55 protein-coding genes, 3 tRNA genes, 2 pseudogenes and 1 riboswitch are annotated in these 53,517 nt (G+C 33.9%); of the genes and pseudogenes, 11 read left to right on the top strand and 49 right to left on the bottom strand.

Annotated elements, in window-relative coordinates; all coding sequences use genetic code 11:
* The 4 genes and pseudogenes from HMPREF2818_RS03025 to HMPREF2818_RS03010 all read right to left on the bottom strand — a co-directional run.
* Positions 1-837 (bottom strand): annotated as a pseudogene (locus HMPREF2818_RS03025) (BCCT family transporter); the annotation flags it as partial.
* Between the two features lie 142 nt (positions 838-979).
* Positions 980-2,356 carry an NAD-dependent succinate-semialdehyde dehydrogenase gene (locus HMPREF2818_RS03020; RefSeq protein ID WP_000323650.1) on the bottom strand — a complete coding sequence of 459 codons (1,377 nt, stop codon included), beginning with the start codon at positions 2,354-2,356 and terminating at the stop codon, positions 980-982.
* Positions 2,357-2,429: 73 nt separating this feature from the next.
* The gene (locus tag HMPREF2818_RS03015; protein WP_000897651.1) at positions 2,430-3,437 is read right to left on the bottom strand and encodes a YeiH family protein; all 1,008 of its coding nucleotides are present in this window, start codon (positions 3,435-3,437) and stop codon (positions 2,430-2,432) included.
* 107 nt (positions 3,438-3,544) lie between these two features.
* Complete coding sequence (locus HMPREF2818_RS03010; RefSeq protein WP_000714057.1) at positions 3,545-4,231, bottom strand: hypothetical protein; 687 nt, start codon at positions 4,229-4,231, stop codon at positions 3,545-3,547.
* Between the two features lie 478 nt (positions 4,232-4,709).
* Between HMPREF2818_RS03010 and HMPREF2818_RS03005 the strand changes: the two genes are divergently transcribed.
* From HMPREF2818_RS03005 to HMPREF2818_RS02990, 4 genes are all read left to right on the top strand, one after another.
* On the top strand, positions 4,710-5,720 hold the full coding sequence (locus tag HMPREF2818_RS03005) for a staphylokinase domain-containing protein (protein WP_000061234.1): 1,011 nt from the start codon (positions 4,710-4,712) through the stop codon (positions 5,718-5,720).
* A gap of 79 nt (positions 5,721-5,799) precedes the next feature.
* Positions 5,800-5,985 (top strand): hypothetical protein, encoded by a 186-nt coding sequence (locus HMPREF2818_RS10425; protein WP_000983108.1) that lies wholly within the window; start codon positions 5,800-5,802, stop codon positions 5,983-5,985.
* A gap of 162 nt (positions 5,986-6,147) precedes the next feature.
* Complete coding sequence (locus HMPREF2818_RS02995) at positions 6,148-6,387, top strand: helix-turn-helix transcriptional regulator (RefSeq protein ID WP_001878345.1); 240 nt, start codon at positions 6,148-6,150, stop codon at positions 6,385-6,387.
* Between the two features lie 99 nt (positions 6,388-6,486).
* A complete protein-coding gene (locus tag HMPREF2818_RS02990; protein WP_000660092.1) occupies positions 6,487-7,020 on the top strand; it encodes a DUF3278 domain-containing protein in 534 nt (177 codons plus the stop codon).
* Positions 7,021-7,095: 75 nt separating this feature from the next.
* On the opposite strand, the gene tpx is transcribed toward HMPREF2818_RS02990, so the two are convergent.
* From tpx to HMPREF2818_RS02920, 14 genes and pseudogenes are all read right to left on the bottom strand, one after another.
* Complete coding sequence (gene tpx, locus HMPREF2818_RS02985; protein ID WP_000206525.1) at positions 7,096-7,590, bottom strand: thiol peroxidase; 495 nt, start codon at positions 7,588-7,590, stop codon at positions 7,096-7,098.
* A gap of 72 nt (positions 7,591-7,662) precedes the next feature.
* Positions 7,663-8,322 (bottom strand): DNA alkylation repair protein, encoded by a 660-nt coding sequence (locus HMPREF2818_RS02980; protein ID WP_000362923.1) that lies wholly within the window; start codon positions 8,320-8,322, stop codon positions 7,663-7,665.
* Positions 8,322-9,084, bottom strand: a pseudogene (locus tag HMPREF2818_RS02975) (HAD-IIB family hydrolase). Before HMPREF2818_RS02975 ends, HMPREF2818_RS02980 begins: the two are co-directional and overlap by 1 nt.
* 4 nt (positions 9,085-9,088) lie before the next feature.
* Positions 9,089-9,730 carry a GntR family transcriptional regulator gene (locus HMPREF2818_RS02970; RefSeq protein ID WP_000253260.1) on the bottom strand — a complete coding sequence of 214 codons (642 nt, stop codon included), beginning with the start codon at positions 9,728-9,730 and terminating at the stop codon, positions 9,089-9,091.
* Positions 9,731-9,893: 163 nt separating this feature from the next.
* Positions 9,894-10,445 carry an Asp23/Gls24 family envelope stress response protein gene (locus HMPREF2818_RS02965; RefSeq protein WP_000431299.1) on the bottom strand — a complete coding sequence of 184 codons (552 nt, stop codon included), beginning with the start codon at positions 10,443-10,445 and terminating at the stop codon, positions 9,894-9,896.
* Between the two features lie 21 nt (positions 10,446-10,466).
* On the bottom strand, positions 10,467-10,664 hold the full coding sequence (locus HMPREF2818_RS02960) for a CsbD family protein (RefSeq protein WP_001288036.1): 198 nt from the start codon (positions 10,662-10,664) through the stop codon (positions 10,467-10,469).
* A gap of 46 nt (positions 10,665-10,710) precedes the next feature.
* Complete coding sequence (locus HMPREF2818_RS02955; RefSeq protein ID WP_000141119.1) at positions 10,711-11,253, bottom strand: Asp23/Gls24 family envelope stress response protein; 543 nt, start codon at positions 11,251-11,253, stop codon at positions 10,711-10,713.
* A gap of 55 nt (positions 11,254-11,308) precedes the next feature.
* Entirely contained in the window at positions 11,309-11,503 is a 195-nt protein-coding gene (locus tag HMPREF2818_RS02950) for a DUF2273 domain-containing protein (RefSeq protein ID WP_001288927.1), read from the bottom strand.
* A gap of 9 nt (positions 11,504-11,512) precedes the next feature.
* Positions 11,513-12,094, bottom strand: coding sequence for an alkaline shock response membrane anchor protein AmaP (gene amaP / locus HMPREF2818_RS02945; protein WP_000033482.1), 582 nt, complete (start codon positions 12,092-12,094; stop codon positions 11,513-11,515).
* A gap of 14 nt (positions 12,095-12,108) precedes the next feature.
* A complete protein-coding gene (locus HMPREF2818_RS02940) occupies positions 12,109-12,357 on the bottom strand; it encodes a GlsB/YeaQ/YmgE family stress response membrane protein (RefSeq protein ID WP_025197226.1) in 249 nt (82 codons plus the stop codon).
* Positions 12,358-12,404: 47 nt separating this feature from the next.
* Positions 12,405-12,650, bottom strand: coding sequence for a GlsB/YeaQ/YmgE family stress response membrane protein (locus tag HMPREF2818_RS02935; protein WP_000523009.1), 246 nt, complete (start codon positions 12,648-12,650; stop codon positions 12,405-12,407).
* Positions 12,651-13,060: 410 nt separating this feature from the next.
* A complete protein-coding gene (gene pcrA / locus HMPREF2818_RS02930; protein WP_001068638.1) occupies positions 13,061-15,340 on the bottom strand; it encodes a DNA helicase PcrA in 2,280 nt (759 codons plus the stop codon).
* 105 nt (positions 15,341-15,445) lie between these two features.
* Positions 15,446-15,832: a PaaI family thioesterase gene (locus HMPREF2818_RS02925; RefSeq protein WP_000671265.1), complete on the bottom strand. Its 387-nt coding sequence runs from the start codon at positions 15,830-15,832 to the stop codon at positions 15,446-15,448.
* A 132-nt stretch (positions 15,833-15,964) separates the two neighbouring features.
* Positions 15,965-17,290, bottom strand: a complete 1,326-nt coding sequence (locus tag HMPREF2818_RS02920; protein WP_000174084.1) for a uracil-xanthine permease family protein — start codon at positions 17,288-17,290, stop codon at positions 15,965-15,967.
* Between the two features lie 306 nt (positions 17,291-17,596).
* Positions 17,597-17,729: riboswitch (glycine riboswitch) on the top strand.
* A gap of 156 nt (positions 17,730-17,885) precedes the next feature.
* Here HMPREF2818_RS02920 and HMPREF2818_RS02915 point away from each other — a divergent pair.
* From HMPREF2818_RS02915 to HMPREF2818_RS02895, 5 genes are all read left to right on the top strand, one after another.
* Complete coding sequence (locus HMPREF2818_RS02915) at positions 17,886-19,232, top strand: alanine/glycine:cation symporter family protein (protein WP_000956723.1); 1,347 nt, start codon at positions 17,886-17,888, stop codon at positions 19,230-19,232.
* 62 nt (positions 19,233-19,294) lie between these two features.
* Positions 19,295-20,530, top strand: a complete 1,236-nt coding sequence (locus tag HMPREF2818_RS02910; protein ID WP_000235902.1) for a cation diffusion facilitator family transporter — start codon at positions 19,295-19,297, stop codon at positions 20,528-20,530.
* Positions 20,531-20,688: 158 nt separating this feature from the next.
* Complete coding sequence (locus tag HMPREF2818_RS02905; RefSeq protein ID WP_000781331.1) at positions 20,689-21,081, top strand: CidA/LrgA family protein; 393 nt, start codon at positions 20,689-20,691, stop codon at positions 21,079-21,081.
* Positions 21,062-21,757, top strand: coding sequence for an LrgB family protein (locus HMPREF2818_RS02900; RefSeq protein ID WP_000224250.1), 696 nt, complete (start codon positions 21,062-21,064; stop codon positions 21,755-21,757). The genes HMPREF2818_RS02905 and HMPREF2818_RS02900 overlap by 20 nt, the downstream gene beginning before the upstream one ends.
* Before the next feature lie 68 nt (positions 21,758-21,825).
* The gene (locus HMPREF2818_RS02895; RefSeq protein ID WP_000612512.1) at positions 21,826-22,449 is read left to right on the top strand and encodes a DUF3862 domain-containing protein; all 624 of its coding nucleotides are present in this window, start codon (positions 21,826-21,828) and stop codon (positions 22,447-22,449) included.
* Positions 22,450-22,717: 268 nt separating this feature from the next.
* On the opposite strand, the gene HMPREF2818_RS02890 is transcribed toward HMPREF2818_RS02895, so the two are convergent.
* From HMPREF2818_RS02890 to parE, 8 genes are all read right to left on the bottom strand, one after another.
* Positions 22,718-22,789, bottom strand: a tRNA-Arg gene (locus HMPREF2818_RS02890).
* 72 nt (positions 22,790-22,861) lie between these two features.
* The gene (gene rpsA / locus HMPREF2818_RS02885) at positions 22,862-24,064 is read right to left on the bottom strand and encodes a 30S ribosomal protein S1 (RefSeq protein WP_001001614.1); all 1,203 of its coding nucleotides are present in this window, start codon (positions 24,062-24,064) and stop codon (positions 22,862-22,864) included.
* A 125-nt stretch (positions 24,065-24,189) separates the two neighbouring features.
* Positions 24,190-24,261 (bottom strand) — tRNA-Gln (locus tag HMPREF2818_RS02880).
* Positions 24,262-24,266: 5 nt separating this feature from the next.
* Positions 24,267-24,347: transfer RNA gene (locus HMPREF2818_RS02875), tRNA-Tyr, on the bottom strand.
* Between the two features lie 60 nt (positions 24,348-24,407).
* On the bottom strand, positions 24,408-24,638 hold the full coding sequence (locus HMPREF2818_RS02870; RefSeq protein ID WP_000037098.1) for a DUF2969 domain-containing protein: 231 nt from the start codon (positions 24,636-24,638) through the stop codon (positions 24,408-24,410).
* An 82-nt stretch (positions 24,639-24,720) separates the two neighbouring features.
* Complete coding sequence (locus tag HMPREF2818_RS02865) at positions 24,721-25,743, bottom strand: branched-chain amino acid aminotransferase (protein ID WP_000217780.1); 1,023 nt, start codon at positions 25,741-25,743, stop codon at positions 24,721-24,723.
* 112 nt (positions 25,744-25,855) lie between these two features.
* Positions 25,856-28,315, bottom strand: a complete 2,460-nt coding sequence (parC, locus tag HMPREF2818_RS02860) for a DNA topoisomerase IV subunit A (protein ID WP_000065534.1) — start codon at positions 28,313-28,315, stop codon at positions 25,856-25,858.
* 133 nt (positions 28,316-28,448) lie between these two features.
* A complete protein-coding gene (gene parE / locus HMPREF2818_RS02855; protein WP_001118432.1) occupies positions 28,449-30,398 on the bottom strand; it encodes a DNA topoisomerase IV subunit B in 1,950 nt (649 codons plus the stop codon).
* A gap of 113 nt (positions 30,399-30,511) precedes the next feature.
* On the opposite strand from parE, the gene plsY reads away from it, so the two are divergent.
* Positions 30,512-31,150: a glycerol-3-phosphate 1-O-acyltransferase PlsY gene (gene plsY / locus HMPREF2818_RS02850; protein ID WP_001021319.1), complete on the top strand. Its 639-nt coding sequence runs from the start codon at positions 30,512-30,514 to the stop codon at positions 31,148-31,150.
* Positions 31,151-31,215: 65 nt separating this feature from the next.
* Here the strand turns inward: plsY and HMPREF2818_RS02845 are convergent, their stop codons facing one another.
* From HMPREF2818_RS02845 to HMPREF2818_RS02760, 18 genes are all read right to left on the bottom strand, one after another.
* Positions 31,216-31,869 carry a uracil-DNA glycosylase gene (locus tag HMPREF2818_RS02845; protein ID WP_000682955.1) on the bottom strand — a complete coding sequence of 218 codons (654 nt, stop codon included), beginning with the start codon at positions 31,867-31,869 and terminating at the stop codon, positions 31,216-31,218.
* Between the two features lie 98 nt (positions 31,870-31,967).
* Entirely contained in the window at positions 31,968-32,453 is a 486-nt protein-coding gene (locus tag HMPREF2818_RS02840; protein WP_001209318.1) for a hypothetical protein, read from the bottom strand.
* Positions 32,454-32,566: 113 nt separating this feature from the next.
* The gene (gene neuA / locus HMPREF2818_RS02835; RefSeq protein ID WP_000802346.1) at positions 32,567-33,808 is read right to left on the bottom strand and encodes an N-acylneuraminate cytidylyltransferase; all 1,242 of its coding nucleotides are present in this window, start codon (positions 33,806-33,808) and stop codon (positions 32,567-32,569) included.
* A gap of 10 nt (positions 33,809-33,818) precedes the next feature.
* A complete protein-coding gene (locus HMPREF2818_RS02830) occupies positions 33,819-34,448 on the bottom strand; it encodes an acetyltransferase (protein WP_000727597.1) in 630 nt (209 codons plus the stop codon).
* Entirely contained in the window at positions 34,445-35,599 is a 1,155-nt protein-coding gene (gene neuC / locus HMPREF2818_RS02825) for a UDP-N-acetylglucosamine 2-epimerase (protein WP_000717643.1), read from the bottom strand. The genes HMPREF2818_RS02830 and neuC overlap by 4 nt, the downstream gene beginning before the upstream one ends.
* A gap of 76 nt (positions 35,600-35,675) precedes the next feature.
* Entirely contained in the window at positions 35,676-36,701 is a 1,026-nt protein-coding gene (neuB, locus tag HMPREF2818_RS02820) for an N-acetylneuraminate synthase (RefSeq protein ID WP_000262522.1), read from the bottom strand.
* Positions 36,701-38,101, bottom strand: coding sequence for an oligosaccharide flippase family protein (locus tag HMPREF2818_RS02815; RefSeq protein ID WP_001093064.1), 1,401 nt, complete (start codon positions 38,099-38,101; stop codon positions 36,701-36,703). The genes neuB and HMPREF2818_RS02815 overlap by 1 nt, the downstream gene beginning before the upstream one ends.
* Positions 38,098-39,054, bottom strand: coding sequence for a glycosyltransferase family 52 (locus HMPREF2818_RS02810; protein WP_000181212.1), 957 nt, complete (start codon positions 39,052-39,054; stop codon positions 38,098-38,100). The genes HMPREF2818_RS02815 and HMPREF2818_RS02810 overlap by 4 nt, the downstream gene beginning before the upstream one ends.
* Before the next feature lie 83 nt (positions 39,055-39,137).
* Complete coding sequence (locus tag HMPREF2818_RS02805) at positions 39,138-40,085, bottom strand: glycosyltransferase family 2 protein (RefSeq protein WP_000591737.1); 948 nt, start codon at positions 40,083-40,085, stop codon at positions 39,138-39,140.
* A gap of 33 nt (positions 40,086-40,118) precedes the next feature.
* The gene (locus tag HMPREF2818_RS02800; RefSeq protein ID WP_000415346.1) at positions 40,119-41,093 is read right to left on the bottom strand and encodes a glycosyltransferase family 2 protein; all 975 of its coding nucleotides are present in this window, start codon (positions 41,091-41,093) and stop codon (positions 40,119-40,121) included.
* Positions 41,093-42,304 (bottom strand): O-antigen ligase family protein, encoded by a 1,212-nt coding sequence (locus HMPREF2818_RS02795; protein ID WP_000778889.1) that lies wholly within the window; start codon positions 42,302-42,304, stop codon positions 41,093-41,095. The genes HMPREF2818_RS02800 and HMPREF2818_RS02795 overlap by 1 nt, the downstream gene beginning before the upstream one ends.
* Before the next feature lie 23 nt (positions 42,305-42,327).
* Positions 42,328-42,810 carry a glycosyltransferase gene (locus HMPREF2818_RS02790; protein WP_000578442.1) on the bottom strand — a complete coding sequence of 161 codons (483 nt, stop codon included), beginning with the start codon at positions 42,808-42,810 and terminating at the stop codon, positions 42,328-42,330.
* Complete coding sequence (pssD, locus tag HMPREF2818_RS02785) at positions 42,810-43,259, bottom strand: PssD/Cps14F family polysaccharide biosynthesis glycosyltransferase (RefSeq protein WP_000686634.1); 450 nt, start codon at positions 43,257-43,259, stop codon at positions 42,810-42,812. Before pssD ends, HMPREF2818_RS02790 begins: the two co-directional genes overlap by 1 nt.
* Positions 43,260-43,282: 23 nt before the next feature.
* Positions 43,283-44,671, bottom strand: a complete 1,389-nt coding sequence (locus HMPREF2818_RS02780) for a sugar transferase (RefSeq protein ID WP_000659574.1) — start codon at positions 44,669-44,671, stop codon at positions 43,283-43,285.
* Positions 44,672-44,683: 12 nt separating this feature from the next.
* Entirely contained in the window at positions 44,684-45,382 is a 699-nt protein-coding gene (locus HMPREF2818_RS02775; RefSeq protein ID WP_000197419.1) for a tyrosine-protein kinase, read from the bottom strand.
* Positions 45,383-45,392: 10 nt separating this feature from the next.
* Positions 45,393-46,085 (bottom strand): Wzz/FepE/Etk N-terminal domain-containing protein, encoded by a 693-nt coding sequence (locus tag HMPREF2818_RS02770; protein WP_001033072.1) that lies wholly within the window; start codon positions 46,083-46,085, stop codon positions 45,393-45,395.
* Positions 46,086-46,093: 8 nt separating this feature from the next.
* Positions 46,094-46,825 carry a capsular polysaccharide biosynthesis protein Cps4B gene (cps4B, locus tag HMPREF2818_RS02765; RefSeq protein ID WP_000565383.1) on the bottom strand — a complete coding sequence of 244 codons (732 nt, stop codon included), beginning with the start codon at positions 46,823-46,825 and terminating at the stop codon, positions 46,094-46,096.
* 5 nt (positions 46,826-46,830) lie between these two features.
* Entirely contained in the window at positions 46,831-48,288 is a 1,458-nt protein-coding gene (locus tag HMPREF2818_RS02760) for an LCP family glycopolymer transferase CpsA (RefSeq protein ID WP_000064993.1), read from the bottom strand.
* Positions 48,289-48,476: 188 nt separating this feature from the next.
* Here HMPREF2818_RS02760 and HMPREF2818_RS02755 point away from each other — a divergent pair, with 188 nt between their 5' ends.
* Positions 48,477-49,400, top strand: a complete 924-nt coding sequence (locus HMPREF2818_RS02755; protein WP_001222599.1) for a LysR family transcriptional regulator — start codon at positions 48,477-48,479, stop codon at positions 49,398-49,400.
* A 24-nt stretch (positions 49,401-49,424) separates the two neighbouring features.
* Here HMPREF2818_RS02755 and HMPREF2818_RS02750 read toward each other — a convergent pair whose 3' ends face one another.
* From HMPREF2818_RS02750 to arsC, 5 genes are read right to left on the bottom strand one after another with little or no spacing between them, the layout of a single operon-like run.
* Positions 49,425-50,192 (bottom strand): hypothetical protein, encoded by a 768-nt coding sequence (locus tag HMPREF2818_RS02750; RefSeq protein ID WP_000129272.1) that lies wholly within the window; start codon positions 50,190-50,192, stop codon positions 49,425-49,427.
* Between the two features lie 8 nt (positions 50,193-50,200).
* Complete coding sequence (deoD, locus tag HMPREF2818_RS02745; RefSeq protein WP_000022113.1) at positions 50,201-50,911, bottom strand: purine-nucleoside phosphorylase; 711 nt, start codon at positions 50,909-50,911, stop codon at positions 50,201-50,203.
* Entirely contained in the window at positions 50,895-52,151 is a 1,257-nt protein-coding gene (locus HMPREF2818_RS02740; protein WP_000254656.1) for a chloride channel protein, read from the bottom strand. Before HMPREF2818_RS02740 ends, deoD begins: the two co-directional genes overlap by 17 nt.
* Position 52,152: 1 nt before the next feature.
* Positions 52,153-52,962: a purine-nucleoside phosphorylase gene (locus HMPREF2818_RS02735; protein ID WP_000173383.1), complete on the bottom strand. Its 810-nt coding sequence runs from the start codon at positions 52,960-52,962 to the stop codon at positions 52,153-52,155.
* Positions 52,963-53,000: 38 nt separating this feature from the next.
* Positions 53,001-53,408, bottom strand: coding sequence for an arsenate reductase (glutaredoxin) (gene arsC / locus HMPREF2818_RS02730; RefSeq protein WP_000416959.1), 408 nt, complete (start codon positions 53,406-53,408; stop codon positions 53,001-53,003).
* Positions 53,409-53,517: the final 109 nt, after the last annotated feature.

The following is a 53,517-nucleotide window of genomic DNA, read 5'->3' as shown; positions in this document are numbered from 1 at the left end:
TTGTACCATATTTTGTTTCGCAGGAAGTCTAATAACTAAAGCTAAGAGGGCTACCGCTAAAATCAAATTTAAGTTCGATAAAATTTTAACACCTTTTCCTAAACCTGATAAAGCTGACATAACAAATAAAGCTGTTGTAATAAGGATAATAACAATTTGAACAAATGCATTATTGGGAACACCCAATAAAAAACTTAACCCTCCGTTGATTTGAGCAGCTCCAAATCCAAGTGTCGTAGCAACTCCAATAACTGTAGCAACAACTGTGGTGATATCAACAATTTTTCCTAGTCAACCATCTGTCTTATCACCGAAAAGAGGCTTTAAAGTGACAGACAAGAGGTATTTCTCTTGCTTTCGAAATCCAAAATAAGCTAGAGCCAAAGCAACCAATGCATATACTGCCCAAGCATGTATCCCCCAGTGAAAAAATGTAAAACGAAATGCATCAGCTAATGCTGTTTGCGATTCCTTAGGTGCGCCAGGTGTCGAAATAGCAAAATGCGATAAGGGTTCAGCTGCTCCGTAGAAGACCAAACCAATCCCCATACCTGCTGAAAACATCATTGCTATCCATGATACAGTTAAATATTCAGGACGTGAATGAGGTCGCCCTAAACGTATTTGTCCAAGAGGACTCATAATAAAAAAGACACACAAAGCAAGAATTGAAGTAACTAACAACAAATACAACTAACCGAAATTGGTAGATACCTGTTCACGCAAGATTTGTGTCCAAGATTGAAAACCACGAGGAACAATAATTCCTAATAAGACTAAAATAAGCGATACAATTAGTGAACCTGTAAACACAGGCGTAATATGTTTTTTACTCAAAATTTCCTCCTATACTAAAATAGTATAGCATACTTTAATAAATACTCCTCTCATTTTAATCACCTGTATCAAGACCTCTCCTTGTCTCCTCAACAAAAAAGAACCAGATAACATTATCTGGTTCTTGTGTTTGACTTAGTGATTAATCACTATTTGGTGTAAATACCAAATGTTCGTTGACAAAGGCATCAAATCCAAGTTGGCTCAATTCACGACCATATCCTGAATTTTTAATACCTCCAAACGGTAATTCCGGTAATGATGTCCACCCTGAATTAATAAATGTCATCCCTGTTTCAATCTGAGCCGCCACTTTTTTAGCATGTTCTGGATCAGAAGAGAAAACAGTACTTCCTAAACCATAACTAGAATCATTAGCTAAAGCAATAGCTTCTTCTTCAGTATCCACTTTATAGATAGAGGCTACGGGGCCGAAAATTTCTTGATTATAGATTGGATTTGCTTTAGTGATATTCGTTAAAACAGTTGGCATGACGAAGTTTCCTGGATGATCTATAGTGTCATTTCCAAAAACTACCTCAGCACCGTGGTCTACCGCCAATTTAATTTGTTTTAAAACATCATCCTTTGCACCTGCAGATGACAGTGGAGCCAAGGTTGTTTCCGAATCCATTGGGTCACCCCATTTAGCAGACTTAAAGGTCTCAACTACCATATTTACAAATTCGTCATACTTATCAGCCATAACAATGAAACGTTTTGAAGATGTACATACTTGACCTGCATTATATAAACGCGCAAAGAATATTGTTTTACTAAGTAAATCAAAATCAGCATCATCTAAAATAAGAAAAGCATCGTTCCCACCTAATTCCATAGACGATTTTTTCAAATTTTTACCAGCCTCAGCTGCTATTGATGCCCCACCACGCTCAGAACCAGTTAAACACACACCTGCAACACGAGGATCTGATATAAGGTTTGAAACTTGATCATACGAAGCAAAAATATTTTTAAACGCTCCTTCTGGAGCTCCTGCTTCTCGGACTAAATCCTCAAATGCTTGAGCTGATGCAGGACAAATAGAAGCATGTTTTAAAAGCATAGTATTACCCACTATAAAGTTAGGGGCAAATACACGCATAATCTGATAAAATGGGAAATTCCATGGCTCGACAGCAAGTAAAACACCGACAGCTTGTTTCAAATAGTAAGCCTCTCCATTTGGACTTTCTAACGGAACAGGTTTTAAAAACTTTTGCCCATTATCAGCATAATAGTCAGCTATGTCTGCACACAAGTCCACTTCTCCTTGTGCTTCAGTGAAAAGTTTTCCCATATCTTTAGTCATAACTTCAGCGTACTTATCACGGTCCTTACGTAATAAATCTGCTACTTTATGCAATTGATTTTGGCGTTCTTCAACATTATCTTCTTTGCGCCATGTCTTGTAGAGGGCATGCGCTATGTCTAATGACTGTTCGAGATCACTGTCACTGATATTATCGAATTCATGCAATACTTCGTTAGTGTACGGATAAATTGTTTTATATGCCATAATGTTCCCTCCTTTTGATATCCTCATTATAACATTTATGAAATCGATTACAAATATTTAGCTTTAGACAAGATCACCAAGTTCCAAGGATAGCTTGCATTGTTAAACTAACTATAATAATGCCTAACCAACACGCTGCACCTAAAAGAATTGATTTTCCTCCAGTTTTAATTAGTTTGCTGACATTAGTATTTATACCAATTGCCCCCATTGCCATAACAATAAAAAATTTAGATAAAACCTTAAGTGGCTCAAAGATACGTAACGAAAAACCTAATGAAGCAACTATCGTTGTTAGCAAAGAAGCTAAGATAAAATAAAGCACAAACTTCGGAAATATCTTAGTAACACTTACAGATTGTTCTTTCTGCGTTTGTTTCATATGATAAATAGATAATACAATCGTAATTGGAATGATGGCTAATGTTCGTGTCAATTTAACAATAGTAGCTCCGCCCAAAGTATTGCTGTGATTGATAGCATCCCATGCAGTAGCAGTTGCTGTAACTGACGAGGTATCATTGACAGCAGTCCCTGCAAATAATGCAAAACCGTGATCAGAGAGACCAATAAAATTCCCCAGCGTTGGAAAAATTAAAGCCGCTAAGATATTGAATAAAAAAATAACCGAAATAGCTTGTGCTACTTCATCATCTTTAGCATTAATAACTGGTGCAGTCGCTGCAATTGCGGATCCACCACAAATAGATGAACCAACACCTATTAAAGTAGCAATCGTTTTATCTAACTTAAATAACTTTTGCAAAACATAAGCAATAATCAATGAAATGGAAATCGTCATAATAATGATGGGTAACGATGATATACCAACTTTCATCACTTGCATGAGGTTTAGTCCAAAACCCAATAAGACAACTGCTGTTTGTAAAATATATTTAGACGTAAAAGCAATACCCTTATTAAACAATTGTCGATTTTGATAAAAGGATCCAACAATTATTCCAATCAAGATAGCAAAGACTGGTGCTCCTATTAAAGGGAGATAAAGCCCAAGCAACCAAGATGGTATAGCAATAATAAAGCATAATATTAGTCCAGGAATTTTTTCCTTAAATAACATGATAGTCCTCCTCACATTGACTATTATATCACAAGCTTTAAAACGTGGCAGGAAAACTGAAAGAGGACCAGAATATGTTCTGATCCTCTTTCATTACTAATTCACAATTATTTAGTTACTTTCATAAATGGATATGATTTTTCATTACCTAAAATCAATTTTGAGCCCTCTTTTTTATAGGCTGTTTTTTCACCATTTTTCACAATATTACCATAGAACGCATTTGCCTTTTTATTGATGTGCGATACTTTAATAACACTTGTTAAGCGATGTACTTTACCATCCATAACTGGCAATGTCATTTCACCAGTATTAGTATTATATTTTCCTCCGGCAGCTTGTGCAGCACTTTGGAAACTTCTATCAATTTGTTGGTCAATTTGTTTGTCAGTGATTTTTGTTTCATCAAAAATCTTTTTACCTGCTTCACTTAAATCATTGTAAGTCAAACCTTGATCTTTTAATTGTTTTTCAAGAGCTTTATCAATAAAAGTTTTTATAGCTTGATGGAATTTTACCTCATCAATTTGAGCAGTGACTGTTATCTTTGCCTCATCGTTTTTGACGTTCATATGCATATTAGCGCCCTTAACCAAATCAGCTGCACTAATCCCCATATCCGCTGCCTGACTTCCAAGTTGTTGTTCTATTTCTTTCTCAACTTGCTTCTCTAAAGAAACTGTACGCCATTTCCCCTCTAGTGACTGATGATTATTCCAGAAATAGAGACCGCCTGCACCTACAATTAGAATCAGTACTAGTACAGTTAAAAAAACTTTTAAAAACTTTTTCATGATAAAAACTCCTTATGATAAACTACATTAATCATAACATAATATCACAACTCCTTCAATTAAAATAGTAAAATAATTATATAAAAGTTTGTAATTTTATACATTTTAATAAAACCTATTATTTGTAAAAATGACATAATCTAAAACATTTAATTTTACTACATAATAATTATAAAATGATTGATCTCAGTAAAGGTTTTCATTTGTATATTTAAATATTTTTCCGAATTATTATATTATTTGTCGCTTTTTTATGGTAATATAAAATAAATATAGATTTTAAATTAATATATACATTTCTATATTTATTGATTTTTATATCAGTATAACTTAGTGTCGTAGAGATTAATTCCTATCATTCACCGCTTTATTTTAGGATAACTAAACAATTTATTGTTTAAAACGAAAGGATTTATGAATGTCTAGGAAAACATTTAAACGTATACTATCGATTGGAGTTTGCACGCTCGTACTATCGATGAGTCTTTATTACACTGAAAAAGCCCACGCTATTACTGGTCCTAGTGACCGCCAATACGTAGAAAACCCAAATCCTCACATTATTGTAAATGTTACAGGTACTGATCAAAACGGAAATAGCATTTTACCGCATTATATCGAAGTCAATGTAAAGATGGGACAAACTTTAAGTAAAGAAGAAATTCTAGATTATATTGCTCGAAATTTAAACTCTAGTGTTGGAGGAGAAAGTAAAAACGTTCAATACAGCAACATCGAGTTTAAGGAAAGTGCTTATCTGAAGCGTCAATTAGATGATGGCAAGACAGAAGAAATAGCAATTGATAACGACGGTGTTACTGTACCTAAAGACGGTCCAAACAAATTTTGGATTGACGTTCCAGTAACTTGTACGGTAAATTCAATAACTCCAAAGCTCCATAAAGTAGAATGGGGTACACCTATTTCAGTTTTACATTATGTACAGTTCGTTGATAAAACTACAGGTAAAACTTTAGAGGATTTTAAAACTATTGATTTTGCTGAAATCGACCTTGGAATTCGACATACCGGTGATAGCATTACCGATAAGGAACTATATAACTCAGCTTACAGTGCCTTTTTAAGGAGTAAATTAACTAAGCAAGGCTATCAATTCCAATACAGAATTAGTACAGATGTTCAACAAAATCTTCAAGTCACCAAAAAACTTTACAACTACGATGTAAATGAAGAATTGATTAACTATCAAATCGAAAACAATAGACCCACACTAAACCTATCTAATAAAGCCGAGACTGATATCTTTTTCGAAAGATATTATGTTTCTAGAGATGGAGATAGTTTAGCACGTACAGAATCAACCATTTCGATTAAAATGGTTGATGCCAAAACTGAAAAAGCGCTATTTAACCACACATTAACGGGTTATAGACATTGGCAACTGTTTCCAATGTCTATAACAGACTCTTTGAAGAAAATCTTATCCCAACTACAAAATCAGGAGAAAGATATTTTATTCAAAATATGAAAAAAAACAGCTGAACAAGAATATACTGTTTACCTTTCAGAAACACCTTATTCTAAAGAGAACGCTCCCGTAATTTCTTATGATGCAAGACCTGTTGATTGGGATTATCACTCAGGCGCTTCAGGATCACTTGAAAATCAGCCTAACATCTATACTGAAGAAGATTCAACTGAATTTTTGGGTAATAAACCACAAGCAGCTTGTTATCCAAACAAACAATTTGCTTGCGAAAATACTGACTCTAAATACAACTATAGCTATTTAGAAAAATAGTTATAACCGATAGGGTTAATCTCTCATTATCTTATACTGATTAAAATCATTAAACTTGTTTCCATTTTGACTGGAAACAAGTTTTTTATATTTATTTGTCACATATAATTGACACTCTTCGAAAAATGATATATACTTAAAATGTCATCTATATATGACATTCTTCTTAAATTCTTTACTAAAGGAGCTAATAATCGTGAATCGTCTTAGAGAATACAGAATTAAAGCTAGCATATCTCAATTAGCTTTAGCAAAATCAGTTGGTGTCGCCAGACAAACAATAAACCTTATTGAAAATAATAAATACAATCCTTCGCTAGATCTTTGTATAAGACTAGCGGAATGCCTACAAACAGACCTCAATACTCTTTTTTGGGATAGTAGACATCTATAACAGATTAGACTCTCTAAATCTATGAAAACTCGGGAGGTTAGGTCGTGTTATTATTTCAATCTCAAACTTTATTAAATAGTTCAAGGATAGGAGAATATTATGAAAGAAAAGAAAAATTTGGGGATAAAATTAATAAAATCCCTATATGGTATTAATGGCCCATTCGATGAATACAGAGAACAAAAAATCAATTACCTTGGAAATCTATTATTTGCAACCACTAGTCTCTATCACATTTTATCCTCTATCATCGCCTGGTTCACGGTAAGTAAATATCCCACAGAGACTGCATATACTCTCCTAGCTTTAACATTCTTTCTATATTTTTGTATTTTTCTAATTGTTATTCCCTCTTATCTCAACAGTCATGATTTAATAACGCCACTAGAAGTCTCAAAAAATGACTATCCAGTAGCAATAAAGAAAAACAAACAAAAATTTATCAAAATCGGGATATTTTATACTGTCATCCAGTGGCTTATCTTGGGTTTAACAACTAACAATAACACTCCGCTGATTGTATCACTATTTTCTTTAAAAGTTATTTTGTCTAGTATTATGTCCGGTGTAGCTTACAATGGAGTTATGTATCTAATATTTAAAAACAATGTTGATATTGAAAAAGATGAATAATGACAACATTTCATCTCTAATTGTTCTCACTGTCTATATAAATAATAAGGCTGGAAGATTTTCCAGCCTTATTATTTATGGTAATATCTTTGCAGCATTAATCGCCGCTTCGTAGTCAACATCTGAATTAACATTGTCAACGTATTCGGTGTAAGTCACCTTATTATGCTCATCCAAAATAAGAACTGCACGCGTTAACAAATGCCACTCATTCATCAAAAGAGCGTACTCTTGACCAAACGAATGATCATAAAAATCTGATAATAAAATCACGTTATCAAGGCCTTCAGCGCTGCACCAACGCTTCTGAGCAAATGGAAGGTCCATAGAAACAGTAATAACCACTGTGTTATCTAGCTCTGATAATTCCTCATTAAAAGTACGTGTTTGTTTTGAACAAATACCTGTATCAATAGAAGGAACAACGCTAATAACTTTCTTTTTCCCTTCAAAATCTTTTAAAGATTTTTGAGATAAGTCTGTAGCTATTAGTAAAAAATCTTTTGCAATATCCCCAACTTGTAGCTGTTTTCCTGTAAAAGTAACAGGATTTCCAAGAAATGTTGTCATAAGTTTACCTCCTTATCAATTACCTTTATTTTACTATGAAGCTTCTTCTTTTTCGAATAATTGAACTGATAATTAGAGGTACTTACTTCCTTCGCGTATGCTCAAAGTCGACAACTCATCATAATGATTACTGATAAAGTCCTTTACCCATACTTTATTATATTTTGAATAATCCCTAAGCGCCCAGCCAATCGCCTTATTGATAAAAAATTCTTGACTTCCTGTATTTCTTAAAATAAAAAGTGACAAAATATCAGTATTTGTTTTTTCTTTAAATCCTAGTTGATGCTCAATAGCTAGTCGCCTCATCCAAAAATCTTGATCAAGTGACCATTCTGACAGTAAATTCATAACCTTGTCATCTTTTAAGGATAAGTTCCCAAAAACCTTAGTCAGAACATCAATACTATCCCACCACTGTTGATGACGAGCGTAAAACTCTAGTCTAGAGCAATCATTATAGGTAATAAATTGACTCATAGCTAATAGATAATCAAGTACAAAATGATGATATTCACGATAGTCACTTTGCCAACATTTATCAAGCAATTGCCAATCAATTTTTGCTTGTCTTTTAGCGGCCTTTATAAGCTCTTTGTAGAGCATACGTCGCTCAGGTGATTTAATACCATAGCACTTAAAATGATGGCGTAAATAAGCCTCCTGTTGCTTAGAAACTTCTTTGTCACTTGCAGCTTTAAATTTCCTTTCTAAACTTAGGAATAAATCCATTACGTAATCCCCTTGTATTTTTCAAAAAGCGTTGTAATTCCTTCATGTACAGATTCTCTTGATACACGTAAATTAGCGTAAGGAGTCAGTTCATCAAAATCCCCTACTTGAACACTATAATGCGCAGCATCAAACATAGAAATATCATTTTTATCATTGCCAAAAGCTATAAAACGATTCCCAAATAATTTCTTAGTGGCTTTTCCCTTGTCAACTGCAATGGGATTTATGTACAAACATTTTTCAAATTCGTGGAAAAAGTGACTACTAAGTCCAAAACGATTTAATTTCGCTAACATTTGGTCTGCCCTTCCCAGCTGATCACCAAAATACAACACCATTTTTATCGGTTTCTCAATTTTAGAAACTTCTAGAAGCTCTCCCCTTTTTTGAGGATCAACATAAGCAATAAAGGGAATTTTAGAAGCCTGATAAGTAGCGTAATTAAAGACCTCATCAACAAAATATGGAATCTGATAGCGATGACAATATGAAATAATAGTACTAAAAAAGTCACTTTGTAAATAGTAACTATCCACTAAGTGACCATTTTCATGTAAAGTCGCACCATTTAAACCAATAATTTTTGATAAAGATAGCTTGTCGCCAAGGATACCTATAGTGTCTCTATAAGATCGCGCCGTAGCAAAAGTGACTCTATGACCATAATCAATCTGGGCTCTCTAGTATTCCTTGTATTTCTTTAGATAGACTCATACCATCAAAACAAAGAGTTCCATCTATATCAAAGACAAAATCCATTCTCTCAAAGTCCCATCCTTAAGTTAAAATAGGTTTTCATACGTGCATAAACATCTTCATCACCAACAAAAAAGATATGATCTCCTTGCTCTATAACTGAGAAAGGCCCCGGAGAAACAATAAATTTCCCTTCGTGTTCAATAGCCACAATAGTCGCACCAGTTTGATGCCATACATTTAATTCTCCTATTGACTTACCAAGGTGTTCAGAATCTTCACTGACAATAATTTCATATGGTGCTAATGGGTATTGTTTACTAACCGCACGTGTTTGAAGCAAAAAATCATCAACTAAAGTAGCTAACTCTTCCATTTCTTGTTGCTGAGCCTTAATATTATCACGGATTTTACCTTTCAAAATAGCAACTGAATGAGAGGTTTCATATTGGTTTAAGAATTCAATTGCTTTTTCTTTAGAAAGAATAATGGCTCCACTGCCATGCTTTAAAGTTAAAATCTGTAAATCTGCTAAAATATTAAGACCCTTACGTGCTGTTTCTGGTGATACGTTGAATGTTGAAGCAATAGTTGTTCTAGATTTCAACTTCTCTCCAACTTCATAATCTCCATTTGCGATTCTTTGTGCAACCGCTACTGCTATTTTTTGATATTTAGATGTTACAATTTCAGATTGTTCAGAAACCATCCACCCCTCCTTATCCTAATAAAAACATACATATTAAACCACAATTAGCAAAATATTGCAAATATATCTTTTTTGTTAATATCTAATGTCTTTAGTAAATATCATATAAAAGGAGCTGGTCTCCCAGCTCCGAGTGTCTTATCATAAAAAGTAGTTTACTGAATTAAGATTCACTAGTACGAGCTTCTGAGATTTTTTCTTTTGCAGCCTCAGTACCATTTGATACTGCTTCTTTTGTTTTCTCTGCTCCAGAGGAAATTGCTGCTTTAGCTTTGCCAGCTTGTTCAGAAGCAAAGTTTCCTGTTGCTTGTGCTGCATCAGATACACGATCTTGTACTGTCACTGAGTCAGCTTCATGTTCAGCTTTAGTCTTAACATCTACGACATTTGCGTTCAATTCAACAACTTTAAGGTGGGTCATCACTTCAACGTTTTGACTGACAATCGCTTTAATGCTTTCAACGATAGCTGGGATATCCTTGCCGTATTCAACAACGATGTCTAAATCAACTGCAACTTCTTTAGTACCAACTTCAACATTTACACCATCAGTTACTGAGTCAGAATTTACAACGCTATTTTTTAGATTAGAGAAGAAACCTCCACTCACAGCCAAGAGTCCGTCTACTGATTCTAAAGCATGTCCAACAATTTTAGCAATTACCTTTTCTTCATAAGTTACTGAAGTTTTAATATCTTGTTTTTGATTTTCCATAAATAAATGACCTCAAACCTTCTAGTCCTTTTTCTTAAAGCTCTCTGAAGCACCCTTAATGGTATCTTTAATGTCAGCAAGTTTTTCTTTTGCATGACCTTTCAATTTATCGACTTTACCTTCAGATTCAACTTCTTTATCGCCAGTAAGTTTCCCAACAGATTCTTTTACTGAACCAGAAACCTTATCAACTTTTGCATCAAATTTTTCTTCAGACATAATAGCCTCCTACTAATAACAATACTTTAAACTATACTTAAATCAATTATTGTACACGTGGCTCAGACTTCATGTCTTCCACTTTATCAACACCGTTACCTACGGCACTTTTAACGTTTGAAACTTGATTCGAAGCAAATTCACCTGTTGCTTGTGCTGCACTTGTTACACGATCTTGAAGAGTTACTGAATCTTCTTCATGTTGAGCACGAGTTTTAATATCAACAACATTAACATTAACTTCAACCACTTCAAGGTCTGTCATACGTTTCACTTCAGCTTCAACAACTTTTTTGATATCGGCAAAGATAGTTGGAACATGTTTTTGGTATTCAGCAACAATATCCAAATCAACAGCAACTTGCTTTTTACCCACTTCAACATTTACGCCATCTGTAACTGAATCAGAATTTACAACGCTATTTTTTAAATTTGAGAAAAAACCACCATTTACAGCCAAAAGACCATCTACATGCTCAATCGCAATTCCAACAATTTTTTCAATCACTTTATCTTCGAAAGTTAATTCTCCACGAACAGCTGTCGTGCCAGAATTGTTAGTTGTGTTTTTGATGTAAGTTTCAGTCATAATAGTTCCTCTTTCTTTTATTTAAATAATGTAGAATAAATATAAACGAAAAATTTTATTTTCTCTTATTAAAGAATTGGTCAAGCATACCTGTTCTTTGCACATAAAGCCCAGCATAAGCACCCAGCACAATGATAACAAGAGCAAGAATTGTTTTAAAGAATCCAATGGTTACAATCATTGCAGCTAAAACGAGCCCAATAACTGCACCTCCTAGTGGATATCTGTATTTCCTCACGAATTCTGACATATTAGACTCCTATTCTACACGACTTTTATTCGTCTTAGCATTCCCAACATTTTCTTCTTCAACTTGCTTAACAAATACTCTAGTGTTCATTTTCTTTTCCAACCCAAAGAATTCTTTTAAGCCAAGTTCAACATCACTTTGAATATGTTCAAGTTGTTCTGGTACATTTGTACGAGAAGTTAAAAGCCCTTTAACATCAACTTTTACTTTTTTCTTATATAAATGAGCTGTCACGCTAGGAGATTTTATCAAACCAGTTTTTAATACTTCTGTTTTAACAAATCCCTCTATTGCAGATTTTTTTAACATCAATTTACCAGTTTTATCAGCCAGTTTATACTCTGTGTATCGTCTTGGATAAAACAGAACTACCAATATAGCCAGTAAAACGATTACAAACAGCACTAATGCTCCCCAGAAGAAATAATGATACATACCAACGTCAATCGGTGATGGCAAATTAAAATCCCAATCTAACCAATTAAAAGATGGTAGATAAATGTGTTGTTTACTGATAACAGCTACAAATCCTAGTAGGGTAAGGGAGATTAGACCTAGTAAAGTATATAAACTTTTTAGTCCTTTTGACATAGGTAACTCCTTTTCTAGTTATTCATTTTACCTAGTACAAATGAAGTAACAATGACAACAATAATCGCACCTACGATTGAAGGAATCAAAGCCATATCTGCTAACTTAGGCCCCCATGTTCCTAGTAAACTTTGACCAACAAATGAACCAACTAAACCAGCTAAGATGTTAGCTATCCAACCCATTGAGCCACCTTTGTTAGTAACAGCCCCTGCAATAGCACCGATAATCGCACCTACGATTAATGACCAAATTAAACTCATGATAAATACCTTCTCTTTCTTGACTAATCATTCCACTAGTTATGTAGTTATGATTTTTTGCCTAATACAAATGAAGTAACAATGATAACGATAATCGCACCTACGATTGAAGGAATCAAAGCCATATCTGCTAACTTAGGCCCCCATGTTCCTAGTAAACTTTGACCAACAAATGAACCAACTAAACCAGCTAAGATGTTAGCTATCCAACCCATTGAACCACCCTTGTTAGTGATTGCTCCTGCAATAGCACCAATAATAGCACCAACGATTAATGACCAAATTAAACCCATGATAAATACCTTTCTTCCTAAGTACATCTCAGTGTACAAACTTATTTTGTTCTTAACTAAATAACAAGAGTTTCTTAAGTGACCACTCGGCAATTAATTAAGTTGTTAACTATACTAATATTATACAACTTTATAGAGTGACTGCCAAGTAAAAAGCTTGGTAAATGCTTTTATTTTTAAGTGACCACTTGATATTTAATTGATATTATTATTATACTCTTTTTAGAAAAGAATGCAAGAGAAACGCTTCTTTTTTAAAATAGTATGGTCACTTTTAAAAAACGCTTTAATATCAACCTTCTTAGCAAGTAAAAACCAGATGATAACTTATTTTTTCTATTCAAATTATGCAAAAAGACTAAGAATACAATTCTTAGTCTCTGATTATTTAAGTATATAATAGAAGAAAGTTAGTTTTCCTTTTTGCTAATAGGAGCGACACTCGCTAATAATTTCTTTAACCCAATACCTGGAAAATTTATTTTTAACTCTTGAGTCTTTCCGCTACCTGAAACTTCAAGCACCGTACCGTCCCCCCATTTTTTATGAGTTGCAACATCACCAATCTCCCATGATGTCTCATGGCTATTGTTCGTGTTAAGAGCCTGGAGTTGGGCAGTTACTTGAGGTTGTGAATTACTTTTACGTGCCTGAAGCGCTTGTTGAAGACTCATTCCTTGACCAAATTGTGTAGGCTGTTCTTTTGAATATTTCACACCAAATGAAGAATTAACTGGTCGAGCTAACCCTTGGTATTGTATCAGTTCATCATCAATCTCACGTATAAAACGGGTTGGTCTATTATAACTAGTTTTACCAAATAAAGTACGGGTATTAGCATTGGTAAGGAAAAGTATTTGTTCTGCTCTCGTAATCCCGACATAAGCTAAACGACGCTCTTCTTCTAATTCATCAGCATCCTCTATTGCACGCGATAAAGGAAATACTCCTTCTTCCATACCGATTAAGAAAACAACTGGAAATTCTAGACCCTTGGCAGCATGTAATGTCATTAAAGTGACTTCAGCCGTTTCAGTGGCGCTATCATCAGTATCTGCTATTAAAGCTAAATCATTTAAAAAACGCGATAGACGATCTAAACCAGTTTCACCCTCTACTGTAATCTCTGGGTTATCGTCAAAATTTTTAGTCACTGATAAGAATTCTTCAATATTTTCAATACGCGCTTGACTTTCTAATGTATTTTGAACTTGAAGTGCTTCTAGATATCCTGTCTTATCCAGTAGGTTTTCTGTAATCTCCGTTACAGTTAAACTATCTAGCTTACTACGTAGAGTCAAAATCAGATTAGCTAAATCCCAAACAGCTTGAGCAGCCTTCCCTTTTAAGGGCGATATCATGACATTTGAAGAGGAATCAAGAAGAGACATGTTCTGTTCATAGGCAAATGACCGTATTTTTTCTAAAGTTCCTGGCCCCACCCCTCTTTTAGGTTCATTTACAATCCGCTCAAAAGAAATATTATCAGAAGTATTTGCAAGGATATTGAGATAAGCAATAACATCTCGAATTTCTTTACGACTATAGAATTTTGTTCCACCAACCATTGTATATGGAATATTGGATTTTAAAAGTGCTTCCTCAATAGTACGAGATTGCGCATTCGTACGATAAAGAACGGCAAAATCTTTGAAATTTTTTCCTTGTTCTCGAACGATGTTATCAATAGTTGACGCTACAAAAACGGCTTCTTCTTGCTCGTTGTTAGCTCTATGATATACAATTTGCTCACCTTCATCATTTTGAGTCCATAATTTTTTAGGACGGCGATTTTTATTATGATTGATCACATTATTAGCAGCTTGAAGTATTTTCTTAGTTGATCGATAATTTTCTTCTAATAATACAACTTTGGCTTGCGGATAGTCCTTTTCAAAATCAAGAATATTTTGCATATCAGCTCCACGCCATCCATAAATGGATTGATCGGCATCACCAACAACACAAATATTTTTGAAACGCGAAGCTAATAACTTAACTAATTGGTATTGAGCGTGGTTAGTATCTTGATACTCGTCTACATGGATATATTGATACCTCTGTTGGTAATAGGCCAAAACATCTTTATTCTGATCAAATAATCGAAGTGTCATCATAATCAAGTCATCGAAATCCATGGCCTCACTTCTACGTAATTCCTCTTGATAAGCTTTATAGCATTTAGCAATTACCTGTGTATACATATCTCCGGCTTGCTTCTCATATGCAATTTCATCAAGAAGGTCATTTTTAGCATTAGAGATTGTACCTAAAATTGAACGTTCATTCCACTTTTTTGTGTCCAAATTTAATTGCTTAATGATTCGCTTCATTAAAGTACGCTGCTCACCTGGATCAACGATTGTAAAGTTACGATTATATCCAATATAATCAGCTTCACGACGTAAAATACGAACACACATACTATGAAAAGTTGCAATCAAAGTATCTTGGGTAGCTGGATTCAAGGCGATAGCACGTTCACGCATTTCACGCGCTGCTTTATTAGTAAAAGTAATCGCTAAAATATTCCAAGGATTAACATATTTTTCATCTATTAAATAAGCAATACGATGAGTCAGAACACGTGTTTTTCCAGAGCCAGCTCCTGCCATAATCAAAAGCGGTCCGTCTGTCGTTTGTACCGCTTCTGCTTGTTTATCATTCATTCCAATTATTAAAGGATTCATTTCTACTCCTAATTTTGTCAAAATTGCCTCTCTAGTATATCATTTTTTCATCTTTTTCCCAATAGAAAAAGGAGTTAAACAGACGCTGTCTAACTCCTACCTTTTTTACTTCTCTTTTCTCTCTCCAGTTACAAACATTGTAAAAATAGCAGTTGTAACCATTTCGTCTTTCTGATTTTTAATGTGAACATCAACGACTTTTGTAGTACGACCATTATGAACACAAGTACCGATGACAGTAAGCAGATCATCTAATCGGCCTGCCCTCAAATAGTTGATATTTGATTGTAGAGTTACCGCTTCATATCCTGTTGAAATAGCAACTAAACCACTGACTTGATCACACAGTGTAAACAAATAACCACCATGAGCATTACCATAATAGTTGAGCGAAGAGTCAACGACCTTCGTTGTTAAGGTAACTTGACCTTCTTCCCAGTTTTCAATTTCGTAATTCTCAAATACTTTTACTTGTTCTAAATTGAATTTCATTCTACTATAACCTCACTTTTTCTATGACCATTATAGCAGAAAATAAGGAAACCATAACTGTAAACGTTTTTATTTTAAAGTTTTTAACTGATCTATCATAACAAAAGAGCTCAGATACTCTGAGCTCTTTTGTTATGATTTCATGCTTTCTTTTGGCAATATTAAATTTAATATAATACCCACTATAGCACTTAATGCTGTTCCTGATAAAGTTAGAGCACCTAGATCAAGGACTGCTCCACCGAGGCCTAAAACTAACATGGAACTGGCAATAATCAGATTACGAACCTCAGCAAAATTGACACGATTTTCAATCAACACTTTTAATCCATTACTTGCAATAACACCATAAAGTAATATAGCCATTCCACCAAGTACTGCACTAGGAATTGTAGAGATCAAAGCTGTAAATTTACCAAAGAATGAAAAAGCGATTGCAATAAAAGCTGCATTACGAATAACCGTTACAGAAGCTATACGCGTCATGCCAATAACACCTGTATTTTCACCATAAGTAGTTTCAGCTGGCCCTCCTATAAGAGCAGAAAATGCGGTTGCTAAACCATCTCCAATTAAAAGACGATTTAAACCTGGTTTTTTTAGAAAGTTACGCCCACAAATCTGACCTAAAACTGTATGATCACCGATATTTTCAGCAATCGTTACAATTGAGATTGGAAGAATTGCAAGCATTTCTGGTCCAAAGTAAAGTTTATAACTGTGAAATAAACCTGTCTTAAACGGTAAATAGAATTTTGGTAATTCAAACCAGTCAGCTTTTTCAACTGGAGATAAATCTACCAAGCCAAGAATGATTGATAAAATATAACCTCCAATAATTGCAAATAAAAATGGAATAATCTTGATAAAACCTTTCCCTTTAGTATTGATAAAAGCTGCAATCAAGAATGTAACAACAGCAACTAGCATTTTACGCCAATCACCTTTAGCGACAAAACCTGCATTAGTTACAGCAGAGTTTGCCAAACCTAAACCAATAACAATAATCATAGGTCCAATGATTATTGGTGGCAAAATCTTATCAACCCATGAATTTCCTACGAACTTAATAACCGTCGCCACAACGACATAGATTAGACCTACAAAAAGAATACCTGTTTGAGCAGCCGAAATATCGCCATGCATTTGTTTCATGGCTAATGCCATAGCTGTAATATAAGCAAATGATGAGCCTAGGTAAACAGGGACTTTAAATTTTGTCGCAACTTGATAAATGAGCGTTCCGCAACCAGAAGCAAATAAAGCCACTGATACAGGCATCCCTAAAATAAGCGGAACTAATATCGTAGCTCCAAACATGGCAAAAACATGTTGAAAACTTAACAACAAACCTTGAAATAATTCTGGTTTTTCATCGATATCTAGTAATAAGTTAGTAGAATGTACCTCCTTATCTACTAGAATTTGATTACTTTCACCTTTAGCATTTAAAGTCATATCTAAACTAGTCCTCTTGGGCATACAAAAAAGCCCACTTTCTATAGCAATATAGTCATAGGCTTTATTTTTTCCTGATGTTTTTCTCACCTCACGGGATGAGTTTAAAAACCTACGCTGAAAGAATTATAGCATAAGACATTTTAGAAAACAAGACTTTTTTGAAACTATATTGACAAAACTATGCTTTTTCATTATGATAGTTAACATAATAAAATATACCGAATGACGTCATTCAGGAGAAGAAAGTTAGACTTTCGCCGAAGGAATTACACTCTCAGGTGTCTTAAGACAGGACTGATTGACAGACGGACTTCTGGAGAGACCTATAAGTAGCAACATCTTTGTATTGACACCAAGATGTGCTCTAGGCGCCGAAGGGGCAAGAAGAGTAAAACAACTCCTCCAATCTCTCAGGCAAAAGGACAGAAGCTAAAAGCCAATATTAATAATGAGTAGTAAGCTTATTAAGTTTACTACTACCTTTATTTGTGCGCTTTTTAGCTAGCATCTTTCAGAAGTTATCTCTTTTAGAGATAACTTTTTTCGTTTCATTACAGAATCCATAGGTATGTCATGTATCAAAGGAGAACATATGCTAACACTTTTTACTCATATCAATAGCTTCGTTTGGGGTCCACCTTTACTTGCTTTATTAGTCGGAACAGGTATTTACCTATCATTTCGCTTAGGTTTTGTTCAATTGAGACAACTTTCTAGAGCTTTCAAATTGATTTTCCGAGAAGATAACGGACAAGGGGATATTTCAAGTTATGCTGCTCTTGCAACTGCTCTTGCTGCAACGGTAGGGACAGGTAATATCGTTGGTGTGGCTACGGCTATTAAATCTGGAGGACCAGGAGCTTTGTTTTGGATGTGGGTAGCCGCCTTTTTTGGAATGGCAACAAAATACGCAGAAGGATTATTAGCTATCAAATATCGCACAAAAGATACTAATGGAGAAATTTCTGGAGGACCAATGTACTACATTGTCAATGGAATGGGACAAAAATGGAAACCATTAGCAGTCTTTTTTTCTGCAGCAGGTATCTTAGTAGCTCTTTTAGGAATAGGGACATTCACTCAAGTCAATGCAATTGCCTCTTCTCTTGAGCATACTTTCAAAATATCAACTAGATTTACCAGCCTCATTCTTGCTGTTATAGTATTATTTATTATATTTGGAGGTATAAAATCTATTTCAAAAGTTTCAGAAAAAATAGTGCCTTTTATGGCTATAAGCTATATTTTAGCAACACTGATTATTATTGCAGTTAATTACAATAAGATTCCACATACTTTCCAACTCATCTTTAGCGGTGCTTTTTCTGGGACAGCAGCCATTGGTGGTTTTTCTGGAGCTATCGTTAAAGAAGCAATTCAAAAGGGAATTGCTAGAGGAGTTTTCTCAAATGAATCTGGATTGGGTTCTGCTCCAATAGCTGCAGCAGCAGCTAAAACAAAAGAACCTGTTGAACAAGGGCTTATTTCAATGACAGGAACCTTCATTGACACTATTGTTATTTGTACTTTGACAGGGATTGCAATTTTAGTTACAGGAAAATGGCTAGAATTTGATTTACAGGGTGCTCCATTAACACAAGCATCTTTTAATACCGTATTTGGCTCACTAGGTAGTTTTGCTCTAACCTTCTGCCTTGTCTTATTTGCTTTTACTACTATTTTAGGATGGAGCTACTACGGAGAGCGTTGCTTTGAATATCTATTTGGGACTAAATTTATTAACGCTTATCGTATTATTTTTGTCATTATGGTTGGCTTAGGTGGTTTCTTACAGCTCGATCTTATTTGGGTTATCGCTGATATCGTTAATGGTTTAATGGCTTTACCAAATCTAATAGCTCTCCTAGTTTTGTCACCAATTATTGTTAAAGAAACACAGAAATATTTTTCAGAGACTAAAAATATCACTAAGCCTTGAACTTACTAGTTTTATAGTCTGCTCCTAAGTGATATAATGTGTAGATGAAAGGAAATTAGGAAATGGCAACTTCTACTGAAAACTTACAACTTGCAAAAAGAGGGCCTATTATTAGTATCATTGCCTATATAACACTGGCAGTCGCTAAATTAGCTACAGGTTATTGGTTTGATGCTACTTCACTTGTAGCAGATGGATTTAATAACTTATCTGATATCTTAGGAAATGTAGCACTCTTAATTGGTTTACACTTGGCTAGTCAACCAGCCGACTCAAACCATCGTTTTGGTCACTGGAAAATTGAAGATTTAGCAAGCCTGATCACCTCTTTTATCATGTTTGTTGTAGGTATTCAAGTTTTTATTCAAACTGTCACTAAGATTATTAATAATACTGATACTAACATTGATCCTCTAGGTGCTATAGTAGGTGCTATATCTGCTCTTGTTATGCTTGGCGTTTATTTCTATAATAAACAATTATCTCAAAGAGTAAAGTCTAGCGCTCTGGTTGCAGCTTCTAAAGATAACCTTTCTGATGCTGTGACATCTATCGGCACATCTATTGCTATCATTGCGGCTTCTCTAAATTTTCCTATTATTGATCGTTTAGCTGCTATCATTATTACTTATTTTATTCTTAAAACAGCTTATGATATTTTTATAGAATCTGCTTTCAGCTTATCGGATGGTTTCGATGATTATCAATTAAAACAATACGAAAAAGCTATATTAACAATTCCTAAAATATCCGCTGTAAAATCTCAACGTGGACGTACTTACGGTAGTAATATTTACCTTGATATTGTTCTCGAAATGAACCCTGATCTCTCAGTCTTTGAAAGTCATGCCATTACCGAAAGAGTGGAAAAACTACTCAGTGATAAATTTTCTGTATATGACATAGATATTCATGTAGAACCCGCTTCTATTCCAGAAGACGAAATTTTCGATAATGTTTACCAAAAATTATACAAAAATGAAAAAATCATCCTAGCAAAAATTCCCGGTTATGAGACCTTTATTAGCCCTGACTTTTATATGATTAATGAAAAGGGAAATATTATCACTTCTGACATGCTTACTAATGCTACAAATCATTCATTGGCAAGCAACTTTAAATATTTCAATGTAAAATCAATTAGTCAAAAAACAAAACTTGTGTCTTATGAATTGGAAGGTAAACGACATACTAGTATTTGGCGCCGTAATGAAAAATGGTTCTTAATCTACCATCAAATAACTGCCAAGTCAAGTCCGTATAAAACGAGACGATATCAAATCACTTCCCTTGATTAATATACTATTTAATCAGTTACTCTTGATAAAAATAGCTTACAAAAATAAATTAAAAAGATTGAGAAGGATCTCGGTCTTTTTAATTTGTTTTTATGTAAACGTTTCATAGCCTTGAAAATTACTTTCAGAGTAGTAGACTATAATGGAAGGAGTTTTTCATGAAATTATACGTTCAATTAATGGTTATTTTAACCTTTTCATTCGCTGGTGAGGTTCTATCTACTATATTCAACTTACCTGTACCAGGTAGTATTATTGGATTAATATTACTATTCCTAGCGTTAAAATACAAAATCATCAGGCTCAGGCATATTGATGCCGTGGGGAATTTTCTATTAGCAAATATGACCATTTTATTTTTACCACCAGCAGTTGGACTGATGGAGCACTTTCAAGACATAAAGCCCTATCTTTTTGGGATAGCTATCATTATCTTAGGAGCGCTATTTCTCAATATTCTAACTATTGGACTGGTATCCCAATGGATCAAAAAGAGATATGAAGGAGATTATCCAGAAATTGGAGGTAAAAATGGCAACTTTAACGAATAACCCTATCTTTGGTATTATGTTAACCGTATGGGCGTATTACATTGGCATAAGGATTTTTAGAAAATATCCTTCCCCTGCAACAACTCCACTTCTTTTGGCGACTATTTTATTAATTGCTTTTTTAAAATTAACACATATCTCCTATAAAGATTACTACAATGGCGGTTCATTTCTAACGATGTTAATTACGCCTTCAACGGTTGTATTGGCTATTCCTCTCTATAGAACCTTTCATTTAATGAAGCATCACATTAAAAGTATTAGCATTAGCATCATCTTAGCTTCTGTTATCAACACAGTTTTTACCGCAATAGTTGCTAAGTTTTTTGGTATGAAATATTTCTTAGTAATCTCACTTTTCCCAAAGTCCGTAACTACAGCTATGGCCGTTGGAATTACAAGTAAAGCAGGTGGATTAGCTACTATCACTCTGGTCGTAGTTGTTATTACAGGCATCTTAACAAGCGTTTTGGGTCCTATTTTTCTAAAATTATTAAGGATAGAAGATCCTGTTGCTATAGGGCTCGCGCTAGGAGGAACTGGGCATGCTATAGGAACTGGACAAGCCTTAAAATATGGCCAAGTTCAAGGCGCCATGGCTGGACTAGCAATTGGTATCACAGGAATTTGCTATGTTATTGTCAGTCCTTTAGTTGCAGGCTTAATATTGAAATGAGGATAAGGAAAGTAAACCCAAAATAATTATGTTATAATATTAAAAAATAGAATTTAGGATAAATAATTATGATACCGTTAAAAAAAATAACTGTTGGAACGATTATCTGTCTCTCATTTTTGGGTTTAACAGCATGCTCTTCTTCAAATACTCAGCAAACCTCTACTTCAAAATCAAATGTATCACAACATAAAAATATCAAAGCTGACCACGAAGAATTACGTTTGAAATTTAATAAAGTAAAGTTAGGGGTTAAAGCAAATAACTTTAAAGGAGGCACTAGTCTCGCTGAATTAAAACAATTATTTGGTGGCGAACCAAATGAAAAATTTGATACACCAGCGGGAAATGTCACTCTTAAAGGCTATCGTTGGAATGTCGATGATATCTCCATCACTATACAATTATTAAACGATAGTAGCATTGTTCGTTCAATTAGTAATTTTAAGTTTATTCGAGATGCCAACATCACAACAAAAGATTATAATAGTTTAAAAAATGGCATGTCATACAATAAAGTAAAAGAACTTCTAGGAGAACCTGATGATATTTCTCAAGCAGTTTCTTCAGATAAAGAGGAACTACAGGCTGCATGGATTAGTGGCATTCAGTCGTCAGATAGTGATCCAGGAATTAACCTTACATTTGAAAATGATAAACTCACTAACAAACAACAGCATGGTTTAAAATAAAAAGGCATTAACGCCTTTTTATTAATACCTTAATTACTTATTAGAAATATTTTATTACACAATAGTTTAATCTTAGTATCTTAACTTAGCCCCTTAATGGTCATACTAACTAATTATGATACTAACTTACACAGATTTCAAACTGATTCTCCCTTATTTGTCAACCCTAGTTTTACTTATCAGAAATGAGGAGAATCAGTTTGTGAGGCAAGGTTGGAGATAAACTAATATAAAGCCTATAACATAAAGCTTTATGGAGCATCTATTATCCATCTTAAGGGAATCGAACCCCTATCCCAAGAACCGGAATCTTGTGTGATATCCATTACACTAAAGATGGTAGTACATGTTATATTATAGCATACTTTATCAACAAAAACAAAAAGACTTGCTTTAGCAAGTCTTTTAATTATTATAATTCAATATCACCGAATAAGTCAGCCATAGAGAATCCAGTTTGTGTTTCTGGAAGCTCATAGTCGCGTTTTTCTTGACGACGTGGACGACGTGGACGTGATTGACGTTTTTCTTCTTTTTCACCTTCTGCTTGCGCTGGACGCTCTTCAAGAGCTTTCATTGAAAGTGATACACGTTCTGCATCTGAATTAACTTCAAGAACTTTAACAGTAACTTCTTGTCCTGCAGATAATACGTCTTTAGGATTTTCAACACGTTTGTGTGAAATTTGTGAAATGTGTACAAGTCCATCAATGCCAGGTAACACTTCAACAAAAGCACCAAAGTCAGTCAAGCGTTTTACTTTACCTTCAATAACATCACCAGCAGCAAGTTTTTGTTCAACACCATCCCATGGGCCAGGTGTAGTTGCTTTAAGTGAAAGTGATACACGACCAGCTTCTTCATCAATTGAAAGTACTTTAACTTCAACTTCTTCACCAACAGTTACAACTGATTTAGGTGAAACATTGCGCTCATGTGATAATTCAGTTACGTGTACAAGTCCATCAACACCACCAAGGTCAATGAAAGCACCAAAGCTTGTTAAACGAGCAACTTTACCAGTTACAACTGAACCTACTTCAATGTTTGAGAAAACTTCTTTACGTGCAGCTGCTGCTGATTCTTCAACAACTTCACGACGTGAAAGGATGAAGCGATTTTCTGCTGCATCAACTTCTTTGATTTTAGCATCAAATTCTTGTCCAACAAATTTTTCAGTGTTACGTACAAAACGAGTATCAATCATTGAAGCTGGGATGAAACCACGAAGTCCTTCAAATTCAACTGAAAGTCCGCCTTTAACAGCACGTGTACCTTTAACAGTAACAACTTCACCTTCACGACCAACAAGTTTGTCCCATGCTTTACGAGCTTCCAAGCGTTTTTTAGATACAAGGAAAGTTACTGTATCAGTATCTTTACCTACAACTTGACGAAGAACAAGTACTTCAACTGTGTCGCCAGCTTTAACAAAATCATTGATATCAGCATCACGATCGTTAGTCAATTCACGAAGTGTCAAGACACCTTCAACACCAGTACCATCGATAACAACGTTTGCTTGACCGTTATCAACTGTTAAAACTTCCGCAGTGACAACGTCACCAGGATTCACTTCGCTAACACTGTTTAGCAAATCTTCAAATTCATTCATTCTAAAAAATCCTCCAACAAAAGCTAGCCGAGCTAGCTTTTGATAACAATATATTTTCTCAAGGTAACCCGCAAGGACAACAAATATCTCTTTGACGGTGTCAAACAAAAGTTTGATACCTTTGACTGGGGTAGCTGGATTCGAACCAACGCATGAGGGAGTCAAAGTCCCTTGCCTTACCGCTTGGCTATACCCCAAATAATGGAAAGAGAGGGATTCGAACCCCCGAACCCGAAGGAGCGGATTTACAGTCCGCCGCGTTTAGCCTCTTCGCTATCTTTCCGTAACAACACTGACTATTCTACCACAGATGTTGTTAGCACGCAAGCTTTTTAAATAAATATTAGCGATTAAGATTATATTCTTCAATAATATTTCCCATAGCTTGATCTAAATTTTTATAGAATCCACTCACTTGCTCACCTTTAATCACAGCAAATTTAGAATCTAGCTCTGCAATTTGACCTACAATTTTTTTTCCAATAACGAGTTGGTATCCATCAACCTTAGTTCCATTAACTGTTACTTGAGCGTCTGAAATTTGAATTTCAATTTTCTTATCTTTTTTACTCACTATTAACTCCAATATCTCTTTTATTGTTTTTTATTGTACACAAAATACTAAAAGCTTGCAAGAGCAAGCTTTTAGTATAGACTTAATCTACTTTATAAATCCACCCTTCTGGTGCTTCAACATCACCAAACTGGATCCCTACTAACTCATCATATAGTTTACGTGTCGCTGGACCAACTTCTGTCTCACTGTAGAAGACATGGAAGTCATCTCCGTTTTGAATTCCTCCAATTGGTGAAATAACTGCGGCTGTACCACATGCGCCAGCTTCTGTAAATTTATCTAATTCGTCGACAAAGACATCTCCTTCAATCGCTTCCATACCAAACCTTTCTTTAGCAAGGTAAAGCAATGAATATTTAGTAATTGAAGGTAAAATTGAAGGACTCAAAGGGGTGATAAACTGATTATCTTTAGTAATTCCAAAGAAATTAGCTGCTCCAACCTCTTCAATTTTAGTATGTGTCGCTGGATCAAGATAGATAACATCTGAAAATTGTTTCTCATGAGCGTATTTCCCAGGAAGAAGACTAGCAGCATAGTTACCACCAACTTTTGCAGCTCCTGTACCATTCGGTGCTGCTCTATCATATTCTTTGGAAACAATAAAGTTAGTTGGTGTTAAACCACCTTTAAAATAACTACCTACTGGCATTGCAAATACCGTAAAAATATATTCTTCAGCAGGTTTAACTCCAATAATATCTCCCACACCAATTAATAAGGGACGAATGTATAATGTTGCCCCTGTACCATACGGTGGAACAAACTCCTCATTAGCGCGTACAACAGATTTAACCGCTGCAATAAATTTGTCTGTCGGAACATGTGGCATTAAAAGACGATCTGCTGTTCTTTGAAGTCGTTCTGCATTTTGATCTGGACGAAATAACTGAATAGAGCCATCTTTAGTTCTATAAGCTTTCAATCCTTCAAAAGCTTGTTGCCCATAGTGGAGGGCAGGAGAACTTTCTGAAATATGTAGCGTTGCATCATCTGTCAACTTGCCATCATCCCATTTCCCATCTTTAAAATGCGAAATGTATCGGAATGGTAATTTTCTGTAAGCAAAACCTAAATTATCCCAATCTAAATTTACTGTCATAAGGTACCTCTTTCTTTGGGTTTCTAACTATTGTACGCTATTATCATTATTTTTTCAATATTATTTGTAAAATTCAGATAAATTACCAAACTAGTAAAAACACAAATGTGTTTTACTTAATTTTAACTGAGAATACTTCTTCGTCAGAAATCTTATCAGATACAAAAGAGCCATTACTTGTACGTTCAGAAAAACTCCATTGACTTAAATCAACATCGTAAACTTTTCCTGTTTTAGACATAATCTCAAGTACGAAAGTATCTCCTTCATGATTCGATACTGAACTAAATAAATCAAATTCAAAAGATGAATCCTCTAAATATACAGGTCCTGCTTTAAAAACGCGATGCGGTTTGGATTTCAATTCACGAAGAACTTGAAGTCCTCGATTAGCACGACTAGTTGTGGGGATAACATCAATGGCCATTCGTTTAAGACTTCCTCTATGAGTTAATAAATATAAACTTGTGGTGTTAGCTATAAATGCAGATACGATGTGATCACTATCTTTTAAATTCATCGCTTTTACACCTGCGGCTTTACTACCAACGACTGGTACATCATTTATACTAAATCTCAACGCATAACCATTATAAGTGACAAGTATAACATCCTCTAATTGGATAGGAGCAACAGTCACAACGTAATCATCTACATTTTTTAACTTAGCATATTTAGCTGTTTTTGACTTATATGTCCGCCATGGACTGATTTCTTGACGTTCAAAACGCTTTATTTGCCCTAAGCTAGTGACAGCAAAATAAGTTTCTTTAGTAAAATCATCTACTAATTCAGCATAAATAATTTCTTCATTTGAAGCAAAGTTAACAAGATTTTGTGATAAATGTTCACCAACGTCTTTCCATCGAATATCAGCTAATTCATGAACTGGACGATAAGCAAGATTACCAAGGTTAGTAAACATCAATAAATGTTGGGTAGTCTTTGCATTGCTCACAAATATCAATTCGTCATCTTCTCGCTTACCAAGTTCATCAACAGTTGATGCATTGAAAGAGCGAGGACTGGTGCGTTTTACATATCCGCCTCTAGTAACACTGACGTATGTGTCCTCTTCGATAATTAAACTTGCAGTATCGATTTCAATAGTTTCAGCTAATTCTTGAAGTTCAGAACGTCTAGTATTGGCAAATTTCTTTTTGACCTCACGTAACTCACGTTTCATTACGTTATACATCGTACGTTCATCACTAATAATTGCCTTAAGCATTGTGATTTGTTGACGAAGTTCTTCTTCTTCTTCTCTCAACGTCACAATATCAGTATTTGTGAGACGATATAATTGCAATGTGACGATAGCCTCTGCTTGGGCTTCTGAAAACTCATAGCTGACCTTCAAATTCTCTTTCGCATCAGCTTTATTCTCAGAAGCACGAATTAATGCAATCACTTCATCCAAAATAGAAAGAACCCTAATCAGTCCCTCAACAATATGGAGACGTTTTTCGGCTTTTTCTTTATCAAATTTTGAACGAGCAATAATAATTTCTCTTCGGTGAGCGATATAGCTAGTTAATATTCTTGATAGACCCACCTGCTTAGGGGTGTAGTCATCAATAGCAACCATATTGAAATTATAATTCACTTGTAGGTCTGTATATTTAAAAAGATAATTTAAGACAATTGTTTCATCGGCTTCTTTTTTGAGCTCAATAGCGATACGAAGACCATCTCTATCAGACTCATCACGCACCTCTGCTATTCCTGGAACTTTATTATTAACACGAACATCATCGATTCGTTTTACTAAAACTGACTTATTAACTTCATAAGGAATTTCAGTAACAATAATTTGTTTCTTACCACCTTTTAAGGTTTCAATAGCAGTTCGCGAGCGAACCGCTACTCTCCCCTTACCAGTCTCATATGCCTTACGAATTTCATCTTTTCCTTGAATGATAGCGCCAGTTGGAAAATCTGGACCAGGTAGAAATTCCATTAATTTATCTAATTTAGCTTTAGGGTGATCAATCATGTACACGACAGCATCAATGACTTCTGCTAAATTATGTGGTGGAATATCTGTTGCATAGCCTGCAGATATTCCTGTTGCTCCGTTGACTAAAAGATTGGGAAAGGCAGCTGGTAAAACAGTTGGTTCTTTCTCTGTATCATCGAAATTCCAGGCAAAGGGTACGGTATTCTTATCAATATCTTGAAGAAGATAACCAGCAATTTCTGATAGACGGGCTTCCGTATAACGCATAGCCGCCGCAGGATCTCCATCCATAGAACCATTATTTCCGTGCATTTCAATCAATGTCTCACGATTTTTCCAATCTTGAGACATACGAACCATCGCGTCATAGATAGAGGAATCCCCATGAGGATGGAAATTCCCCATAACATTACCGACTGATTTTGCAGATTTGCGAAATCCCTTTTCAAAAGTATTACCATCTTTATTCATTGAATAAAGGATTCGACGTTGAACAGGTTTTAAGCCATCACGAATATCCGGCAACGCCCGTTCTTGAATGATATACTTAGAATAGCGCCCAAAACGCTCTCCCATAATGTCCTCAAGGGACATATTTTGAATATTAGACATATTTTTAATTTTCTCCTAGTTGGAGTGGCTTAGTATTATTTTTCCACTTATTTGAAATGAATGATTGGCTCTCTTGTCTAACGCATACAATATTACTTGTACACTATAAAACATGAATAACCAAGACTCTTTATTAAAATACTGTATTCTCTTCTAAAGTAAACTTGACATTATCTTCAATCCATTGGCGTCTTGGAGGAACTTTATCACCCATCAAGACATTAACTCGACGTTCTGCTCTTGCTAAATCTTCAATTGTTACACGAATTAATGTCCTTGTCTCAGGGTTCATAGTGGTTTCCCACAATTGATCGGCATTCATTTCCCCAAGCCCTTTATATCGTTGTAATAGTGAGCCTTTACCAAATTTTTGTCGTAATTCTTCTAACTCTATATCCGTCCAAGCATACTCAACAATTTCTTTCTTACCTTTTCCTTTTGACATTTTATACAAAGGTGGCAAAGCAATATAGACATGTCCCTCTTCAACAAGAGGTCTCATATAGCGATAAAAGAAAGTTAATAATAGTGTCTGAATATGAGCTCCGTCAGTATCAGCATCGGTCATAATGATAACTTTATCATAATTAATATCGTCAATATTAAAATCAGGACCAACACCTGCACCAATGGTATGGATCATTGTATTAATTTCTTCGTTTTTTATAATATCAGCCATCTTTGCCTTAGCTGTATTCAATACTTTTCCTCGCAACGGTAAAATAGCTTGAAACTTTCTATCACGACCTTGCTTAGCAGAGCCACCTGCAGAGTCTCCTTCGACTAAATAGAGTTCATTTTTCTTAGCATTTTTTGATTGTGCAGGGGTTAATTTTCCAGAAAGTAGACCTTTATCTTTTTTCGACTTTTTCCCATTTCTACTTTCATCACGAGCTTTACGTGCAGCTTCACGCGCATCACGTGCTTTTATTGCCTTACGGATTAAATTAGATGCTAAATCTCCATTTTCCATAAGAAAGTAAGTTAACTTTTCAGAAACAATACCATCAACAATTGGTCGTGCTAAGGGACTTCCTAGTTTATCTTTAGTTTGGCCTTCAAATTGCAAGTGCTCCTCAGGTACAAGAATAGATAAAATGGCTGATAGCCCCTCACGATAATCAGAACCTTCAAGGTTTTTATCTTTTTCTTTAAGAAGTCCTGTTTTACGTGCATAGTCATTCATAGACTTTGTAATAGCTGATTTCAAGCCAGTTTCATGTGTTCCACCATCTTTAGTACGAACATTATTGACAAAAGAAAGAATATTATCTGAAAAACCATCATTATACTGCAAAGCAACTTCGATATGAAATTCTTGTTCTTCACCTTCGAAAAACATGATTGGTGTCAACGTTTCTTTATCTTCATTTAAATACTCTACAAAATCTTGAACACCGTTTTCATAATGAAATTCTAGATGCTCTGCTTCTTCTGAACGATTATCTGTTAAGGTTAAAGTAACATTTTTTAAGAGAAAGGCAGATTCCTTTAAGCGCTCTGCAATTGTATTAAACTTAAAATCTATCGTTGAAAATACTGACTGATCTGGCATAAAGCTGACAGATGTCCCAGATTTTGATTTTGGTGCCGTGCCGATTTTTTTCAGGGTTGTAACGGGCTTACCACCATTTTCAAAACGTTGTCTGTAAATAGCTCCGTCGCGAATGATTTCAACTTCTAACCAAGAAGACAAAGCATTAACTACAGATGATCCAACACCATGGAGACCACCTGATGTTTTATAACCACCTTGTCCAAATTTTCCACCTGCATGAAGCACCGTGAAGATGACTTCAACAGTAGGTTTTCCCATAGCATGCATTCCAGTTGGCATACCGCGTCCATGGTCTGTAACAGTTATACTCCCATCTTTGTTAATAATAACATCAATGCGATTTCCAAAACCTGATAGAGCTTCATCAACTGCATTATCTACAATTTCCCACACTAAATGATGTAAACCAGTTCCATCTGTGGAACCTATATACATCCCTGGACGCTTACGAACAGCATCTAATCCTTCTAAGACTTGAATAGCATCGTCGCCATAATTCGTCACTGTTATATCTTGTTTAGCCAAAGTGACCTCCAAATTTTTTCATCTTTTTTATATTACAAGTTTTTTGCTGTTTTTGCAAAATTATTTTTTTAAAAATAGCAAAAAGACTTTTATGCTTATGTTATAATAAGGGTATGAATATTATAATTATGATTATCATTGCCTATCTGTTAGGCTCTATCCAAACTGGACTTTGGATTGGTAAATATTTTTACCAAGTCAATCTTCGTCAACACGGTAGTGGTAATACTGGCACCACGAATACCTTCCGTATTTTAGGTGTAAAAGCTGGCATTGTCACTTTGACTATTGACATTTTAAAAGGGACTCTAGCAACACTTATTCCTATCATATTAGGTATAACGACAGTATCTCCATTTTTTATCGGTTTTTTTGCTATTATAGGTCACACTTTCCCTATTTTTGCACAATTCAAAGGTGGGAAAGCCGTTGCTACAAGCGCTGGGGTTTTGCTAGGATTTGCACCTTCTTTTTTCCTTTACTTATTAGTTATCTTTTTATTAACGCTTTATCTTTTTAGCATGATTTCCCTATCCAGTATTACAGTAGCTGTCGTAGGTATTCTTAGTGTCTTAATTTTTCCATTAGTAGGCTTTATATTAACGGACTACGACTGGATATTTACCACTGTGGTTATCTTAATGGCTCTCACGATTATTATCCGACATCAGGATAATATCAAACGTATTCGAAAAAGGCAAGAAAATTTGGTTCCGTTTGGCTTAAACCTAAGTAAACAAAAAAATAAATAATAAAAAACCGCTAGTAGCGGTTTTTTATTATAAAACTAACAATGTTTCGAGAGTAGATTTCCCTTCTAATTTAACCAATCAATCTCATTTATTCCTTCTTCTTCTAAGAAATGATTTGTTCTAGAAAAAGGTCTGCTACCAAAGAAGCCACGATAAGCAGATAAGGGACTCGGATGAGGACTCTCAATAATATGATGAATAGGATTATCAATTAGCGACTTTTTCTTTCGAGCATAGCCACCCCACAGAATAAAGACTACTGGTGTTTCCTTTTGGTTAACCACTTTGATGACAGCATCAGTAAAAGGTTCCCATATAAGCCCAGCATGACCATTAGCTTGGTGTTCTGGAACTGTTAAACAAGCATTCAATAGCAGCACTCCTTGTTGCGCCCATGATGTTAAGTCATGATGTGAACGTGACCCAATATCTTCTGCTAATTCTTTTAGAATATTTTGAAGTGAAGGAGGAGCTGGTAAATTGTCTGGAACAGAAAATGAGAGTCCTTGAGCTTGTTGAGGGCCATGGTAAGGATCTTGGCCAATAATCACTACTTTTACGTTTTCTAGTGGTGTTATCTGTATGGCATTGAACACCTTATCTCTTGGAGGATAAACGATTCCGCTTTCGTAAACTGCATCCATAAATGTATTAATTTTATTGTAGTAATGATTGGGTAGTTCTCTTTTTATTAAATCATGCCAACTAGAATGTTTCATTTATAACTCCTTACTTTTAGATATCTGTATTACTAGTATAGCAATATTTTATAAAAAACGTTACTGCTTTATTCATTCAAAGCAGTAACGTTTTTTTATTAATCTTCGTCCTTAAGACCTAGAGCCAAATCAGATAAGGACACTGGTCTAGAATTTTCTTCTTTCAAAGAAGTATTTATAATGTTTAAAGAAGTATAAACATCAATAAGGATTCCAAATACATGTGCACGTTCATCACCTAAAATTGCTTGAAAAACCGTCTGTAATTGACAGAATTCTAAAAGATTATCTAAGCCCTTAATCCATTCTTCTACAATAGCCAGAGCCTTATTCATGACTTTAAATGACGATTCATCATACCAATAAATAGAACGAATCAGTTTTTTTTGCTTACTCAAAGCTTCTATTTTAGAAAGTATCTCACCTAGTTCATTCTGCACAATAGCAATAGAAAAATGTTTCCCCAGTAAAGATGGGGTTTTTTCTACTAATATAATTTCATCACGAAACAAGGTTAAATAATGAATACTGACTAACAATTTTTGAATTAGCGCTTGGTGATCGTGTGTTTCGGTTTCTCTCATACTCAACCATCCTTACTATTTCTGACTGGTAAAACTATACGTAGCTTACTTTAAATATACCATATCACTATTGAAATCGCAAAAATAAGATGAATAATTTTATAAAATAAATATTATAAGGTTTTAACTTCGTCTACAAATAATTGATATTGACTTTGTAACAAATCATTAGCCTCTTGAGTAAAATGTAATCCATCACTAGTTAAATGATAATTTAGATTACCATCCTTTGATAAAAATCTATTAATATCTAACAGTGGAATCTGATTTTGATAACAAAATTCTGTTAGCCATTGATTGATTTTCTCAATATCTGCATTATTGACAGTTTCTCTAAAAAGGGTGTAAGCAATAGTTGTAAATCTCATCTTTATTTTATTCTCAGCTAATAATGAGTAGAGTTTTTGGAAATTGCTGAATATTTCTTCCACACTATAACCTGTAATGAGATCATTTACCCCTATAGAAACAAAAGCCTCTGTTACATTAGCTGTCAAAAAGTTAGGTAAGTTTTCCAACATCGTTGCTAATGTTACACCACCTTGGGAATAATTATGGTAATTTTCTAGTGAGATAGATATCGTTTTTGAATCACCTAAAATTATCTTTGAAGCTTCTCTATTGAACAAACGACTATAGCCTTCTTTATAAAAAACTTTATTCTCTTTTTCCCTAATGGCATAATCGAAAAAGAGGTGACCGATGACGTGGATAAAATCATCTCTCGTATCAACATCTAATGAAAATTCCTTTGCCATTTGATAAGCATATGTCCTAGAGGTGAAAAAGCTTTTTTCCCTTAAGTAAGTTTCTTTATTAGAAATAAAAATAGCGCCGTTCGGATAGTATAAAGGTTGTAAATCTTGGCGACGATAACCTTTATCTGCTCCCACCATATCTATAGCATAGCCTTTATCAGACAATGTCGTAAACAGACCAGGGTGTTTCTCAACTTCAGAAAAACTTACAACATTGTCAACATCATGTGAAGAATAATACTCCATTGCTTCCTTTATATGCCATGATTTTCTTAGTGGAGAGGTTACTTGAAGTAACACAAACTCCTGATTATCTTCATAGTCAGATAAAAAATCTTTTAACATATCATACGAAGTTGCCTGATCAGTTGAAAGTTCCGGTTTTCTCATCACCACTGAAATACCGCGTTCTAAACAAATCTCTCTGTACAATTCTGAATCTGTACTAACAAAAATATCTTTCTTATCAAACATTCCAGATTCAATTGCAGCATCTATAGTATGGAAAATCATGGGTTTACCTGCTAGGAATAACATATTCTTATCTGGTAATCCTTTTGACCCTGATCGCGCAGGAATAATACAAATTGGCTTCATAACATATCCTTTATTTTATTTTTTTGGCTGGAACCCCTACATAGGTTCCAGGTTCTATAATATCTTTTACAACAACAGCTCCTGCGCCAATTGTCGTACACGATGAAATATCCAAGGTTTGAATAATAACACTGGCACTACCTACATAAACTTCTTCTCTAATATAACAAAGACCATTTATGGTAGCATTAGGTGCTATATTACAGTGTGATTCTACAACAGTATGATGTTCAATGAGCGCTCCTGTATTAACAACGTTGTTATCAAACAGCTTCACTTTAGAACCTATAAAAGCCCCAAAACCAATAAAGATACCACGCCCACAAATACTATCTGGTGTCAATACTAAAGCATTGGGACTAATGATGTTAATAATACAGTCATAATAATCCTTTGCTACATATTCAAATAGTTCTTTCCTTTTAGCATTATCACCTATTGTAATAAATACTGCATCTATTGAGCCATCTTCAAGGTAAGGTAGCACATCATAAAGTTTTCCAAGAACAGGATAACCATCATGCTCCGTAATATCTTTATCATCAAAAAAACCTACGAAATCATACACAAGAGGATCAATAACCGGAGCAATCGCATCAGCATGACTTCCTGCGCCTAAAAATGCCAACTTTTTTTTCATTTTAGATTATTCTCCTTTAAATCATAAAATGGTTGGGAAATTGAAGGTTCATCTTTCAAATAAAGCTTTATTGCTTCATATGCAATAGATGAAGCATTCCCTTTGTAGTAGGGATTGTCAAAGTTGGTCACTTCATTCAATTTTGATAATCCCTCCAATACAGAGGAGGTTTCGACTGGTACACTTACTACACTTTCTCCATGTAGCCTACCTTTTTGGCGATCACCAATATTAAGAGTAGGTTTCATCAAAGAAGGAACTTCTATTAAACCAGAAGACGAATTACCAATCAGTCCTAGTGAATGACGAATTAAGGAATGATAAAGTTGGGTTGATAAAGAAGCAAAGCAATAACTATTTTCATGATTTATCAAATAAGTATTGATAGCCTTTGCAATATCATCAGAACCAGTATCTGAATTGGATCCTATAAATAGACACTGGACACCAAATTTAGAAAGGGCTGATAGTACCGCTTTCATCTGTTCTCCAGCACTTTTTCCTTGTTCAAAAGTAACAGGATGATAGAGAACAACAAAATAGGATTCCTCTAGTACAATACCTAATTGCTTTTCTATTGCTTCTTTGGTTAGAGAAGGGATTGATAGAGCATTTTCCACTCCGAGAGCTCCTGTGTTAATTACAAATTGAGGTTGTTCTCCCATCTGAATCACACGTTGACGAAAGTCCTCTGTAGAGACTAAGTGTAGGTGACTCATCTTAGTAACTGCATGGCGAATATACTCATCAAAATTGCCTAATGAGGTCTCCCCTCCATGAAGGTGGCATACTGGGACATTATAAATCAACGCTACATTCACAACTGGTAACATTTCGTAACGATCCCCTAAAATGATGACTAGATCATAGTCTTCCTTGTCAAAAATTTTGGTCAATCCTAGTTGTAAATGCGCCATTGCAGTAGATACAGTTCTTCTGTCAGTATCATAAAGATGTAAGGGAACTTTATAAGCAATATCAAAACCGTCTTCTTCAATTTGACGATAAGTATAGCCGTACTTTTCTTCCAGATGCATTGCTGTCGCAATAATTTGTAAGTTGACTTCTTTATCTTTTGATAATCTTTGAATCAATGGCTTCATTATTCCGTATTCAGCACGCGATCCGGTTACTAAACAAATTTTTTTCATCGTATCCCTTCTATATATAGTAATTACATAATCTTAGCCGTGTAATACATCTGTTGCCGATTATAATTAGGTGTTATTATAACTCGGGCAATTGATTTTCAAAGCGTGAATCACGAATAACTTCATCCTCTTCGAAATCATCTTGCGCTTCTTGTCCCAAGATGTCATACCAGTTCATAGGAGAAATACCATTACCTGGGCGCTTCACCGTAATATTTTCTATTGAATAAATATCGCCTTTTTTAATTGGTTTTAAAGCAACGACTGATTTACGAGCAACAATCTTATTTTTTTCTTCTACTGGATCTGGGATTTTTTCAAATCTACCTAAGGCTTGTTCAACAATGCGAACCCCTTTAACTAAAGCAGCTAAAATATCAGGTGTTGCACTGGCTTTATGATCCGGACCTTCCATATTAGTATCTAAAGTAAAGTGTTTTTCAATAACTTCTGCACCCATTGCTGCTGCTGCGATAGGTACTTCTGATCCAATTGAATGATCCGAATAACCTATCGTTAAATCTTTAAATTCATCTTTCAAAGTATGAATAACGTTTAAATTTAGAGAGGGGTAAGGTGTTGGGTACTCTGTTGTACAATGTAAAATAGAAATGTCAGTTGTACCATTCTGACGTAAAATATTCACCGCTTGATGGATCTCTTCCATTACCGCCATACCCGTCGAAAGAATAACTTTCTTTTGTTGCTTGCCAATCTTTTCTAAGTAAGGTAAATTAGTGATTTCTCCTGATGGAATTTTGTAAATTGGCATATCTGTAGAAATTAAGAACTCTAATGACTCTTCATCAAAAGGTGTTGAAAAGGTCTCCACACCTTTTGAAATTGCATAATCACGCATTTCTAAGTATTCTTCAAAGCTTAACTCTAAACGTTTCGTCATCTCAAGTTGACTGTCTGCTGTTCCTGTAGTTTCTTTTTGATATTCAGCTTTGGGAGCAAATTTAGAAATAAGTTTCTCAGCTTTAAAAGTCTGAAATTTAACAGCATCAACACCACAAGACACCGCAACATCTACCATTTTTTTCGCAAGATTAATATCTCCATTATGATTGCAACCAATCTCTGCAATAATATAAACCATTATCTTCTCCTTCTTTTTTTACTCAATAAGTCTAAAATGACTTTTTGAAAAACAATGCTATATACTATAAGAATAATTATTCCTAAACTCCATCTAATAACGATATTATCTAGGAACATGTTCATTAACATAGCATAACTAAATACTATACCACTTAAAATGATGTACTGCCTAACTGAGACATCTGAATAATGGTATTTAACTTTCGAAACAATATGATGAAAAATCAACAAGGCTAAATAAGATATTATTGTAGCCATAGCAGCGCCATAGGCTGCATAATGAGGAATTAATACAAGGTTTAGTAACCAATTTACACCAGCAGCTAATAATGTCCCAATAGGAATCCATGTCGTATTAGCATAGAAGAATTGGATATTTACAGGAAATGTATAGAGAAAAACTAAAAAGTAGCTGACAATAATTAAAGAAATAAATTGAACACTACTACTATACTTGTCTCCTCCCATTATTTGAGCTAACTCAGGAAAAACAGTCAAATAACCTAATGTTAAGAAAACTCCTAAATAGAGATAACGGCTAATATAAGTTGAAAGTTGCAGTAATTTTTCTTTTCTAGCATCAAAAAACCATGGAATCCAAGCCATATTAATACTATTCAAAACAATCTGAATAATCATTCCAAGCGAATAACCGAAACTATACATTGCAACTTCTTTAGTATTGTATAAACGAGCTAGCATAATTCTATCTAATTGCCCCAACAACTGGTGTCCTAACAAATGAAAAATCAAAGGAACAGACACAGTGACAATGAACCGAAAATACTTAGGATTGTAAAAAGATTTGCTATGATAATAAATATAAGCAAAGGCAACTATTCCAGTTATTATAGTAGGAACAAAAGCTCCAAAAACCCTAGATAAAAAGTCATCGGACCAATGAAAAATTAAAAATAGAGATAGTGCAACAGATGAAACTGCATTGGCTAAGGATAATATTAAATTAGCCAAACTCCTCTGTTGTTGTATAAAATACTGACCAAAGAAAGTCACCACATAGCTAGCGTAACTTTGACACACCATTAATAAAAAAATAGATTCAGAAAAACCAACTAATGGTGCAAGAAAACTTCTAAATAGAAAAGCTATCAAAAGTATAATAAGAAACCATATATTACCTACAGAAAAGGCACTCCCTGAATAGCTTTTAAATTCTTCTCCGTATTTGACCCGGGCTGAACTTAAAGAACCGCTCGTCTGAAGGCCAATAAAAAGCATAATAATATTCATCCAAGCGACATATAAACTATATTGGCCATAAACTTCTGTTGAGATAACCCGAGTATAGATGGGAAGTGTGATAAAGGCTAATCCTTGCACCAATAAATTCCCGAGTGTATAAATAAAACCAGATTGAAGTAATTTCTTAGTATTCATTTAATATCCTTCAGATCTACTAAAGTTATTTTTTTATCAACACAAGTTAAAGAATCCAGCGCAGTGGACGAATGTGTTATCCCACATTCGAACCGACCTGTTGACATCAACTCTATAATTTCCATAGGAACATTTGATGGTAATAGCTCTACCGGCAATTTGGAATAATCTACTACATCTCTAGGATGAACTTTTAAATAAACATTGTACCCTAACGTTCTATATTCCTGGACAATATCGTCAAAATAATCGTATTGCTCTTGAATACTTTGAAACCTCTCTGTAGGTGTTTTATACCATTTATCTTGTGCAAGTGGCTGTGTCAACAATAATACTGACTTTGGAGTTATAGTTAATGGTTTTGTTTTAAATATTTTGAAAATCAGTGATTTTTGTTCTTTGTTAAGACTATCAAATAATTTTTTTCTCGGTAGTTCTTTATATTTCTTACTCCTTATGTCATGAGGTAACCCCACTAAAGAATTAACCTCAATTGAGAGACAATATTTTGAAAAACCATACGGAACATACTTTTTAAATAAGTAAGTTTTAATTACTCGTTTTACGACAGAACCACCCAAGAATAACTTGGCTTGAAAACAGTTATAACCATCTTCAATTAGATGATAATTTTTACCTAAATACACCATATAGCGACCTATTAAAGTATCATCATTAAATAGATAGACTTGTGTATCTACTCTCTCAAAGTAGTGATTTAAGTCTGAATCTACAAGCTCCATCACTTCTTCAATATTTTTATTTTGTAACTGCTCCCGATAAGCAAACTCTTTAAATGATTCAGTTCTTATTCCCTGATCATTTAATATCTTTACCCAAGTTTCATAATCCGTGATAGTGTCACAAATAAATATTCTAGTATTTTCTTTATCTTTTAACTTTATTATAGTAATCAGTAGATGGTATAAAGTATGACAAACAAAATTAGTCATTTTATTTTTCCCCTAAATTAGTCTTTTTGATAGTTATCCAACAATTCGTGGTCACTCACATTACAACTATTAAACAGCCATTTCTAGAAAAACCTATTTTTTATAAGTTTTAATTTATCAACTAACTTCACTTTTCTAAGTAACCGTCCATACATTCTATAAGCATCGATATAGTTATCTTCTTTAAACATTACAGATTGTTGTTTTAAAAATTTTTTAGTCCTAAAATATTGATTGACATAAAATATTTCTGTTTTTTGTAAAAAAACGGAATACTTACGTAAACTTGTTATAAGTTTTATTCGCTCGTCTAATGCTGATAAAACATCAAGTTTCTTTCTAGCAATTATAACATTATCACTATTATTCATGATACTACCTACTCGTATACGATAATGATAGAGAGGCTTGTCTATGTATGTTATAGAATTAGCTTTTAAGTATGCTTTATAGTTAAAGAATTCATCCTCATGATACTTATTTAATGCAAATTCTAAATCATTGAATATAGATTTATGGAATAATTTTCCCCATGCAGTAATAAAAATTGAACCATAAGTTTTAATGTCATACATGTTTAGTAGTGCTTCTTCAACTGGTATCACTTTGTCTAAATATTCATAATTTCTTATGCTATTATGTCTTTCATAAAATTCTAAATAGCCACCGATAGCTATAGACGAATCATGTTTTTGAATAGCATTATACAAATTCGCTATGTAATCAGAGGAAACTTTATCATCTGAATCAACAAAAGTTAAGTATTTTCCCTTTGAATGATAAATTCCATAGTTTCTAGCTTCTGACAACCCACCATTCGACTTTTCTATATAGATAACTCTACAATCTCTTTCAGAAAATTCTTTGGCAATTGTCGCACAATTATCCGTCGAACCATCATTAATCAATAATATTTCAATATTTCGATATGTTTGAACAATAAGGCTTTCTATACATTCAACTAAATAATCTTCAACATTATAAATAGGTACAATTACACTTATTAAATCCTTTTCAATTTTCTTTATCATGAAGTTATAAATTCTCTTTCCCAATTTCTCCAGCTACTGTTTTTGAAATCTTCTATATGCCATAACATATAGTTTAGGTGAACATTTCATTAAATAAAAGCTTAATAATCCCTTTAATGATAAGTATTTTACCGCTTTATAGAACGGGTATGATTTAATGTCTTTGAAAAAAATCTCTCGTTGTACTTTGATTTTATTGTCAATATTACTACCTAATTCAAACATTTTTCGGAGACACTTTATCTTTTCTCTTAAAAATTTCGCTTCAACATAATTAGCCAATTTGGCAGGAACCAAACTACTTACTTCATTAAAAATTGTTATAAAATCTAATGAGTTTTCGTTGAATTTCTGATTCATTGCGGAAGTTTTTACAATTCGATAAGTATATAAGGAAGAAGTCGTATCTACGACTATACGGTGCTCTTGACATAAGAGTTTACAATTAAAAAGTAAATCCTCACCAATTTTTAAGTTCTCATCAAACCTCAAGTTGCCAATTATACTTTTTTTATATAATTTTGTACAAACAATATTTTCCACTCTATTGCCTGATAAAAATTCTTTTAAAGAGTTATTGTTTTTAAAGACTTTATAAAAGTTTCGTCTTTTCTTCTTTCTATAATCTCTCTCATTCGAAATATCAAAATCTACTTCTGCTATATCAGCATTCTCAGTGATTAAATTTTTTAACATTATTTCAATCATATTCGGTGCTACAAAATCATCACTATCCACAAATGTTATGAATTCTCCTGTGGATTTATCTAGACCTAGGTTCCTTGCCGAAGAGACCCCTCCATTTTTTTTATGAAATACAAGTATGCGATTATCTTCTTGAGATAAATTATCACAAATTTCTCCACTATTATCAGTGGATCCATCATCAATTAGTATAACTTCTATCAATGGATGAGTCTGTTGTAGTACGGATTGCACACATTCTTTAAGGTATGCTTCTGAGTTGTATATAGGTATAATGATAGAAACAAGTATTCGTTTTTCCATTAACTTTTCCACCTTTTAAGTTGACTATAAAAATCCTTATTTTCTAAAATTCCTAACACTGTAAAAATAAAAACAATAAGCCAATTAGCTCCGTCAAGATCTTCAAGTGCAAAAAATGAGAATAAAGTTATAAGTGTTCCTACTATCTCATAATAAAAAGCTGATTGTTTAGCTTTCCTACCAATATTAGTAAAAATTAAAAGCAAACCTGGAACTATATTCATTAATCCCAGCAGGCCACTTTTGTAGAAATAGCCTATATACGTTGAATGCGACCCCAAAGGTAGATCACTATTTAACCATAACTCTTTAACTCCTTCTCCAAATAATAAAGAATTATTTATAACGATGTTTACTGTATCTTTATATAAAGAAAATCTGGATTCACTACTCCCGGATCGCAAATTAATTATACGATAATATATAGATAGTAAGTTATCAAAATATAACATCATTACTATTACTAGTAGAAACGGAAGTATGTACAATAAAAATTTTATAGTTTTCTTCTTTACGACAACTGTATTTAGAAGAAGAATAAACATCTGCGCCAATATAGCTACTATTCCAGCCCTGGAGCCCGATCCAATAGGTAAAATAAAGGTAAATAATAATACAACACCTATGGTCATAATTGAATAGTTTCTTAACTTCATATATATATATATATATAAGTTAGTTACCACTGTAATAGGAATTATAAGGTTTGAATATTCAAAAAATCCCATTGCTCTTTGAGTATGCATACCATTAATCCAGTCTGACCCAATCAAATCTCTACCAAAAATACTGATATTTTGAATATTATTATGCAAACAATAATAATATGTTCCCCCTAAAAAAAATAGGATTAACCCATTAAATAAAAATGCTTTTAATATTTTATCTAACTCCAAAGTTGTATTCTTATAATAATGATAAAAAGCCAATGATACTATACCGATAATCAACGAGTTAAAAGCTGCTAAAATTCTATCAAAATCAGGATTTTTAAACAAAGAATGTAGCAATATTGAAGTTAAATAAATAATATAAAATACAATGAAAAAAATTTCAGCCATATTTAAAAATTTCATTTTTTCATTATAACTACTACAAATAAGTAAAACTATTAATGCTAAAAGTAACAAAAGTTGCATTGGCTTTGAAAATAGGGTTAAAGCGAAAATTCCTCCTATTAACAAATACTTTGGATTGATAGTTAATTTCAATTTTTTTCTCCAACAAAATATATTTATTCAAATAGTTTAGAAAGTTCATTTTTGAAAGAGGAACAAAAATCATTGTTTTGTGATATTACTTTACTAGTAGATATATTTTTTTCCTTAATAATATTCTCTAATTCACTGATATTCAAAATATAATCTAATTCATATTTCAAGAATAACTCTTTCAAAAAATCCACCTGATGATTATTCACATGCTCTCCAAACTGTTCTTGTCTAGGAACCACAATAGTTTTTTTCCCTTTAGAAACTGCATTCATAAACGTCGCTGGACCGCCATGTGTGATAACAATCTCAGCTTCTTTCATGTAAGAGTTCATATCATCATATGAGAGAAATTTTGACCACTGACAATTCTGAGGTTCAAAGTCTGAGTAACCCGTTTGAATGAACACTTCTTGATCAATAGCACCTGTCCCTTTTAATCTATCAACTTCTTTAATAAGACGGTTGAACTGCTGTTCATGTGTCCCCACTGTGACAAAAATCATTAAAAAATTCCTCCTAAATTAATTGCCTTAGGATAAACTTTTTTCATTTCTTCCCACTGAACAATAAATTTATCTGTTACAGGATACACTAATTTTCCTGTCAAAGTTGGTTTATCTATCCTGTCGAAAACCTCTATATAAACGGTCTTACAACCAAATAACTTACCAATATAAAAGAATGGTACTGCTACAGCGGCACCAGATGATATGATAACATCTGGTCTTTCTTTTCTAAGGACCTTAAAAGCTAGAATAGTATTTTTTACCAAGTTTTTGACATTACGGTTTGTTGGAAAGAAGCAATGATATACAATCTCTTCTCTTAGAATACTCCTAGCATCTTCTTTATCAAAGGTTACCCAAAACCTATCTTCTTTTTCCCAAATGGGTTTCAAAAGGTTCAAGTGTGCTAGATGACCACCACTTGAACCAACCAGACAAATTTTCATTATATTCCTTTCAAACCTTACCTTTACTTAGCACCTGTCCCAAGTAAGACTACCTTTAGTGTTAGGAGAATAATCTTAATATCTGACCAAATAGACCATTCATTGATATATTGAACATCTAACTTTACGATTTCATCAAAATCAGTGATATTATTTCTACCAGATATTTGCCACAAACCAGTGATTCCTGGCTTAAAACTAAGGCGTCGCTTCTGCGTTGAATTATACTTTTCATATTCATCAACTGTGGGAGGGCGTGTTCCTACTAAACTCATATCACCTTTTAAAACATTATAGAATTGAGGCAACTCATCTATGCTTGTTTTTCGAATAAATTTTCCTATTTTAGTAATTCTAGGATCATCGTCTAACTTAAACATTAGCCCTGTCATTTGATTGTGAACTAATAAATCTTTCTTAATTTGTTCTGCATCTACTCGCATTGATCTGAATTTATAGAATCTAAAAATCCTACCATTACGACCTACTCTATTTTGAGAAAAGATAGCCGGTCCACCATCTTTTCTGATTTGTGGAACTAGAAAAATTGCCACAATGCCACATATGAGCAAACCTATAATAGCACCCGTGATATCCAAAAATCGTTTTGCTATAAGGTGACTATATTTATAGAATTTCATAGAATATGTAATAACACTATATCCTTCAAAAGTTTGGATTCGCTTTTCTCCTATATTATCAAAGCTAAGTGCCTCTACATTAACATTGACAATCACTCCCATTGCTTCAATGTCATTAATAATATCTTGTATTTGGTATTTACCAAATAATTCAATGGGTATGTTAATAAAAGCTTGATCAACAGTTAAGCAGGTTAACTCTGAAGTAAGAGCATCTTTGTTTATTATCCTTAACGAGTTATGTTTCAAATCATAACAATCCTTTTCAGAGGAGTCCAAGATGCAGACAGCAATATAATTATGGTCGTATTTATTCCTAAAGGTCATTTTTGATAAAGAATCCTTATTCGTTATCAAAACAACTTTGGTATCTCGTGAAAACTTAGCGTAAGAATATTTTCGATAATATTTTAAAAATGAATTCAATAGATACAATAAAATCGAATTCATAGCAATAAAAGAAAAAAAGGAAAGTCGTGTCGTTGTAAATGAGTTTTTAAAAATAAAAAATAATGAACTTGATATGAAAATATAGTAAAAGCTGTATTTCAATACCATTTTAAACTCTTCAAGATAGCCACGACTCCAAAAGTCTCTGTAAAAATCAGAAAGATAAAAGACAATATAATGTATCAATAGAACAAACAATAAATCTTTATTGCTTTTAAAATTGGGAGTAATTAATGTTAATGTCAAACTTGCAGAAAAATAAACCACAACTGTTTGAATCATCGCTATAATAATCTTTTGTATATTTTCTTTTTCTTTCAATACAAGAGCCCCTTACTTCCTTTTTCTATCCCTTTTTCCGTAATTTCCATAATCGCCGTAATCGCCGTAAGTAGCAACAGATTCACTAACTTTATTAAGAATAATACCTAAGAACTTTGAACCACTTTGTTCCATCTGTTCTTTTGCTTTTTCAACATAATTACGTTTTATTCTACCTGCTTGGGTTACTAAAATAAAACCATCGCAAGCATTAGAGATTATTGCGGCATCAACAACTAAACCAATAGGTGGAGTATCGATGATAATATAATCAAATATATTTTTAATAGCTTCAATCATCTTATTAAAATAAGCGTTCTGAAGTAATGCTGTTGGATTTGGTGGTACTTTCCCTGAAGGAACGACCATCAGTCTAGGAACATTGGTTTCACAGATAATATCTCCAAGATCTGCATTACCTGATAAATAATTCGTCAAGCCTTTAATAGTTCCAGTTGCTTTAAAGGTTCCAGACATAACAGAGTTCCTAGTATCCGCATCAATTAATAATGTTTTAAATCCTGCTTGAGCTAAAGATAAAGCTAAACTTGTTGAAGTAGTGGATTTTCCTTCCCCTTCCCTAACAGAGGTAATTGCAAGAATTTTATTTTCCTTTCCACTAAACTGTATGTTTGTACGGATCGCATTGAAGTATTCTTCTGTTTTTTTTGCTTGTCTTAACTTGCTATCAACTATTTCTAAACGAGTCATTATATTCTCCTTAAAGTTTATTCAAATCTGGTACTATACCTAAAGAAGTAAGTCCTAGGGCCTTTTCAATATCTTCTTCAGTATTAACACGATCATCCAAAATACCCATAATAACTAAAACAATAGTTGATAATCCTGCACCAACAATAAACCCGATTAGTACATTCTTTTTAATATTAGGAGAAGATGGTGCTTTAGGTAAATTTCCCTTCTCAAGAGTAGTGATATCCTCTACTTGAGTAACTGCCTTGATTTTTGAAACTGCTGCTTCTCTAACTGAATTTGCTAATTTTTGAGACATTTTTGGATTAGCATCTTCGACCGATATTGAAATAACACGTGTATCTTTTAAAATAGAAACTGTTATTTTTTGCAACAACTGAGACGAAGGATAATTCAATTTTTCAGAAGAAATAACTTTTTCTAGAACGTCAGTAGACGTAATAATCTCCTTATAGTCATTTGCAAGAAAACTCCCCGCTTGTAGATCTTGTGCAGTAATACTATTATTAGGGGTATTAGGGTTAATGACATATATCCTTGTTGAAGAAGTATATTGTGGCGTAACAATAAAAAGACTATAGAAAAGTCCAGCTGTTGCAAATGCAATGGCAACAAATGTGATTAAAAATTTCTTTTTCCACAATTTTTTTAAAAGGTTGAATATATTTATTTCAACTTCTGTATTAGCTATTTTATTCATGAAATCTCCTAAATGTAATGGTTTTTTAATATAGATTGAGCATTTTCAATAAAAAGTTGGTTAGCACGTTCTTTACCGAAATCTCTACAGATAATCTTATAAGCTTCTGCTAAAAATGGCGGTCTAACATCAAGGTTATGCATATCACTCGCTACAAAATGCACTAAATTTTCCTCTAAAAAATAACGGGCTCTTTTCTTAAAGCGTTTATGCTTATCATTAAAAAGTTTTTGTTTCAAAATATGGGAACTATTTATTTGTGTGTAACACCCCATATTAATAATTTCCTTCACCCGTTCTTTTTGATTCTCTAAAGCGTTATACCTCTCTATATGCGCAACGACTGGTGTAATACCAAGCATTAAAACATTTGACAAAGCTGTATGAATATCTTTCCAAGAAGTTTGCATAGAAAATTCAATTAAAGCAAATTTCGTATTGTTTAAAGTTGGAATTTGCTTTAACTTCAGTTTTTCTAACATATCACTTGTATAGTACAATTCTCCACCATATAAGATTTGAAGATGTTCAAATCTTTTTTCCGCTTCGTGTTTAACTATAGAAAAGTTTTTGAAGATAATATCTTCAGGTGTTTCAAACATACCTTTTCTTCTATGTGATGTCGAAACAATTATTCTAACACCTTGTCGATAACTTTCTTCTATTAAAGATAAACTCTCTTCAAGCGTTTTAGGCCCATCATCTACATCAAAAACGATATGAGAATGAATATCAATCATTCTTGTTATTCCTCCATTGTGTTCTTAATTTTTGATTTTGCATTAGATAAGCTAGATTGATCAATTGACATCATATAAAGTTGAGCTCCTGGCATTGCATATGAAGGGAGTTCACCCGTTGAACCATGACCAGTTAATGCTTGTGACTCGACAGTGAAGCGTTGTCCAGTTGACAATTGATTGTTAATCAAATCATTAATATTATCAATAGTCATATTAGTTTGAACGGACGTTTGGAGCTGTGAGGTAATGCTATTTAATTTTGTTACTGACTGACTAGAAGCTAACTTATTTATAATAGCTGCAATCACTTTTTCTTGATTTCTACCTCTATCGTTATCGCCTCCTTGTAGAGAATAACGTTCTCTAACAAAGCCCAAAGCCTGCTCAGAATTCAATGTTACTTGACCAACAGGGAAGTCAAAATTACCATGTTTACTTGTAAAAGCTTGATCGTTATAAACTGTCACTCCTCCCAAGAGGTCTATTAATTTTAAAAATGATGAAAAATTAATTCTAGCATAATAATCAAGGTTGATGTCGTAAAGGTTTTCAAGTGTTTTCATTGATGTCTCAACGCCATACAAACCTGCATGGGTTAATTTATCATATTGATTGCCCCCACCATCTGGAATTTTTACATAGGCATCTCGTGGTGTTGTCGTTAACAATACTTTGTGGGTATTGGTATTAACCGTCATAATAATATTTACATCAGATCTTGATACTGTTGATATAGAGCCAAAAGTATCAATACCGCTAATATAGATATTAAATACCCCTTCTTTATGATTAGTATTTTTACGATTAATTTTTTTCTTAATTTTGTAAGTATAAATCGTTTTTATCTGCGATTTAAAATCAGGGGTGCTAAGTTCAATTAAGCTAACATAAGCATTATTTAAAACCATAGCCTGACTATCACCATTTTTAATTCTATTGTATGCATCCTGGTAAGAATCTGTTTTTTGTGGTGTAATAGAGATTCCTTTTTCTGATTTTATATGTTCTATCAAATCAGTAATATTTGAAGTATCGTTTTTAACTGGTGCGGCTAATTTGCTGACAGCTTCTATATTGGTTATTTTAGAATCTTTTGGTACAATTACACTCATCTCAATTTCAGAGTATGAAGCAGTTTTATTTAGATTATTTGTCAAATCAATGGTTGACTTAAATCCATATAAAGTAGTAGCAACGAAAATAGAAGCTAATACTAAAATTATAGTTGTAAAAATTCTAGCTTTATTCTTAATACAAAGAAATAAACTTGCTAAAATGATTAAAACAATTACAACTCCATAAATGACGTTCAGGTGTCTAAATGCCAAAAAATGGTGACGATACATAAGAAATAATGAGACTACACTTAACAAAATAAAAATCACCAAAAGAAATAAATTAATCACCCGTAGAGGTGTATGTGAGTGTTTCTTTTGTTGACGGCGCGAATGATTAGACATTGTAATTCTCCAATACTTAAAAAACCTTAATTTTACTTGGATATTATATCATTTTTCAATACAATATTCAACGAAAGTAATATTGGAATAATCTGATTATATTAGCTAAATAACATTTTCAATTGATCTATATTGATAATTTAGCTGATCTAATTGAATTTATTTACATTCTAGTTTAAACTAGAGTTATGAGAATTCAACAATTACAATATGTTATTAAGATTGTAGAAACTGGTAGCATGAATGAAGCCGCTAAACAACTCTACATTACCCAACCTTCACTTTCAAACGCTGTTAGGAACCTTGAGACTGAGATGGGGATCCAAATTTTTATTCGAAATCCAAAAGGAATAACGTTAACAAAAGATGGTATGGAATTTCTGTCATATGCGCGACAAATTCTAGAACAAACAGCACTTCTTGAAGAGCGTTATAAGGGTGATAATACAAGTCGTGAGCTGTTCAGCGTTTCTTCACAACACTATGCATTTGTGGTTAACGCTTTTGTAGCTCTCTTTAATGGCACAGACATGACCCAATACGAACTTTTTTTACGTGAAACTAGGACTTGGGAAATTATTGATGATGTTAAAAATTTCCGTTCAGAGATTGGTGTTCTGTTTCTTAATAGCTATAATAGAGATGTATTAACCAAATTATTCGACGATAATTCCTTAATTGCCACAACTCTTTTTACTACTACACCTCATATTTTCGTGAGCAAATCCAATCCCTTAGCTAATAGAAAAAAATTAAGTATGAAAGATTTAGAAGATTATCCTTATCTGAGTTATGATCAAGGCCTGCATAATTCTTTCTACTTTTCTGAGGAAATGATGTCTCAAATTCCTCACCCAAAATCCATTGTTGTCAGTGATAGAGCAACTCTGTTTAATTTAATGATTGGATTAGATGGTTATACAGTGGCAACTGGTATCCTCAACTCAAAATTGAACGGTGACGAAATTGTCGCAATCCCTCTTGACGTGGATGATGTTATTGATATTGTCTATATCCGACACGACAAAGCAAACCTTTCAAAAATGGGACAAAAATTTATTGACTATTTATTAGAGGAAGTTTCGTTTAATCATAAAAATAAACAGTCCTGAGATTGTCTCAGAACTGTTTTTAAATTACTCAAGTATCTTTATAATAAGCTTGTTAACCGTATCGTAGTGAAAATTAACAGTATCATACTCAACACCAATTACCTTTGCCAAGAAGATAATCTGGTCTAAAAATGCTTGAGAAGAAAATTGAGTTGTGCGATATAGTTCTTGCTCATCAAAAGGTTTAATCAGGTGAGCCAAAGGATTTCTGACTGATTTTTCGAACTGTCTTAATTGAATGATGGTCGATTTCACTTCTTCATCAAGGTCGGTTAATTGTAAACATTCTGCAAGGCTTTTAGAAGTCAAGCGACTATCGTGCCACCTTTCAGAGAATGCCAAAAGGACTGGATGGTTTGACTCCTTTAATTCTTTAAACTTCCAAGTATCGTAGTGATCATCTCTTGCATTATGGATGTAATCATGCAAGTGAGGTACTTCTTGTGCAAGTAAAATCATAAATAGACGATATAAAATAGGACTAACACTACGGACAAAATCTATGATTAATCCATTTTTTACTTTTGCTTCTAAATCCATGATGTAATTTGCCAGCAACTCTAAATCATACGAGTTATGCAAAAGCTTTATATTGTATTTTTCTTGTAATATAACAACTTGTTCTTGATGAGCAAAAAGAAAATCAATGTTTAACTCTCGACGCTCTTTCATCATTTCCAATAAAAATAATAAATCTGAGTTTAAAGGACCATGTTTTTGTAATAATAAGAAAGCATTATGATAAGAATACTGATCCACTAATACTTTAAGAGCAGTTGAAAAATCTGTCATTTCTATCCTCATTCAGAAATAAGTGTTTCGAGCCCAACTTTCATCATATCAGTAAATGTTGTTTGACGCTCTTCTGCACTTGTATCTTCTTCTGGATTATTCAAGTTATCTGAAATCGTCATCATAGCAAGAGCATTAACATTGTGTTGAGCTGCAAGATAGTAGAGAGCTGCTGCTTCCATCTCAATAGCATGAACACCTAGTTTACCCAAGGCCATATTACGATCTGGTTGGTTTGAATAAAACACGTCTGAAGATAATACACTGCCTACATGAGTTGTAATATCCATTTCCTTTGCGATGTGATAAGCTTTATCCAAAAGTTTAAAATCAGCAATTTGCGGAAAATCAAATTCAGGCCAATCATTACGGATAATATTAGAATTTGTTGCTGCTGCTTGTGCTAAAACAAGTTCACGAACATGGATATCAGGATTAATAGCACCTGCTGTTCCTACGCGAATCAATGTTTTAACCCCATAATCAACAATTAGTTCGCGAGCATAAATTGAAATTGAAGGCATACCCATACCAGTTCCCATAACAGAAACACGATGTCCTTTATAGGTACCTGTATAACCAAACATATTGCGAACTGTATTAAAACACACCGCATCTTCTAAAAAATTCTCGGCAATAAATTTCGCACGGAGTGGATCTCCTGGAAGTAAAATTTTATCTGCAATTTCACCTTGTTTTGCTTCAATATGGATTGACATATAAACTCCTCATTTTTCTTATAAAATAATCATAGGCAGTAGCAAAAAGTACTGCTATAGTTAAGGGAACAATAGTTATAACGGATTGACCAGTAAAAGATATGACTAAACCGACAGCTGTCAGTGGCGCTCTCATTGTAATAGCTAAAAAAATAGCTGCACCAACCAACATACTGGTTACTATCGATATGTGGGGAAGTAAAGGAATAGAAATACTAGCTAACAAAAAACCTAAACAAGCACCAATGGAAAAAGATGGTGTCAGTATACCGCCATAAGCACCAGCGTAAAGAGTGGATAATGTTGCTATCATCTTGAGAACAACTAAAATAGTGATTAAGCTAACTGTGGTCCCTTTAAAGACCTCTTGAACTAGGGCATTACCATTTCCTAAAATCTGGGGATAGACTATTGATAAAACAGATACTATCAATGACACTACTGGCAAACTTAACAATATTTTTATATTTTTAATACGTCTCTCTGTCACTTTTTGATTTAAATATCTAAAGCTAATCGCAATCGGAGTTACACATAAAACGATCAAGAACATAAAAGCTAATAACTGTGAATTCAGACTCATCTTTGAAATATGATAAAGAGGGGCTGTCGAAATAACTAATTGAGCAATACTAGCTGCACCAAAATTAGAGGCTAGCAATGTCACAATATTTTTCAGTGAGATTCCTAAAGCTAAAGTTTCAAAAGCAAAGAATACACTAGCTAGGGGTACTTGATAAACTGCTGACAAACCTGCAGCTGCACCACTAATGATTAATAAACGTTTATCCAGCACTTTAAGTGCTAATAAATCCGATATTTTCCCAGCATTTATGGCTCCAAACTCTCGTGGTGCTCCTTCTTTTCCAATAGGACCACCAGCTCCTACATAAATCAATTGCAAAAATGCGTGACCTATATGTAGCCAGTAAGGTGACTTTTTTACAGAAGAATCCTTAAAAACAACCTGTTGTTTAATACTAGTTATTTGCTTTGGTTTGATTTGTAAGTAATACCAACTAAGGGATGCTAAAAAGGAGACTAAAGTAAGTGATAACACTCTTTTAATTGGTGTGACACTATTTAACAAAGACAGAGTATTTTCTCTACTATCACCAAATGCTAACCACTCTGTAAACATTAATACATAGTGCATTAAGATAGCCCCAACTCCTGCCATAACTGTCATAAATAGAACGGCTATCATAAACTTGACAGCATAGTATAATCGAGAAACCATTTTAAAGTTCAGCAACTAATGATTTAACTAATCCCTTGAAATCTTCTTTAATACGCTGAGTAACTTCAACGACCTCCTCATGATTGAGCTCTGATTGGAAGCCAGCGGCAAAGTTAGTAATTGCTGAAATTCCTAACACTTTAAGCCCTGAGTGAGCTGCAACGATCACCTCTGGAACCGTGGACATACCTACCGCTTGTGCGCCCATTGTTTGGAATGCACGAATTTCTGCAGGTGTTTCATAAGTGGGTCCTGATACACCCAAGTACACACCTTCTTCGAGTTTGATATTCTGTTTTTCAGCAATTTGGTGAGCTTTTTGTCGATATGTTGCTGTATAAGCATCCGACATGTCTGGGAAACGTGGTCCAAATTCTTCAAGGTTCTCACCTATGAGAGGGTTAGTCCCAATCATATTGATGTGGTCTTTGATCAGCATTAAAGTTCCTGGTCCGTATCCAATCCCACCCGCTGCATTAGTCACAAGCACACTGTGGCAAGCCAATGCTCTCATGATACGTACTGGGAAAGTAACGACTTCCATTGTATTTCCTTCATAAAAGTGAAAACGACCTTGAAGCGCTAATACCTTACGGCCTGATAAATCCCCATACACTAATTTTCCAGCATGACCAACTACTGTTGACTGTCCCCAATTTGGGATGTCTGCATAATCCACAACAATAGGATTTTCGATTTCTTCAGCCAATTCTCCTAAACCAGAGCCTAAAATAAGGCCAAATTCTGGTGCTGTGACGCCTTTTGCTTGCAAAAAGTCTCTAGTCTCATTAATTTTTTCTAATAATGTCATTTACTTACCTCCTAAACCATTATTCACTATACAATATGCTATAAACTTTGAATAATCTGTCCATCTTCTTTAACAAAATCTTTTTCCATCTTTACAGGTAAAATGGTTAAAATTTCTTCACAGGGTCGGCAGAGTTTTGCACCTTTACTCGTAACAACTATGGGACGATTGATAAGAATAGGATCTTGTATCATCGCATCAATCATTTCTTCATCTGCAACGCTAGAAGATTCCAAATTGAATTTCTCATAAGCAGGAACATCTGTTCTTAGAAGTTCCCTCGCAGAAAGTTTCATTTCTAACAACAGTTCAACCAGTTCCATCCTGCTAGGTGGTGTTTTCAGATAATAAATAATTTCTGGTTCAATACCACAATGACGAATAATGGCAAGTACGTTCCTCGATGTCCCACAATTTGGGTTATGGTAAATCCTAACTTTTTCCATCATCTTCCTCTCAATTTTTAATGCTACAAGTGTCTTAAGGAAATAAAAATTTATACCAAGTCCTGCAAGAAGCTCTCTCCAATCATCGCAGTATCAACACCAAAGTTAT

It is taken from the genome of Streptococcus sp. HMSC076H09, from assembly GCF_001811765.1.
Taxonomy (GTDB): Bacteria; Bacillota; Bacilli; order Lactobacillales; family Streptococcaceae; genus Streptococcus; species Streptococcus agalactiae.
Note: the sequence above shows the minus strand (reverse complement) of the source record. Positions and strands in the feature narration are given on the sequence as shown.

What these genes read in the sequence shown, in the direction of transcription:
- HMPREF2818_RS10425 (WP_000983108.1), top strand. Translation starts at nt 5,800, where the DNA reads ATGATGCAAGACCTGTTGATTGGGATTATCACTCAGGCGCTTCAGGAT.
- HMPREF2818_RS02750 (WP_000129272.1), bottom strand. Translation starts at nt 50,192, where the DNA reads ATGACAGATTTTTCAACTGCTCTTAAAGTATTAGTGGATCAGTATTCT.
- HMPREF2818_RS02900 (WP_000224250.1), top strand. Translation starts at nt 21,062, where the DNA reads ATGGCAACTTTAACGAATAACCCTATCTTTGGTATTATGTTAACCGTA.
- HMPREF2818_RS03015 (WP_000897651.1), bottom strand. Translation starts at nt 3,437, where the DNA reads ATGTTATTTAAGGAAAAAATTCCTGGACTAATATTATGCTTTATTATT.
- HMPREF2818_RS02840 (WP_001209318.1), bottom strand. Translation starts at nt 32,453, where the DNA reads ATGAGAGAAACCGAAACACACGATCACCAAGCGCTAATTCAAAAATTG.
- HMPREF2818_RS03005 (WP_000061234.1), top strand. Translation starts at nt 4,710, where the DNA reads ATGAGTCTTTATTACACTGAAAAAGCCCACGCTATTACTGGTCCTAGT.
- plsY (WP_001021319.1), top strand. Translation starts at nt 30,512, where the DNA reads ATGAATATTATAATTATGATTATCATTGCCTATCTGTTAGGCTCTATC.
- HMPREF2818_RS03010 (WP_000714057.1), bottom strand. Translation starts at nt 4,231, where the DNA reads ATGAAAAAGTTTTTAAAAGTTTTTTTAACTGTACTAGTACTGATTCTA.
- neuA (WP_000802346.1), bottom strand. Translation starts at nt 33,808, where the DNA reads ATGAAGCCAATTTGTATTATTCCTGCGCGATCAGGGTCAAAAGGATTA.
- tpx (WP_000206525.1), bottom strand. Translation starts at nt 7,590, where the DNA reads ATGACAACATTTCTTGGAAATCCTGTTACTTTTACAGGAAAACAGCTA.
- HMPREF2818_RS03020 (WP_000323650.1), bottom strand. Translation starts at nt 2,356, where the DNA reads ATGGCATATAAAACAATTTATCCGTACACTAACGAAGTATTGCATGAA.
- HMPREF2818_RS02775 (WP_000197419.1), bottom strand. Translation starts at nt 45,382, where the DNA reads ATGACTCGTTTAGAAATAGTTGATAGCAAGTTAAGACAAGCAAAAAAA.
- HMPREF2818_RS02755 (WP_001222599.1), top strand. Translation starts at nt 48,477, where the DNA reads ATGAGAATTCAACAATTACAATATGTTATTAAGATTGTAGAAACTGGT.
- HMPREF2818_RS02770 (WP_001033072.1), bottom strand. Translation starts at nt 46,085, where the DNA reads ATGAATAAAATAGCTAATACAGAAGTTGAAATAAATATATTCAACCTT.
- HMPREF2818_RS02790 (WP_000578442.1), bottom strand. Translation starts at nt 42,810, where the DNA reads ATGATTTTTGTCACAGTGGGGACACATGAACAGCAGTTCAACCGTCTT.
- HMPREF2818_RS02845 (WP_000682955.1), bottom strand. Translation starts at nt 31,869, where the DNA reads ATGAAACATTCTAGTTGGCATGATTTAATAAAAAGAGAACTACCCAAT.
- HMPREF2818_RS02925 (WP_000671265.1), bottom strand. Translation starts at nt 15,832, where the DNA reads ATGAAATTCAATTTAGAACAAGTAAAAGTATTTGAGAATTACGAAATT.
- HMPREF2818_RS02800 (WP_000415346.1), bottom strand. Translation starts at nt 41,093, where the DNA reads ATGGAAAAACGAATACTTGTTTCTATCATTATACCTATATACAACTCA.
- rpsA (WP_001001614.1), bottom strand. Translation starts at nt 24,064, where the DNA reads ATGAATGAATTTGAAGATTTGCTAAACAGTGTTAGCGAAGTGAATCCT.
- HMPREF2818_RS02905 (WP_000781331.1), top strand. Translation starts at nt 20,689, where the DNA reads ATGAAATTATACGTTCAATTAATGGTTATTTTAACCTTTTCATTCGCT.
- HMPREF2818_RS02940 (WP_025197226.1), bottom strand. Translation starts at nt 12,357, where the DNA reads ATGAGTTTAATTTGGTCATTAATCGTAGGTGCGATTATCGGTGCTATT.
- HMPREF2818_RS02965 (WP_000431299.1), bottom strand. Translation starts at nt 10,445, where the DNA reads ATGGAAAATCAAAAACAAGATATTAAAACTTCAGTAACTTATGAAGAA.
- HMPREF2818_RS02980 (WP_000362923.1), bottom strand. Translation starts at nt 8,322, where the DNA reads ATGGATTTATTCCTAAGTTTAGAAAGGAAATTTAAAGCTGCAAGTGAC.
- HMPREF2818_RS02920 (WP_000174084.1), bottom strand. Translation starts at nt 17,290, where the DNA reads ATGACTTTAAATGCTAAAGGTGAAAGTAATCAAATTCTAGTAGATAAG.
- HMPREF2818_RS02995 (WP_001878345.1), top strand. Translation starts at nt 6,148, where the DNA reads ATGACATTCTTCTTAAATTCTTTACTAAAGGAGCTAATAATCGTGAAT.
- HMPREF2818_RS02815 (WP_001093064.1), bottom strand. Translation starts at nt 38,101, where the DNA reads ATGAATACTAAGAAATTACTTCAATCTGGTTTTATTTATACACTCGGG.
- HMPREF2818_RS02735 (WP_000173383.1), bottom strand. Translation starts at nt 52,962, where the DNA reads ATGACATTATTAGAAAAAATTAATGAGACTAGAGACTTTTTGCAAGCA.
- deoD (WP_000022113.1), bottom strand. Translation starts at nt 50,911, where the DNA reads ATGTCAATCCATATTGAAGCAAAACAAGGTGAAATTGCAGATAAAATT.
- HMPREF2818_RS02810 (WP_000181212.1), bottom strand. Translation starts at nt 39,054, where the DNA reads ATGACTAATTTTGTTTGTCATACTTTATACCATCTACTGATTACTATA.
- HMPREF2818_RS02970 (WP_000253260.1), bottom strand. Translation starts at nt 9,730, where the DNA reads ATGGTTTCTGAACAATCTGAAATTGTAACATCTAAATATCAAAAAATA.
- cps4B (WP_000565383.1), bottom strand. Translation starts at nt 46,825, where the DNA reads ATGATTGATATTCATTCTCATATCGTTTTTGATGTAGATGATGGGCCT.
- arsC (WP_000416959.1), bottom strand. Translation starts at nt 53,408, where the DNA reads ATGGAAAAAGTTAGGATTTACCATAACCCAAATTGTGGGACATCGAGG.
- HMPREF2818_RS02805 (WP_000591737.1), bottom strand. Translation starts at nt 40,085, where the DNA reads ATGATAAAGAAAATTGAAAAGGATTTAATAAGTGTAATTGTACCTATT.
- HMPREF2818_RS02955 (WP_000141119.1), bottom strand. Translation starts at nt 11,253, where the DNA reads ATGACTGAAACTTACATCAAAAACACAACTAACAATTCTGGCACGACA.
- HMPREF2818_RS02865 (WP_000217780.1), bottom strand. Translation starts at nt 25,743, where the DNA reads ATGACAGTAAATTTAGATTGGGATAATTTAGGTTTTGCTTACAGAAAA.
- HMPREF2818_RS02960 (WP_001288036.1), bottom strand. Translation starts at nt 10,664, where the DNA reads ATGTCTGAAGAAAAATTTGATGCAAAAGTTGATAAGGTTTCTGGTTCA.
- HMPREF2818_RS02740 (WP_000254656.1), bottom strand. Translation starts at nt 52,151, where the DNA reads ATGGTTTCTCGATTATACTATGCTGTCAAGTTTATGATAGCCGTTCTA.
- HMPREF2818_RS02950 (WP_001288927.1), bottom strand. Translation starts at nt 11,503, where the DNA reads ATGTCAGAATTCGTGAGGAAATACAGATATCCACTAGGAGGTGCAGTT.
- HMPREF2818_RS02935 (WP_000523009.1), bottom strand. Translation starts at nt 12,650, where the DNA reads ATGGGTTTAATTTGGTCATTAATCGTTGGTGCTATTATTGGTGCTATT.
- HMPREF2818_RS02895 (WP_000612512.1), top strand. Translation starts at nt 21,826, where the DNA reads ATGATACCGTTAAAAAAAATAACTGTTGGAACGATTATCTGTCTCTCA.
- HMPREF2818_RS02915 (WP_000956723.1), top strand. Translation starts at nt 17,886, where the DNA reads ATGCTAACACTTTTTACTCATATCAATAGCTTCGTTTGGGGTCCACCT.
- pcrA (WP_001068638.1), bottom strand. Translation starts at nt 15,340, where the DNA reads ATGAATCCTTTAATAATTGGAATGAATGATAAACAAGCAGAAGCGGTA.
- HMPREF2818_RS02910 (WP_000235902.1), top strand. Translation starts at nt 19,295, where the DNA reads ATGGCAACTTCTACTGAAAACTTACAACTTGCAAAAAGAGGGCCTATT.
- parC (WP_000065534.1), bottom strand. Translation starts at nt 28,315, where the DNA reads ATGTCTAATATTCAAAATATGTCCCTTGAGGACATTATGGGAGAGCGT.
- pssD (WP_000686634.1), bottom strand. Translation starts at nt 43,259, where the DNA reads ATGAAAATTTGTCTGGTTGGTTCAAGTGGTGGTCATCTAGCACACTTG.
- HMPREF2818_RS02830 (WP_000727597.1), bottom strand. Translation starts at nt 34,448, where the DNA reads ATGAAAAAAAAGTTGGCATTTTTAGGCGCAGGAAGTCATGCTGATGCG.
- neuB (WP_000262522.1), bottom strand. Translation starts at nt 36,701, where the DNA reads ATGGTTTATATTATTGCAGAGATTGGTTGCAATCATAATGGAGATATT.
- neuC (WP_000717643.1), bottom strand. Translation starts at nt 35,599, where the DNA reads ATGAAAAAAATTTGTTTAGTAACCGGATCGCGTGCTGAATACGGAATA.
- HMPREF2818_RS02760 (WP_000064993.1), bottom strand. Translation starts at nt 48,288, where the DNA reads ATGTCTAATCATTCGCGCCGTCAACAAAAGAAACACTCACATACACCT.
- amaP (WP_000033482.1), bottom strand. Translation starts at nt 12,094, where the DNA reads ATGTCAAAAGGACTAAAAAGTTTATATACTTTACTAGGTCTAATCTCC.
- HMPREF2818_RS02990 (WP_000660092.1), top strand. Translation starts at nt 6,487, where the DNA reads ATGAAAGAAAAGAAAAATTTGGGGATAAAATTAATAAAATCCCTATAT.